The sequence below is a fragment of the Ruegeria sp. H6 genome (assembly GCF_056532975.1).
In genome coordinates, this window is record NZ_JBQFOA010000005.1 from 112663 (window position 1) to 169207 (window position 56545).

A 56545-nucleotide genomic window follows, 5' to 3' on the forward strand; every position below is an offset into this window, starting at 1 on the left:
GCGAGGTCAACGGTTTCAATCGGCTAGAAATCACGGGCGCGGACCGGCACAACTTTCTTGATCGGATGATCTGCGGGCGGGTGCCACGTAAGGCCCAACGCGTTGGCTTGGGGTATCTGCTGAACCATCAGGGCATGGTGAAATGCGAGGCCACGGTCACCAACCTGCCCGCGTCAGATCGCGGGCCGGATCGGGTCTGGTATGGCTCGGCCGCGGCCAGTGAATACCATGACATGGACTGGTTGCGCGCGCATATCCGGCCAGGTGAGGACGTGCAAATTCGCAGCCTGACCAATGACCAGACCATTCTGGTTCTTGCCGGACCCAAATCCCGGGATGTGCTGTCCGCCTGTGCGCGCGGCGACTGGTCTGCTGACGCGTTCCCCTGGCTCAGCGCGCGCGAGTGTTTCATCGGACACGCCCCGGCCACCGTGCTTGGCGTCAGTTTCTCGGGCGAGTTGGCCTATGAAATCCACGTGCCCAACGCCGCGCTTTATGCGGCGTATCTTGCGTTGCGCAAAGCGGGTGAGGCCTATGACCTCAAGCTGTTCGGCAGCCGCGCAGTTGAATCGATGCGGTTGGAGAAAGGCTATCTGCACTGGAAATCCGACCTGATCACCGAGTTTGATCCATTCGAGACCGGGCTGGATCGATTTGTGAAGCTCGACAAGGACAATTTCGTCGGACGCGAGGCCTTGCTGGAACGTCAGGCGTCGACACAGCGTAAGAAGCTGGTAACCCTGCAGATCATGACATCACACGCCCCCGCCCATGCGGGTGCATCATTGATGCACGACGGCAATGTGGTTGGCACCGTCACCTCCGGCGAATGGGGCCACCGCGTGGGTATGAACCTGGCCTACGCGTTTGTCGATCCGGGTCTGAGCGCCCCTGGTGCCGTCATGCAATTGGACCTGTGCGGTGACCTTGTCGAGGCCCGAGTGATCGACCCGTCACCCTATGACCCTGCCTTTACCCGTTGGGCGTGAACCACATACGAGGTTGTCCGGTTTTGCTTGGAGGCACCAGCTCTGTCGTCACGAACCGCATCCTCAAAAAGCGGTGTGCTCACAAGGTCTAGCGACCCCTGGGGAGTTGCACCTTATTGAAGATTTTCACGACGCGAGAGTGTCGCGCTGAGCCGCCATTCGCTTAACGGAATGACTTTGGGTGTGTCTGCGCCCTCTTTCGTTTCAAAAATCACAGCGATGGTCTGCGCTGCGTCTGACCCTTGAGCAGGTCTTTCAATCATCAGACGGGTTATACCGGTGTTGGGGTTCTGGCTCTTGCAATCTGCATTAAATGGCGTGTCACAAGGGTCCGCCGAACGGGTGGAAAACGTCGCCCCGGGCGGTGACAGGATACGCGCATGCAGCTCCTGCCCGCTCTGACGCAAAACAGCGTTTTGCCCGTCCAGATCAATCTTTGCCTCAGTGTGCATCGTCCATGCAATCGGTTCGGTCTGGCCGAAGATTTCATCCTGGATCAGAACCCTGTCCCCTTCGATCAAGGCGATCCCGCGTTTGATCGTTCCGATTGGCTTTGCATAGGGGTTGGAAAGATCGGCGATTGCGAAATAAAGCTCGGGGAACTGCGCGAATTCCTCGATCTGTGCACGTCCGATCGTTTGCTGGTTCCCTGTCCCGAAGGTCAGCGTGTTCTGACCGATCGTTGCCGTGCGATAATAGTCAAACCGCTTCTCCAGAAAATATCCTGGTAGGTCATAGTTCCCGACCCCAAGATCCACCGCCCAGCGCACGCCCTTTGCATCCAGCACAAAGGTCCCGGCATCCAGATTGTTGTGATGACTGCGCAACGGACCGGCTTTGAACCCAACGTAAACGGCGTCCGGGTCCCACCATTCCGAGCGCATCGTCACAAGACCCAGACCACCGAACCATGCCGATCTTGGCAGGCTTCGTTCACCCTGTTCCCGGGTCTGTTGATCCCAGATCAACGCAAGGGCGGGATGGGACGACGGCGGGGCATCAGACAGAAACCGCATGTATTCAGGCCGCTTAAAGTGTGATGCAAACCAGTTGAGCGCGACCAGATCGGTGCTTGTGTCACTGTCGCCGTAGTTGAACAACAAACCCGTCGGCCCTGTCACGTGCACCAGATAATCGCCGAATCCCTCAAGACCATCGGAATTGGACAGCTCGAAATCATGCCCCAGCGCCGAGTTCAGCGCGCTCATGGTTCCGGCTGCATCGCGCGCCGCAAGGGCACCGTACATCGGCCCCTCTGGCCAGGCCCCACCGGGGGAAAAAACGGAAAAACCGTTCCGAAGAGAGATCTGGGCGTCATGGATAATCCGCTTGGACAAGTCGGGCTCGGCTTCGGATACCGCAAGAGCGGCGGCAATCATCCCGCTGTTGCAGATGATGTTCCAGTTGAAGGATGCGACGGGCCAGGTGATGTCGGCCAGTCCCGTTCCATCAGGCAAATCGCTTGGGATCTGAGTCGGATTGATCCAACGCTGGGGTACAACCCAGCCCTTGTCGAAATAGCCCTGATCCAGATCGTAGATCTTGGCGGCCTCGTTCAGCGCATTGTTCACAAGCGCGCTGCGGATCAGCGAATGATCATTATCGCTCAGCCTTTCGCCGATCCAGTTGTAACCAAGCGCGACGGCCAAAGCGACCCTGCTGAGATCCAGAAATTGTTCGGGATACCATGTTTCCAGTTTGGAAAGCTCAACAAGCTCTGTCCGCAACCTTTCGGCAAACTGCTTGTCGCCGGTCAAACGCCATGCCAGGCCCAGAGTCGTCAGATGTTCGACCGGTTTCTGGTTGAACCCCTGAAAAGGCTTTGTCCCATCAGCGCTTTGCGCCCGAGTGACTTCGACAATGGTAGGTTGCTTCAGATACGTTTCCGCGTCATCCAGAAGCACTTTGTAGATCGCCGCCGTTCGGGCATCTGTCTTTCGGGCCGCCTGAATGCGTTGAACGATCTCATCGGTCAGCATGATCGGCGGGGACGCGCGCTCTGCCTGCGCACCAGACGCAAGCACGAACAGCATCAGCCAAACCAGACCGAAGAGGCGCATAGGAGCTTGCTTTACGGCGGCAATCACTACGTCTTTCCGTCCTCTTTCTACTAACGCTACGGGCACCCGCCCACAAAGCCTAGCGCCAGCGGCAAAGAAAGGTAGTTAAAACGCAAGCCGATACAAAAAACACCTGCGCCCCAATGATCAGGCCGCAGGTACCGGAGATCAGGTGTTTATGGAAACCCTTTAGGACACCGCGAACACGTTCGCGCCGAACGCACAAAACAATTCACGACCTAGTCTCGTTCGTGACCTCCCAAGGGAGAAAACAAAGTCGTTTTGCGAGACTCACAAACGTACCTAGTTATCTAATTTGACACCTGAACGGGTCGAACAAGAAAAGGTAACTTTAAGATATTTTTTATGCACTTGCAGGGATGTTAAGTCCAATCATCACCCAACACACGGCTGGCTAAGCAGACTGACATTTCTTAAGTCATTTTCACGAGCATGGTAACAGGCCAGGTCCGCGCGAAGCACTTCCTTTGCAGAGTGTACCTCGCGCAGATTGTTTAGGTTGCGACGTGTGAAACATCCTTGTCCGGAGAGTAAATGTCCAAGATGTTCCAATGCCCGGTCGTTGGTGTCGGGTTGTTGATCATCGGCACATCGAGCACGGTTGGCTTGCCACTGGCGATTGCCGCTTCCAGTGCGGGCAACAGCTCGTCGGCTGCGCTGAGTCTGTGCCCTTCCGCGCCATAGGCTCGTGCTATTTCGGCATAGCCGGGCCCATTTGCGGGTGCGGCGGCTGATCCGGGGAAGGTGGTTCCATAGGTCAGACCATAATGCGCTTTTTGAAGACCGGCGATGGTGCCAAAAGCGTTGTTGTTCATCACCAGCCAGATGATGCCCAGATCAAGCTCGACCGCCGTCGCCAGCATCGACGGGTTTTGACCGAAGCCACCATCGCCGACCAGACTTATCACCACACAATCAGGTGCTGCCAGTTTTGCGCCGATCGCGCCCGGAGGGCCAAAGCCCATCGTCGCGAACCCGCCCGGGGTCAGGATTGAACCGGGCGTCAGGATATCGAACTGTTGCCCGACGCCGTTCTTGTTCCACCCAACGTCCGTGGTGATGATGGCATCCTCGGGCAGTGCTTTGCGGGTATCTGCCAGAATACGCTCGGGCATCATCGGAAAGGCCGACGAGGTCGCCATGACCATGTTGCGCGCTTTGAAGTCCGATCGGAAGTCGGCGATCTTCTGTTCCAGCGCGGGGCGCTTGAAGCCGTCCGGATACATCTCGCGGGCGACCCGGTTGAGGACGCGCAATGCGGCCCTGGCGTCCGCAACGACACCGATCTCGGTGGGATAATTCCGACCGATTTCCTGCGGTTCGATGTCGATATGAATGACCTTTGAACCGGGAATGTTGAACGTATAGCCGGGATACCAGCTGGAGCAATCGGCCTCTTTGAACCGGGTGCCCACGGCAAAGATGTAGTCCGCATTCAGGCAGGACTGGTTGACCAGCTCGGTGCCCCAAAAGCCGGTCATTCCCAGCACAAGTGGATGGTCGTCCCGCAGCGCGCCCTTGCCCATGAGGGAATGCGCGACGGGCAGTCCCATATGTTCAACGAATGCACGCAATTCCTCACTGGCTTGCGCCAGCAGGATACCGCCGCCGACATAAGCAACCGGGTTTTCGGCCTTAGCCAGTGCTTCGACAATCTCTCGCGCTGTCTCGTCGTCAATCGACGGCTTCTTGAGCGCGCGCGTGTTTTCTCGGATACGGTCGAAACTGTCCGAGGGGATCACCTCTGAAAAGATGTCCATGGGGACATTGACCAGTACCGGTCCGGACTGGCCGCTTTCAGCGAGATGAAACGCCTTTTCCAAGATTTCGGCCATCAGGTCCGCCCGATCTACGCGCCATGCACGTTTGACGAAGGGGCGATAGATCTCCCACTGGGCGGCGTCTGCGTGCAGGTTCACCTCCTGATGCGGGTGTTTACCGTAGTAATGCGTAGGAATATCGCCCGCGATCACCACCATCGGGATACAGTCCAGCGCCGCGTTGGCGACCCCGGTGGCGCAATTTGTCAAACCTGGGGAGAGGTGTGATAAGACCACCGAGGCCTTGCCCGTCACGCGGGCATAAGCGTCCGCCGCATGGCTGGCGATTTGTTCGTGCCGCACGGTGACAAAATCGATGGGGCTTTCCGCTAAAGCAGCCAGAACCGCGATGTTCGTGTGACCGCACAGGCCAAATACATGTTTGACCTCACGACGTTCCAGGAAATCAACGATATGTTCGGCGACGGTTTTACCGTCCAGTTTCGCTCCGTCCATCACGCGACCTCCTGTCCGTAGAACTCACCGAACAGGTCCGGTTCCGAGGGGCGATCCTCGGGGGTCGGACGGCTGACCCAGGTGTAGTTCATCATGTGTTTCATGGTGACGTTTTCATTGGTGATGTTGCCGCCCCAGATGCCGCAACCCAGGCTGCTGGTCATAGGCATGCCATTGGTCCAGGCACCCGCATTGGCCTTGGACTGAGGCTGCCGAACCATCATGCGGCTGACCGGAGCCAGACGCGCCAACCGGTCGATGTGATCGTCATTGTGGCTGTAGATCCCGCAGGAATGACCCTTGCCCCCGGTGTTGTAAATCTGGCTGACCGTTTCCAGCGCGTCATCGAACGTGTCGAAGTGATAAAGCGCCATCAGCGTGGTCAGTTTTTCCTTGGAGAACTTGTGCTGCGGGCCGATTTGCCCCTGATTTTCAACCATCAGGAACTTTCGATCTTCTGGGATGCTAAATCCGGCGACCTTGGCCGTTTGCTGAGGTGGGCAGGCGATGGTCGGAAACGTACGGTTTCCCTTTTCATCCCACATGGCCGCTTCGAGCATGGCCTTCTCTTCATCCGAACACAGGTAGCCGCCTTCGGCTTGAAGCGCCTTGACCATATCGTCGTAAACTGAGCGCTGGATGATGATGTTGCCGTCGGCAGAACAACCCGAGCCAAAGTCGGACGTCTTCGAAATGCGAGTGTTCTGCGCGGCGATGTCCAAGTCGGCGGTTTCATCGATGACGATGGACGAGTTACCTGCGCCGACGCCATAGGCCGGGCGCCCAGAACTGTAGGCCGCTTTGACCATCGGCTTGCCGCCCGTTGCCAAAGTCAGGTCGCAGATTTCCATCAGATGTTGCGTCAATGGAATCGAAGGTTTGCGAATGGATTGAAACAGATCCTCGGGGGCACCTGCGGCGCGGCACGCTGCGCGCATGACCTCGACCATTTCATAAGTCGTGTGAGCGGTGCGTGGATGCGGGCTGAAGATCACCGCATTCCGGGCGTTCGCGGCGGACACGCCGGTCACCGGCGGTGTCATTGCCGGGTTGGTCATAGGAATCAGGGATGCGATCACGCCAGCAGGTTTGGCGTATTTCACCAAGCCCTTTTCCTCATCCACCTCGACGATCCCGGTCGATGGCGTGCGCAGGACATCTCGCAGCACCATGTGAATCTTGAAGCGCTTCGCGGGGCGCCCTTCGCGATCTCCGATACCGCTTTCGTCCACGCCTTGCTGGGCCAGCCGGGTGAAGGTTTTCTCGTTCCCAGCATACCATGCAATGGCCTGAGACAGGCGGTCCAGCCTGTCCTGATCCCAATCCTCGATCTCGGCCATGGCAGCGCGGGCGCGTGCCAGCATATCGGCCGCAAGGTGCCGGTCGTTTTCAGTGAGCTCTTTGCCCATGATAATCCTCTTGGTGTTTTGGAATGGCTGCTTCGGGCATGCGGCGCTGTGATCGCGCCTTGCCGAATGTTCGTTTGGCGTGGCTGAGACAGCGACGCGCGTGTTCTTCATATCCCAACTCGGCAACGCGGCTTTGGTTGGGCAGTTCGATGGAATAGTCGACGGGTGGCATCCGTTCGATGATGCCGGTGAAATCGATCCAACCTTCGCCAGGATAGAGCCTTGCATCGCGGGCCAGCTGGATCATGCCCTCGCGCGTATCGGCGATGCCGGGCAGGCAATCCGAGATATGCAGGAAGTGAAACAGGTCAGAGGGGACGTGCAGAAGCTCTCCGAGATCAACGCGGCTGAGGTGCAGATAAAGCGTATCGACCAGAATACCGCCATTCGGTTGATCAGAGGCACGCACGATATCAAGCGCCTCATCCAGAGTGCGCAGGCGGGAGAAACTCGGGAACTCCAGGTCCACCGTCAGCCCGAAGGGTGCGGCCAGTTCGCAAGTCTCGGAATAAACGTCGATCAAAAAGTCACGATCATCGCGAGTGTTGGTCCACGCGCTCATGATCATGCGTTTGGCGCCCAGTTCTCCGCCGATCTCCAACGATCGCTCAAAACTGCGCGGGTCGACATCTTCGGTGATGCGCGCAATCTCGATATCCAGAACCTTCAGACCGGTGGTAGTGAGAGCAGTTTTGGTGGCTTGCACTTGTGCCTTGTCGATCGGGGATTGAGTGAATTCACCGGGCACATGCATCGGAATGAACCGGGGGCTGACCGCATCGTACCCGGCTCGCGCGGCGATATAGACCAGCTCGGGCGGCGTACAGCCAATCAGCGTCAGATGCGCCAAGGAATAGAGAGAGGGGCTTGCGCCAGCCTCTTCGGGTTTCACCATAAACGACAGCTCCATGTGTCTGCGAATCTAAAATTCATCACACGTAGTAAAAAATATCTGATATTTTTAAAAATATCAACTTTTAATGCGAGGCAGGAATTGGAAACGCCCGAGCAATGGCCCGGGCGTAATTTACCTTTGTGTTGGCAGAGTTTTAGATCGTGACCCAGTCACCTCCGGATTGGTGAGAGCGCACAGAGGCATCAATGAATCGAACACCGTCTGCGCCTTGTTCGACACTGGGGTAGGCAAGCCAATCCGCCGGAACAGCAGCGCCATCCCGGCGCGCGGCTACGGCCATGGCAAATTCCGTATAGAGATTGGCCCAGGCTTCGATAATCCCCTCGGGGAAGCCGCGCGCGGTACGGATCAGACGTTCCGCGCCGGGGCCAATGCCATGCCCGTGACCTCGGCTGATGATACGATCCGGCTCACCAAAACGATTGAACTTCAGCTGCTCCGAATTCTCCAAATCCCACTCGAGACCCCCTTCGCTCCCGAACATCCGCAGGCGCAAACCGCCTCGATTTCCGGGGGCAAGGCGTGTCGCCATCAGGGTTCCCGGAACCTCGTTTTGATAGCGGGTGAACATGAATGCTGTGTCTTCCAAAGGCTTTGGCGCGCCGCAAACATGGAACTCGGCCCTCAAGTCAGTCAAGGGCAGGCCCGAGACAAAACTGGCAAGATGCGCGGCATGGGTGCCGATATCGCCGACACAACTGGTCGGACCTGAAATCTTTGGGTCCAGCCGCCATTTGACGTGGGGCGCATCGGCCACATCTTCGGGCGTCATCCAGTCTTGCAAGAACTCGACATGGATCTGGTTGATTTTACCGATGCCGCCTTCCGCCACAATCTGCTTAGCCTGCCGGATAACCGGAAAACACGACATCGCATAGCCGACAGCAAAGACCTGCCCCGTGCGCGCAGCGATCTCTTTAAGCCCCTCGGCTTCAGCGACCTCGTTGGTCAGGGGCTTGTCGCACAGCACGTCAATGCCCGCCTCCAGAAACGCTTTGGCCGCTTCGAAATGAACGTGGTTCGGGGTGGTGATCATCACCGCATCCACCCCATCCTCACGCGCCGCCTCGGCCTGTGCCATCTCGTCGAATGACGCATAGCACCTTTCTGACGGCAAGTACCACTCGGCCCCACGCGCCTTGCTTCGCTCGGCGTCAGAACTGAGCGCGCCTGCGGCGACCTCCCACCGGTCGGTCATTCGCGCGGCCGTTGCTTGCGTGACCGAGATCCGTCCACCACCAACAACGCCCAGCCGCAAACGGCGAGACAGGCGGGGGAAGGGTCCGTAAAAGTTCAGATTTTCGGGCAAAAGTCTCTCAGCCATTTTGAACCTCCGTTTCCGGGACCCGTGCGCCCTCGGGCAGGATTTCAACCGCCAGGAAAATGCTGGGGGTAATCGTCTCGTATTGATGCCAGGGATAGTTGCCCTCGGCGTCATACATCGGCTTGTGCGTCATGCCTGGAGCCATGAATTCTTCGAGGTAAAGGGTTTCAACGTCCCGTTCGCGGCATTGCTGCATTTTGCCAAAGCCTACGATTTGCGTATGCACTTCGCGAAATCCCGGCACCGGGCAAAACGGATGATCCTTGTGCAATCCGACATTCAAAGGGACCGAACCGGAATGGTACATGGTCAGTCCAACGTTACCCACGAAGACCTTCGGCGACATGTAGTGGCTGACACCGCGCAGACGCTCCTCCTGACGAACATCGAAGGCCGACGGCCACGTATCTTTCACCCGCGCGAATAGCGCGCTGTCATCTCCATGGGCGTCGAAACCGTGGACAATGACTGCGCGTTCCACGCTGTTAAGCGTGCTGCCTTGCACGATAACAGACGAAAGCGGTGCAACGGCCTGATCCTCGACCGAAAGGCCCCGCTCCCCAAGGTTCAGAACAATTGCGCGGCCCTCGACAGCTATTCTGTCTTCATCAGTGATATGCTGGACGCGAAAGAATGGCTGAGCAAAGTCGAGTGTCTCAATCGGCATGCGCCAACTCCTTCCTCTCATCGTTCAGGAAATCGACCGGCAAACGCTCTGGAGCCGCGCAACGGCTTTCTATTGTCTGGTAAGCACCAAATTTCGGCGCCCGTTCAATCGCGTCCATGACCTCAAACACATGGTAGGCAAGCGCTCCACTCGCGCGCGGTTGGCGTCCTTCTTGTGCTGCCAGAGCTAGGTCCAATAGGCCGAGGCCACGGCTGTCTTCGTTAAACCCATGATTGTTTTCGACCACCTGCCAGTCCCCACGACCGGTCGGACGAGGTTGATGAGACCAGCGCGAAGTCTCCCGCGTTTTCAGCCAGACATCCCCTTGAAAGATATTGGCACCATGGACCGGATCAGGATCAGGAATGCTGATGGTGCCGTTTTCACCGTAGATCTCGAACCGCGGAGTTTCGCTGTCCCAGACGTCGAAGCTCATGGTCATCGACCCTATAGCTCCGGATGAGAACTGAAGTAGGCTTAGGGAGTGCGTGTCGACCTCGACATCTATCCATTCACCGTTGCGAGGGCCGTTTTCGATCATCCTTTTGTCGAACGTGCGCCGAGCCATTCCGGCGACCCGGTCAACGGGACCAAGGCAGCAGATCATGGCGGTCAGGTAGTACGGCCCAAGGTCCAGCAATGGCCCACCACCCGCCTTGTAGTAAAAATCCGGGTTGGGATGGTGGCGCTCCGTCCCGTGGGTCCCGACATGGGCAAAAACCCCTGTCGGTTTGCCAATGGCACCCTCGTCGATCAAGCGCCGAACGGTCTGCCAGCGACCGCCCAGAAATGTGTCGGGTGCGCAACCGACCAGTAAACCTTTTTCAGAGGCCATGTGCAGGATCGCCTTGCCATCCGTTCGATTCATAACCAGCGGCTTTTCTGAATAGACGTGTTTGCCCGCCTCCAGAGCGCGCAGGCTGATTTCGGCATGCGCCGCCGGAATTGTCAGATTCAGAACGCAGTCAATTGTCGGATCGGCGAACACCTCATCCGGCGTGCAGGCCTTGGCGATGTCATATTGATCCGCCTTGGCGCGGCTTTCCGAAGGATCGAGGCTGGCGCAGGCCACGACCACGACGTTTGAGAATTTGGATAGTGTTTTTAGATAGATATCGCTGATACGACCACAGCCAATAAGGCCGACCCGGAAGGATTTCGATGTCTCACGTGTCATCATTCCTGTCTTCGTAGAGGGGTAAGTAATTCGGGGGCATCGGCCCTTTATTTCGACCGCCCTGCCCCATCTGTTCCCACGCGTGTGCAAGTATTCCAACCGAGCGGGACAGGCAGAACAGCCCGCGCGACAAGGGCGAGGGAAAGCCAAGTTCGCAGAAGATCACTGCTGTCGCGCCGTCGATATTCATGGCAATTGGCCGACCACCTCGTTGACGACCGAGTTCGGCTTGAACCTCTTCTCCGATATCGGCAAACCGGCTAGAAACTGTGCCATCACTCGCGGCGTTGCGAACCATTTGCATCAACCGCGGCGCGCGCGGATCAACAGGCTTGTGAAACCTGTGACCAAAGCCCGATACGATCTTGCCGTAGGTCTCGCGCCAGCTGTCCAAGCCATCCCGAACAGCGTCATTCAGCGACGCCCCCGCATCCATGCGGGCGGCGATATCATAGTACAACTCCGCACACTGCTCTCCTGCCCCACCATGAACGTCGCCCAGCATGTTCACCGCGGTCGCCATCGCATTGTTGAGACCTACCCCGCAGGTGGCGGCCATACGCGCAGCCGCGATCGAGGGGGCCTGCGGGCCGTGGTCCACGCCTGCGACCAAAGCGGCCTCGAACAGGTGCGCCTGCGCGTCGCCGGGCAGATCACCCCGCACCATCAGCCAGATCATCTGAGGGAAAGATACGTTCCCGATCAGGTCCTCGATGGCGTTGCCGCGAAACGCGATTTGTCCGGGTTTCATGTCGATGATCGAGGTACGCCACCATTGGCGAACGGCGCGCTCATCATTTGTCATTTGCGCGGTCATGGCGTTTGCACCTCTTTCACCATATGGGTTTTGCTTTGCGCGGCGAGTCGAATGGGCGCATTACGCGCGCCATACCCGGCATAGCCCATGCGGCGTTCAACAACCTCGAAGAAGAAACCGTTAAAGATGGGGCGGCTGTAGATCTGAAAATACTCGGCACCCGCTGCCCGATCATAGAGGATGTTACCCCGGTGCAGCTGGGCGATCAGTTCGTCGTCCAATCCGAAAGTCGCTTGCAGATCAGCGTAATAATTCTCCGGGATTGTCAAACTGGGAAAACCGGACTTGAGCAACTGGGCTGAGGTTTCAAAAATATCGTCCGACAGGAAAGCGATGTGCTGAACACCGGCGCCAAAGCCATCTTCAAGGAATGACGCTGCCAGAGTTCGGCGCCCAACGGCCCCGTTCAGGTTCAGGCGCACTTCACCTTCGGGGCTTTCGATAGCCTGGCTTTGCACGACACCGGACGGGTCGGCCACGTTCACGATGGGCGACTTCGCCATCTCGAACGTCGAGATGTAATAGAGCAGCCAGCTTTGCATCTCATCGTGACGCATCGTCTGGGCCAGATGGTCGATGCGGCGCAGGCCGGCAGGCTGGGTCGCTTTGGTCTTGGCGACTGGCTCAAACTCGATGTCCCAGACACGATGCAGATCGGATTTCTCATCGATGAAATGAACGACGTTGCCACCAACGCCCCGAATGGCCGGGATATCCAGTTCCCCTGTTCCCACCGGTTGTGAAAAATTCGGCGCGCCCAACGCGGTCGCGCGCTGAACAGTCTGATCCGCATCTTTGACACGCAACCCCATGTCACAGACCGAAGGGCCGTGACCCAGGAATGCCGAATGGGCAAAACCTTCCTTTTCAGTATTCACAACGATGTTTATCGCGCCCTGCCGCCACAGCTCGACGGACTTGGTGACGTGTTTTCGCTCCATTCGAAAACACATTGCTGACAGCATATCTGCCAGCTGCGCGCCGCTTACCTCATCGGCTGTGAATTCGACAAACTCAAAGCCTGACGCATAGACGCGCTCCGGCAGGTCCGGGATGCCAAAATCGGTTCCCGGTTCGGTCCGCGCCACCTCATCCAAAAGGTTCACCAGCGACCTGTAGCTGTCTCGGGCCAGTGTGCGGCCACCGGGTTGAGGAGCTGCTTCGTTGACGCGCGCAATGGACCATGGCCCCTTGTAGCCGGCGCGGGACAACACGCGTACGAAACCAGCAAGATTCAGCGACCCAAGCCCCGGCAGAAGCCCGAAATGCCGTTTGAGCCGACGTATATCCATCTCAAGCCGGGGTGCATCGGACAGTTGCACATGGAACAGCCGATCGCCGGGAATGTCCCGAAGGCGGGCAGGTTTGGATCCGTCAGCAAGCGAGAAGAAGGAATTCAAGGCCAATCCGAAATGAGGGCTGTCGATGGCCTCGACAATGCGCAGCGCCTGTTCGTCCGAATGAATGAGGCCGGACCACGGCAAACCCATATAGGCCAGACGCATCCCCTTCTGTTTGGCGATTTCAGTCGCCTCGCCAAGATCTGCGATTACCTGTTTTTCGGTCGCGGCAGCATCGGCTTCGAAGGCAGACCCTATGAGCAGCAGATCCGTGCCCAACTCGCTCATCAGGTCGAATTTGCGTTTCAGCCGATCAAAGGCACGGTGTCTTGCATCCCCGGTCTGACCTTCGAGATTATGGAACGGTTGCAGCAAGCAGATTTGCAGGCCGAGCTCTAAGGCAATGTCCCTGATTTGCGATGGCGCCCCATCAAATGCGGTCAAATCAGGTTCATGCAGCTCGACCCCGTCAAATCCGGCCCCGGCGATGGCATGCAGTTTCTCTGCCAGATCACCGGGAATGGATGTTGTCGAAACCGACAGGCACATTACCCTTGGTACCCAAACATACGCGGCAACCACAGGACCAGACCAGGCATCAGCATCATGATCACCAAAGCGAAGATGAGAACCGCGAGGAAGGCCCAGATTTCCGAGATGATTTCACGTAGCGGAATGTCTGTCACTGCATTGATCACAAAGAGAAGAATGCCATAGGGCGGCGTGATCAGACCGATCATCGAGTTCACGACGACCAGCACTCCGAAATGCACCAGATCAATCCCAAGCGCTTCGCAGGTTGGAATGAACAGAGGCACGATCACCAGAATGATCGTCGTTGCGTCCAATACGCATCCCAGCGCGAGGATCAGCAGATTAACCAGGATCAGGAAAACAATCGGGCTGACATCCGAACCCTCCAGCAGTGCCGAGATCGACTGCGGGATTTGCTCCTGAATGACGATGAAGTTCAGGATGAACGCGCCACCAATGACAACCCCAACGGCTGCGGACGAGCGCGCGCTGTCAACGAAGACTTGATAAAGGCCACGGAAGGTCAGCGCGCGGTAGAACAATGCTGCCAGCAGCAAGGCATAGAAAGCGGCCACAGCTGCAGCTTCGGTCGGAGTGGTGACACCGCCATATATGCCATAGAGCAGGATTGCGGGCATCAGCAGTGCCGGAAAAGCGTTGGCGGTTTTTGCCGGCAATTCGCGCAGCGGAACAGGTTCTTCCAGTGCAAAGTTCCGCTTTCCAGCCAGATAATAGTTCATCGCCATGAGGACGACGCCCATGATCAGGCCCGGCAGAATACCGGCCAGAAACAGCGACCCGATAGAGGCCTTGGAAACGAGCGCGTACAAAACCATCGGGATCGAGGGCGGAATGATCGGGCCGATCGTCGCCGACGCCGCCGTGATTGCGGCTGCGTAGCCTCGGCTGTAACGACCGTCCTTCGTCATCATTTCAATGATGATCTTGCCGATCCCCGCCGCGTCCGCGACGGCAGAGCCAGACATGCCGGAGAAAATCAGCGACGCCACAACGTTGACGTGCCCGAGGCCGCCCTTAAACCGCCCGACAGCAGCGACGCAGAAGTTCAGCAGCCGGTCGGTGATCGAGCCTGCGTTCATGATATTCGCGGCGACGATGAACAAAGGCACGGCAAGCAGGATCGTGCTTTTGTAAAACCCTTGCAGGATCTTTTCACCCGCCAGAGCAACATCCAGACCGGCAACGCCAAGATAGGCCAGCGACGCAAGAAGGATGGAATAGCCGATAGGTGTCCCGATGCCTGCCAGAAGGAAGAGGGTCAGCAGACAGGTTAGAAGTTCAAAACTCATTTGTCTGCGTCCTCGTCATCTTCACCGTCGACGCGGGGATGATCGTCAACCACGTTGTACCCAACGACCAGTTCCAGCTCGGTTTTAGGCGGGCCATTACGCAGGATGTCGAAGAACAGCCATCCATAGCGCGCAGCGACGACCAGCATGAACACCGCATAGATCGAAAACACCGTGCGCAGTGGGACCTTCTCACCCGAGAACGGGTTGCGCACGGTTGCGGTTTTGCGGATTTTCATCCAGTCGATGTAGTCCCATGTCGGCAGGAAGCTGTAGAGCATGCCCACCACGATTGCCGCGGCTGCGAGCATCGCAAAAACCTGACGGACGCGACGGGGCACAGACAGATAGATGATGTCGAATTTTACGTGATCCCGTTCGCGCACGATGAAGGCGCAGCTGAAAAAGATCACCCAGACCCAGAGGATGCCGATCAGTTCAAGCGTCCATCCTGCAGGGGTAAAGAAATACCGCAAGAGAATTTGCAGAAGGAAGATCAGGAAGATTGCCGCCAGCATCCCGCCGGCAATCGCTTCGGTCAGTCGGGAGAACCCCTTGATAAAGGCTTTCATAGTGGTCCTCCCTCGCTTGAACTACAGGGCTCAGTTGCCCAGAGCGTTGATCTGATCCAGAACGCCGTCCGGCCAGGAACCCGCGAATTCGCTGTCCAGATACATGGACTGTACCTGATCGCGGAATGCTGCGAGATCGGGTTCGTAGATCTCCATGCCCTGTTCTTTCAGGAAGCTGACAAGGTCCTCTTCTTTCTGCAGCTGCTTCTGACGGCCCGATTCCGCTGCTGCATCCGCTGCGGCCTGAACCTTTTCCTGCTGTTCCGGGGTCAGCCCATCCCAGACCTCTTTGCCGATGGCGATATAGTTCAGGTCCACCAGATGCGATGTCAGAACGATCTGGTTGGTCACTTCGTAGAACTTGGCATCTACCACAGTCGGCAGCGGATTGTCCTGACCGTCAACAGCGCCGGTCGACAGGGCCGTGTAGACTTCCGAGAACGCCATCGGTGTCGGTGCTGCACCCAGAGCTTTGCCCAGGAACTGCCAGGCATCGGTGCCCGGCATCCGCAGGTTCACACCTTCCAAATCGGCTGGCGTCGACACCGTCAGTTCATCCTTGGGCTGGCGCAGGTTCACCTGACGGCGGCCCAGATACATGACCGACAGTAGTTTGACGCCCAGTTCTTCTTCGGCCTTTTGCTTGAAGGCATCCATCAAGGGATCATTGAAGACAGCCACCTGATGCGCGGCGTCCTGGTGGACATAGCCTGCGGTAAAGATCGAAAACTCGGGGAAGAACTGTGCCAGTTCCTGCGCCGAGGTGATCGACATCTCCAGGTTGCCGCGGCTGATCGCGTCCAACTCGGTGCCTTGCGCGAAGATGGTGCCGTTATAGCTGGGCTCATAGCTAGCAAAATCGGCAACCATCGGCGCGAAAACTTCGGCCATGGCGACAGAACGCTGATCGGTCTCCGACCCGGACGTCGCGAGGCGCAGTTGCACTTTGTCCTGCGCCAGCACACCGTTTGTTGCGCTGAACAGAACACCGGTTGCGACCAGGGCTGACACAGCAGCCCGGCGTGTAAGTTTGAAAGTCACTTTTTTCCTCCCTGAGACATCACTGATGCTTCTTTTTTTGACGATTCCAAGTTTTGACCTATTTTGGACATTTTGCAAGATTTTTTGCAAAATATCTGATATTTTATGCCATAGTCACTTTTTCTCTTGTCGTCTGTTGAATGCTATTGATCCTGATCGTTCCGCCTGTACTGCAAGAATTCTGAATAGCTTCAATAACTTGAAGCGTTCTGAAACCCTCCCACCCTGACACAATTGGATCCGCTTCATGCCGGGCCACGTCAACAAAATGTCTGAGTTGATTGACCAACGGGTCCGAGGCGCCCTTCTTCAGCGCAGTGGACGAGATCGGAGTCCACCAGTCTCTTTGCTCGTCCCGATAGCTCCAGAGCCGGAGGTCAGGAACCGATAACGACCCATGAGAGCCGCCAATCATGTAGCTACTTTCCGTGGTCGAGGGATAGATTGGATATTCCTGAGAGGTCATTTCCCAACTCCACGGCGCGACGATGCTGTCGGACACGCTGATGGTGCCGATCGCCCCACCTTCAAACGTCAGCAACGCGCCAGCGACATCCTCGTTGTCATAGCCCCGTTGCGACGCAGCCGATTGCGCCTGAACGGTCACGACCTCGCCGGCCAGATACCGCAGAAGATCGACATCATGGACAAGATTGACTGAAATGGGCCCTGCACCAGGTTTCTTTCGCCAGGGCGCGGCGTCGAAATACTCGTCTGGTTTATAGAACCAACAATTGGCATGGATTGCTCGAACATCGCCGATCTGCCCGTCCAAGATGGCTTCTTTGGCCGATTTGATCAGCGGATTGTACCGCCGATGGTGCCCGACCATAAGCGGTACATTTGCCTTCTCTGCAGCTTGTACAAGCTCCAGAGCCGCAGCGGCTTCCACGGCAATCGGCTTTTCCACGAGTATGGGGCAACCGTACCGAATACAGGTAAGCCCCTGCTCGACATGAAGTGTCGTAGGGGTCGCCAGCACAGCACCGTCCGGAGTTTGATTGGCAAACAATTCCTCAAGCGTATGGTAGCACACAACCCCATGTTCGGCGGCATAGGTGCGGCCCTGGTCGCTGGGATCAACAATCGCGACAAGATCCACGTGACGCAACGCTCGGATAGCGTCTGCGTGGCGGCGTCCGACAAGTCCAATGCCGACGATGGCAATGCGAAAGTTCTGAGACACTTTGCTTCCTTCCGGGGGATCCGAAAAGCTCTGGATCCGGTGTTAACGACCGGGCTGCATCGCCCAATTTGAACACGACCGTATTGGGGTTTTCACGATTCCGCAATAATGTATGATATTTTTATTTTTACCATACATCAGTTTGGATTGCTGATAACCTTCGAAAATGCTAGTTGAGTGAGGAAACCAAGAATATCGGGTGAAATGCATGGTCAAGCAGCCGTCTACGATAGGGGCCAGCACCTATCAGCGCATCAAGCGAGATATCATCTTCGGTGAACTGCAGCCCGGCTCGAAGCTAAAGCTGGACGCCTTGAAGGAACGCTATTCGGCAAGCCTTTCGACGCTGCGTGAAACCCTGAACAGGCTCGCCAGCGACGGATTTGTCGAAGCACCCGAGCAGCGGGGGTTCCTCGTCACGCCAGTTTCCCAAGAGGATCTGACCGAGATAGCGGAGCTGCGTGTTCTGCTGGAATGCCACGCGTTGGAATTGTCCATTGCGAATGGCGACACAGACTGGGAAGGCAACCTCGTTGCCGCACATCACAAGCTGCACCTGATGGAGCAGCAGCTTCTCAAAGGCGACGAGTCCGAGAAAGAAACCTGGAAGCGCTATGACTGGGAGTTTCACCAGGCGATGATCGCGGCCTGCAACTCCAAAAACCTTCTTTCTCTGCACTCGATCATCTACGACAAGTACCTGCGGTATCAGATGCTCGTGCTGACCTATCGCGGCGAAGAGGCGGTCAAAGAGCACAAGGGCATGTTCGATGCCGCATTGGCCAGAGACGCCGGCACCGCCAAGAAGCTGTTGGAAGATCACATCCGAAATGGTCTTTCACATACGCTGGAGGCTATGTGATCTTCGCCATCACGGTGACCACCAGAATATTCAACTTGGATCTGCATATCCTATTCTAACCACTCTTGATTTAGATCCCGCGTGGTCTTTTGGAGAAACCAAGTTATACGCAGTTTTCGGTAGTGGCACGGGTTTGAACAGTTCTCTTTTGTTCAACACCCGATCGCCGCTGAAGGCGCATATGCCTCGGCCACAATCAGGTAATCGTTGTCGTTTCAACGAATGTCCACTTCCCGCTCACAACAGAGATTGATGTCCATTAAAACAAGAAACCTTCGAGAAAAGCGCGCACCATTCCTTTTGCATGACTTCACCGGCATTTGATTGTGATGAAACCCGCTACAAACAAAACTGACCACATGCAGACCGTGATCGATTGTGGTCATCGCGAACGATTCTGCTCGATCCTACAAAACCCTCAGAAATCCAAATTCTCCACGCTCAACGCGTTTTGCTGGATGAACTCGCGGCGGGGTTCGACCACGTCTCCCATCAGCTTGGTGAACAGATCATCTGCCTCGACCATATCGTCTACACGCACCTGCAAAAGCGTGCGCGCATCCGGGTCCAGCGTGGTTTCCCACAATTGATCCGGGTTCATCTCACCCAGCCCTTTATAGCGCTGCAAGGACAGGCCTTTTTCGCCTTCTTCCAGAATGGCGCGCAGCAGATCAAGAGGGCCGTGGATGACCTGAGAGCGATCGCGTCGGATCAGCGTAGCGGGCGTGTTGTAAACCTCTTGCAGGCTTTGGGTGAAGCTCCCGGTCTTGCGCGCCTCGCCCGAGCGCAGCATGGGGCCGTCCAGGGTGCGGACCTCTTCGACGCCGCGCAGGATACGGGCCAGACGGATGCCGTGGTCCTGCGTGATCCGGCCCTGCCAGCCGCGTTCATATTCCAACGCGATCAGGTCCAGACGGGCGGCCACCTTGTCGGCAACGCCCTGCAGGTCGGCATCGACCGCACCTGGTACGAATGCCCCGGCAACGGCGGCCTGTTCCAGAATATGGCGCGGGTAGTGCGTCGGAAAGGCGTCCAACACGCGTTTCAGTTGCCGCGCCTCATCCACCACACGGGTCAGATCCTGACCGATGATTTCCTCGCCTGAGCCGAGTTTCAGCACCGCGCCCTCGACCCCCTGATTGATCAGGTAGTCATCCAGCGCGGCTTGATCTTTCAGGTAAACCTCTGATTTACCACGGGAAACCTTATAGAGCGGCGGCTGTGCGATATACAGATACCCACCTTCGATCAATTCCGGCATTTGACGGTAGAAGAAGGTCAGCAGCAGCGTCCGAATATGCGCCCCGTCCACGTCGGCATCGGTCATGATGACGATCTTGTGGTAGCGCAGCTTTTCGATATTGAACTCATCCCGGCCAATGCCGGTGCCCAGCGCCATGACCAGATTGCCGATTTCCTGAGACGACAGCATCCGGTCAAACCGCGCGCGTTCGACGTTCAGGATTTTCCCGCGCAAGGGCAGAACGGCCTGAGTCAACCGGTCCCGGCCCGTCTGGGCGGACCCACCGGCCGAGTCCCCCTCGACTAGGAAGACTTCGGTCTTGGAGGGATCTTTTTCGGAACAGTCTTTCAGCTTCCCGGCCAGATAGTTCACATCCATCGCCGTCTTGCGGCGGGTCAGTTCGCGCGCCTTGCGGGCGGCCTCACGGGCCAATGCAGCCTCGATGATCTTGCCGACGATCCCTTTGGCCTCATTGGGGTTTTCCTCGAACCATTCGGCCAGCTTTTCGTTCATCAAACCCTCAACCGCCGGGCGTACTTCGGAACTGACCAGCTTGTCTTTGGTCTGGGATGAGAATTTCGGGTCTGGCACTTTCACCGACAACACACAGGTCAGACCTTCGCGCGCGTCATCGCCGGTAAAGCTGACCTTTTCCTTCTTCGCGATCCCGCTGGATTGCGCATAATTGTTGATCGTCCGGGTCAGGGCACCGCGGAAGCCCGCCACATGGGTGCCGCCATCCCGCTGCGGGATGTTGTTGGTAAAGGGCAGAACCGTCTCGTGGTAGCTGTCATTCCACCACATCGCAATTTCAACGCCAATCTCGTCGCGCTCGCCCTTGATATAGATCGGTTCGGGCATCGCCGGAGTTTTCGACCGGTCGAGGTATTTGACGAATTCCTTGACGCCACCCTCATAGAACAGCTCAGTCTCCAGCCGTTCCGCGGGGCGTTCATCGATCAGGATGATCCGCACGCCCGAGTTCAGGAAGGCCAGTTCGCGCAGACGCTTTTCCAGCGTCTCAAACGAGTATTCCAGATTGGAAAAGGTATTGGTCGAGGCCAGAAACCGCACTTCGGTCCCGGTGCGCTCGCCGCATTCACCGACGACCTTCAGGTGCTCGGCTGTCTCGCCCCCTTCAAAACGCGCGACGTGCTCCTTGCCCGCGCGCCAGATGCGCAGCTCCAGCCAATCGGACAGGGCGTTCACCACTGAAACACCCACACCGTGCAGACCACCCGACACTTTGTACGAGTTGCTGTCGAACTTACCGCCCGCGTGCAGTTGGGTCATGATGACCTCAGCCGCCGAGACGCCTTCCTCGGGGTGAATATCCACCGGAATTCCGCGTCCGTTATCGCTGACCGAGACACTGGAATCCGCATGGATTTTAACGGTCACGTGGTCGGCGTGACCGGCCAGAGCCTCATCAATTCCGTTGTCCACGACCTCATACACCATATGGTGCAGACCCGAGCCATCGTCGGTATCACCGATATACATGCCGGGGCGTTTGCGAACAGCCTCCAACCCCTTGAGAACCTTAATGGAATCGGCGCCGTATTCCTGGGGTGCCTGTGCGTCTTCGGACATTCAGTCAGTACCTATATTATTTTGGTATCTTATACGTTTTCTGGTGGGGAATGTCACGCGATCCCCCAACATTTTGTGTTTCGCCGGGGTATTTTTTACGCTCACTTCCAAGCGCCTACAAACGGTCCAGATCCGCCGCAATATCCGCCGCGATGGCCTGCGCATCCACGTCCTTGCGTTCTGCAGACAAGCGCAAGCCAAGAAGGTCGGATTGATAGCGCGTGGCCAGCCGTTTCGGATCGTGATCCGCCCCGATCTCGCCTGCGTCCTGCGCGCGCCGGAACAAATCCGCAAAGCACGCTCGCATCTGGGCAAGATGGGCGCTGGCCGCAGCGGCCAGATCATGATCCTTGGCCTGCAACTCCGCATAGGTCTTGGCCAGCATACAGGCCCGCGTTGGCGCGTCTGCATCTTCGATCACGCGGCGGGGCTGCGCCTGTAACGCCGCTTTCGGGCCCAGTTCATCCACCAGGGCGCGCAATCTGCCCATACCGTCTTGGGTGTACCGCTCCAGTGTCAGCGCATAAAGCGCATCTTTCGACCCGAACGCCGCATAAAAACTGCCGGGCTTCAGTTTTAGTGCGCGCTCAAGATCCTTCAGTGAGGTCCCGGCCCATCCCTGACGCCAGAACAGGTCCCGCGCCTGTGCAATCAAAGTATCACGATCATATGTGGGTTTGCGCGGCATCGGATCACCAATTCTTGAGCGTTTGCTCAAATATATACTTGAGTGATCGCTCAAGAAACCCTAAATAAGGCTCATCGCGCCAGAAACAGGAGTTTTGATATGGCAAACTTCCCCTCTCACGATCTTGAAACCGCCCCCGAAGGGTCCAAACCGCTGCTGGAAAAATCACAAGCCGCGTTTGGCCGCCTGCCCGGTCTGCACAAGGTGATGGCAGAAAGCCCACAGCATCTGGAAGGCTATCAGATTCTGCACGGGCTGTTCCTGCAAACCGATTTCGACAATGATGAGAAAACCGTGGTCTGGCAGACGATCAATGTCGAGAACGAATGCCATTACTGCGTCCCCGCCCATACCGGCATCGCCAAGATGATGAAGGTGTCGGACGACATCACCGAGGCGCTGCGCAACGAAACGCCGCTGCCCAATGCCAAGCTTGAGGCGCTTCGCACCTTCACCCTGCAAGTGATGGAAACCCGCGGCAACCCGACCGAGGCACAGCTGCAAGCCTTCTTTGACGCAGGCTATTCGCACCGTGCGGTGCTGGACGTGGTGCTGGGTCTGGCGCAGAAAACCATGTCGAACTACGTCAATCACATGGCCCAAACGCCCGTTGACGAAGTCATGCGCGGCTTCCTGTGGGAGCGCAAAGTAAACGAAACCGCCTAAGCGGAAACGACCGACCCCTCTAGGCCATCACTCACGATCAACGTCTGGGCCCGGTCGCCCAATTCCGCAAACAGCTCAGGCCCGGTGCCCGTCATCCAGGCCTGAGCGCCCAGCGCGCAGATCTCGTCATACAGTGCCGCGCGCCGCCCCGCATCCAGATGCGCGGCCACCTCATCCAGCAGAACAATCGGGGGCGCACCCACCATCCCGGCCAATGCCCGTGCATTCGACAGGATCAGGGACACCAACAGCGCCTTCTGCTCTCCGGTTGAACAATCCTTGGCAGGCACGCCCTTGGCCGCAAACACCCCGTACAGATCCGACCGATGTGGCCCCACCAGCGTCCGTCCCGCCGCCAGATCGCGAAACCGGCTTTCGTTCAGCGCCTCGCGCAGATCATCCACCGTTTCCGGCATCGCGCCTTCGGTCTGTACCAGTTCCAACTCAGCCGATGGAAAAGCCGTCTCGGCCTGATCCTGCGCCACACGCAGATGATCCAATGCCTTCAATCGCGCCACGTGGATGCGATGACCCATTTCGGCCATCTGCCCCTCCAGAGCAGCGTACCAATGGGCATCGCGCACTTGCTCTTTCAGCAACCGGTTCCGCTCGCGCATCGCCTTTTCATACGTCAGCGACGCCTCAGCATGGGACGGATCAAAACTCAGCGCCATCCGGTCCAGAAACCGCCGCCGCCCCTCGGCCCCTTCAATCCACAACCGGTCCATCGAAGGCACCAGCCAAACCACCCGTGCCAATTTGCCCAATTCGATCTGACTGGCGGATTTCTCATCAATCCGAACCTGCCGCGCCGCGCCGCCCTCGGACCAGGTTTCGATCTCAAAGGCCTGTCCCTGCGCCTGCAAAAGCCCTGACAGCTTCCAGCCCAGGGCCTCGGGTCGACGGGTCATCTCAGCCGCGCTCGCCCGCCGCATCCCGCGCCCCGGCGAAAACAGCGACACCGCCTCAAGGATATTGGTCTTGCCCGCCCCGTTCGGCCCATGAATCGCGACCGGACGCCCATCCAATGACAAGCGTGCCAGCTTATGAGACCGAAAATGAGAGACCGTAAGCTCGGTCAGGGCCAATCCCATGACCCCTCCCTTCATCTTTTCAAAAATACTCCCGTCCCTCTGCCCGGCAGGCGGCTTCGCCGCCGCGAGGGGAGGCATCGCGCGTCAGCGCGATCAGACACGCATCGGCATGACGACATAGACCGCGCTTTGGTCATTGCCTTCGCGCATCAGGGTCGGATCCCCGGCCGAATTGAACATGAACACCGCATTCTCACGATCCACCTGAGACGCAATCTCCAGCAGGTACTTCGCGTTGAACCCGATCTCCAACCGCTCGTCGCCATAGGCCACGGCCAGTTCTTCCTCGGCGGCACCACTGTCAGGCGCATTTACGGACAAAACCAACTTGTCACCGTCCAATTGTAGCTTCACCGCACGCGACCGTTCCGAAGATACCGTCGCCACCCGGTCCACGGCTTGCGCGAATTCAGCCGCATCCACTTCCAGTTTGCGTGTGTTGCCCTGCGGGATCACGCGCGTGTAGTCAGGGAACGTGCCATCGATCACCTTCGATGTCAGCGTGATATCGGGCGTGGCAAAGCGTACTTTGGTTTCACTGACAGAAACCGCAATATCCATGTCGTCATCTTCCAGCAGCTTGCGCAGCTCACCCACGGTTTTGCGAGGAACGATGACCCCCGGCATATCCGCAGCACCTTCCGGCAGGTCCGCATCAATCCGCGCCAGACGGTGGCCGTCGGTTGCAACGCAACGCAGAACCTTACCGCCGTCGGATCCATCCGCCACGTGCATGTAGACGCCGTTCAGATAGTACCGCGTCTCTTCGGTCGAAATGGCAAATTTCGATTTGTCGAACAAACGGCGCAGCAAGGCCGCCGACGCCGTGAAGTTCGAGGCATATTCCGAGGACGCCATGACCGGGAAATCCTCTTTCGGCAGGGTCGCCAGCGAAAAGTTCGACCGCCCCGCCTCAACCGTCAAACGGCCAGCAGCGCTGTCGGCTGTCAGCGTCACCAGCGCCCCGTCGGGCAGCTTGCGCACAATTTCATGCAGGGTCGTCGCCGCCACCGTTGTAGCCCCGGCTTTTTCAACCTGCGCCACTGCCTTGTCGACCACTTCGATATCCAGATCGGTGGCGCGGAACTGAACTTGATCCCCTTCAGCCTCGATCAGCACATTGGCCAGGATCGGAATGGTATTCCGGCGCTCAACAACGGATTGGGCCTGCGAAACGGCCTTGAGAAGGGTGCCGCGTTCGATGCTGATCTTCATACCCTCGGTTCCTTTGACTTGCGTGCCGAAATAGGCGGGACTGGCACGTTAGCGTCTCAGCCCTGAGGCACAAGGAGTTTTTACGGATTTCTGGGTCGGAATGCCCAAGCCGTCAAGGGGTCCGTGGCCCCTTGGGCACAGTTCCTATTCAACCGTGGGCAATACCGCACAAGAAAGCGCCCCGGACGGGAATGCCCAGAGCGCTTGGTGAGTGGTGGGGATATGTCTCAGGCTTCCAGCGCGCGTCGCAGCATTTCCACATCTTCAGCGATCTGACCATCGGTCAGCTTCAGCTCTTCGATGCGTTTCACGCCATGCATGACAGTGGTGTGGTCCCGCCCCCCGAAGCGGCGGCCAATCTCGGGCAGCGACCGGCTGGTCAGCTGCTTGCACAGATACATCGCGATCTGACGCGGACGCGCGTAGGATCGCAGGCGCTTGGGGCCAATGATGTCCGACATGCGGATATTGTAATACTCGGACACTTTGCGCTGAATCTCTTCGACGGTGATCTTGCGCTCGGACATGCGCAGCACGTCGGCCAGGCAATCCTGCGTCAATTCCATATCGATCTCGCGCCCCACCAGAGAGGCAAAGGCAAACAGACGGGTCAACGCGCCCTCGAGCACCCGCACATTGGTCGAGATCCGATGCGCGAGAAATTCCAGCACGCCATCGGTGATGGTCAGATCAGGATAGGTGCTGCTGTATTGTTGCACCTTGTTCTGCAGAATGCCCAGGCGCAGCTCATAGTCGGTGGGGTGCAGATCCACGACCAGACCGCATTGCAGGCGCGATTTGACGCGATCTTCCAGATCTTTGATCTCGCCCGGAGCGCGGTCGGCCGAGATGATGATCTGTTTATTCTGATCCACAAGCGCGTTGAAAGTGTGAAAGAACTCTTCCTGCGTGGAATCCTTGCCCGCGATGAACTGCACGTCATCCACCATTAGCACATCGACCGAGCGGAACAGATGTTTGAAATCCATCATCCGCCGTTCGCGCAACGCCTGCACAAAGCGGTACATGAATTGCTCAGCCGACAGGTAGAGCACGTTCAGCTCAGGGCTTTTGGTTTTCAGCTCCCATGCGATGGCGTGCATCAGATGGGTCTTACCAAGGCCGACACCGCCATAGAGAACCAGCGGGTTGAACGTGACAGGGCCGCCTTCGGACACGCGGCGTGCGGCGGCGTGGGCCAACTCGTTCGGCTTGCCGACCACAAAACTGTCAAAGGTAAATCGCACATCCAGCGGCGCGGCCTGCAACGCCTCAAGCGTATCGGCTGACGCGCCGGTTGCTGGCTTTTGCGGCGTCGACTGAACCTCGGCCACGGGGGCCTGCACGACCTCTGGACCAACCGGTGAATTCGCAGCTGTCTGGAAATTCAGGCGCTGCACGGATTCTCCGGCGGTGTTCAGTTCATACAAAATCAAGTCAGCAAAGTTCTGACTGACATAGTTGCCAACAAAGTTGGTCGGCACCGAAAATACGGCCACACCATCCTGCAGTTCCTGAAACTCAAGCGGCTCAATCCAGGTGGTAAAGTTGTTTCGACCAACAGCTTGCAGCAGCTTATTTCTAAGTTGACCCCATTTTTCTTGTGTCATTCGGCGCCTCACGCATCCCATTCTTTATTGGCCTGTCGGCCTTATTAATATGGACCGGTCTCCCAGCTTTTGACGCGTTCACACACAAGGGTACCGTTGCGCCAGATCCCAGTCTCTGGCGGTTTAGGTACAATGGTCAGCGCAACCTGATTTTTACCGGCCCCACAGCAGGACCTAACCCATAGAACGGGCTGCGCGTCGCATCCAAATTTTCGACAGGGCGAAGATCATCGGCAAACCCGAGACCCACAGCAGATCGTCAACCCGGCAAGGCCGGAGCTTCGAACATTCGTTCCATGATCATTCTGATGCCCGTCAGTCTGACCCTTGGAACAGCCTGTCCCCCCAAGCGAGTGAATCGCTGAATCAGTGGTAGCAAGACGAAGCGGTTCGCGGCAATGAAACTCTGATATTGACTCGCCCTTCGGCGCGAAAGAATCTCTCGGCTTCGTGAAGACGCGGCATTCCGGCAACAATGAAAAAGGCGCCGCACAATGCGACGCCTTTTTCATTGATCTTTTCGGCAGAGCCTGAGGCGCTGATCAGCCCAGCGCTTTGACTCGCGAAGACAGGCGCGACATTTTGCGGGCTGCGGTGTTCTTGTGGAAAACACCTTTGGTGACGCCGCGCATCAGTTCGGGCTGTGCGGCACGCAGGGCTGCGGTTGCCGCGTCCTTGTCACCCGAAGCAATCGCTTCTTCGACTTTACGCAGGTAGGTACGGATGCGCGAACGACGCGCTTTGTTGACGGCGAAACGCTTTTCGTTCTGACGAGCGCGTTTTTTGGCCTGGGGCGAATTTGCCATGTGTCTTTGACCTTTGTTCGGTACGGTTGTCTGGTTTTGCACGTCACGGGTAAATCCGCACCGGGTCATCGATCACGAGTGTGAGTCGGGCCAAGCGGGCCGCACGCGCATGTATGACGGCGGTCTTTACGCAAGTTTGCGGGCCTTGCCAAGCGGATTCTTCACCTTGACCCATCACACAAAAAAGGCGGACCGCTGGCCCGCCCTCTTCAACCCGATCTTCGCTGGGTCACTTGTCGCGGAATTGGGCGGCGCGTTTTTCCAGAAAAGCCGCCATGCCTTCCTTTTGATCTTCGGTGGCGAACATCGAATGGAAGACGCGGCGTTCAAACAGCATCCCTTCACTCAACGGCATTTCATAGCTGCGATTCACCGCCTCTTTTGCGGCGATGGCCGTCAGTTGCGATTTCTCGGCGATCTTCTGGGCTGCACCCATCGCCTCTTCCACCAGTTTTTTGGCTGGCACAACACGGCTGACAAGGCCTGCGCGCTCGGCCTCTTCCGCGTCCATGAAACGGCCCGTCAGGTTCATATCCATCGATTTGGACTTGCCCACAAACCGCGTCAGGCGCTGGCTGCCGCCCAATCCTGCGATGACACCCAGATTGATCTCGGGCTGGCCAAATTTGGCCGTGTCTGCCGCGATGATGAAATCACACAGCATTGCCAGTTCGCATCCACCGCCCAGCGCATAGCCTGCAACAGCCGCGATGATCGGCTTGCGGATGGCAGAGACACGATCATTTGCATCGGCAAACAGATTGATGTTGAACACATCGACAAAGCTCATCTCGGACATTTCCTTGATGTCCGCGCCCGCAGCAAAGGCCTTGTCCGAGCCGGTGATGACGATGCAGCGCACCTTGTCATTCTTGTCTGCGTCTTCCAGTGCGTCGCACAATTCACCCAACAACTGCGTGTTCAGTGCGTTCATTGCATCAGGTCTGTCGAGCTTGATTAGGGCGACGTGGTCTTCGATTTCGACGATGATCGTCTCAAAAGCCATGAGGTGAGTGCTTCCGGTTGTTCCGTTCAGGTACGATTCCTTATCACGCGATTTCGCTGGATCAAGCTATCTTTGGCATTGCGCGCAATAGAAGGATGAGCGACCGGACTGAGTGATTCTCTTGATTTCGGACCCGCACCCATCGGTCCGACAGGCCTCCCCTTCGCGTCCGTAGACGTCAAAGCTGTGCTGAAAATATCCCATTTCTCCATCAGCTTGGCGGAAATCCCGCAGCGATGATCCGCCCGCGTCGATGGCGTCCTGCAGGACCTGCCGGATGATCGGCACCAGCGCGGCCACCCGCGCCGCAGAAATTTGACCGGCTTTGCGACGCGGCGACACCTTGCCGCGATAAAGCGCCTCGCAAACATAGATATTTCCCAATCCGGCAACGATTCCCTGATCCAACAGCGCCGATTTCACCGGGGTGTTCTTGCCCCGAAAAGCGTCAATCAGGTGCTGTTCATGGAAATCATTGCCAAGGGGTTCGGGGCCCAGCACCGAAAGCAGCTTGTGCTGCTCGGCCGTGGCGGTGGGCAGCAGGTCCATCGCACCGAACCGGCGCGGATCGTTGAACGTCACCCGCGCGCCATTGGCCATGTGAAACACCACATGATCGTGCTTCTGCGCCGCGGGGTGGTCGTGCACAAATTGCCCCAACGGATCGCCCGAGACCGTCATCCGCCCGGACATGCCCAGATGGATCAACAGGGTCTCGCCACTGCTGAGATCGGCCAGAATGTACTTTGACCGCCGCCGCAACTGCTCCACCCGCTGCCCGGTCAGACGTTCGGCCATACGGTCCGGGAAGGGCCAACGCAGATCGGGGCGGTTCACATCCGCCCGCGCGATCACCACGCCCTCCATCGCGGGGCTCAGCCCACGGCGGACGGTTTCAACCTCAGGGAGCTCCGGCATATCAATGCACCTGCTGAGACTGGCGTGTCATTCGCAACAACAAAGCCAGTTTCGGGTCATGCAGCGCCAGCTTCTCAAGAAACTGCTGGTAGCCTGACATTCTGGCGATCACCCGCAGGCGCTGCCCGTCCCGAAACTGCAAATTCGCACCTCCTGCAATGGTCTTGTTGATTGGGCTGATATCCGTCAGCGCAGACAGGGATGCTGAAACCGGAGCGCGAAACAACGCACGCCTTTCGATCATCTCGCCGTCATACACAATCCGCGTGAATGAAAAAACGATCATCCACAGACTCAGGGCGCTGAAGACACACCCGATACCCACCGAAAACCAGACTTTCAGGCCGGGCGGTTCTTGCGAGGCAACCAAGATTGCGCCACCGCCAAAAAGGATCAGGCAGAACAGTGCAAGCGGGATCACTTTGACCGGACGCATGATCAGAACATCCCTATGGCCGATACCGGTTGGATGCGCCTTCTTCCCCGGCTTTGCTTTGACGTTCCATCCGGCATAGGTCTGACGGTCAGCGCGCTTCACACCATATCGGATGAACCTGTACTTTGCCCAAATCAGGACCAACCCCACCGAAAATATCGTCAGAAACAGCTTCGGGTTTGTTTGCAACGCATTCTGAATACCAAGAAAGCTTTGATAGAGTGACTCAAACATTAGACCGCGATGTTTTGTGCGTTTGTGTATCTGGGTGCGACGCTATATCTGGGGCATAGGTGAATCAAGGTGCCCGATATGTCAGACGAAAAGACCACCCATTTCGGATTCGAAACCGTGCCCGAAACCGAAAAGGCCGGGCGCGTGCAGGGCGTGTTCAACTCGGTCGCCTCGAAATACGACGTGATGAACGATGTCATGTCGATGGGCATCCACCGGGTCTGGAAAGACGCAATGATGGATTGGCTCGCCCCGCGCCCAGGCCAACGCCTGTTGGACGTTGCGGGCGGCACGGGCGATATCTCGTTCCGGTTTCTCAAACGCGCCGGACATGGCCAGGCCACCGTTCTGGACCTCACCGAGCCAATGCTGATCGAAGGCCGCCAGCGTGCAGAGGCGGACCAGATGGCCGACAGCCTGAACTGGGTGGTCGGCGATGCAATGTCTCTGCCGTTCGAGGATAACACGTTCGACGTCTACACCATTTCCTTCGGCATCCGAAACGTGACTCGCCCGCAAGAGGCGCTGAACGAGGCGTTCCGTGTGTTGAAACCCGGTGGCCGCCTTATGGTGCTGGAATTCAGCCAGCTGCCCAATGACGGGCTGCAAAAGCTCTATGATCTCTACAGCTTCAACGTCATCCCGCGCATGGGCAAGCTGATCGCCAACGATTACGACAGCTATCAGTATCTGGTGGAATCGATCCGCAAATTCCCCGATCAGGAAACATTCCTGTCGATGGTTCAGGCGGCGGGTTTCGAAAACGCCAAGTACCGCAACCTGAGCATGGGCATCGCCGCGCTGCATTCCGGCTGGAAAATCTAGATGCGCGGCCCGCACAACATCATTCGCCTGATCCGCACGGGCGCCACATTAGAGCGCACGGGCGCCATGAATGTGGTGCTGGATGCATTCGAGGCGCCACGATCCCTGCGGTTCGTGGCCCACGCGCTTGGCAAACCGTTTCAATGGCTGGGCTATAAGGGCGATCCCGAAATGCCCCCGGCAACCCGCGCCCTGACCGCGCTGGGACCCGCGTACATCAAGTTTGGGCAAGTGCTGTCGACCCGCCCCGATGTGGTCGGTGACGAACTGGCCGAACAACTGCGTGTGCTACAGGATAAGCTGCCCCCGTTTCCCAAAGCCGAAGCCATGGCTGAGGTGGAAAAGGAACTGGGTCAGCCGGTCGCTGAGATCTTCAGCGCATTCAGCGAACCCATTGCTGCGGCCTCAATCGCGCAGGTCCATAAGGCGAAACTGGTCAGCACGGGAGAGGATGTCGCGGTCAAGGTTCTGCGGCCCAACATCGAGCGGGCCTTTCGCAGGGATGTGGACGCGTTTTATTTCGCCGCGCGTATCGTGCAGCTCTGCGCCCCGGGCGCGCGCCGCCTGCGCCCGATGGAGGTGATCGAACATTTCGACGGCGTCGTGCGCGGCGAGTTGGACCTGCGGCTGGAAAGCGCTGCCGCCTCGGAATACGCCGCCAACACAAAGGATGATGGCGGTTTCTGGCTGCCGCCCGTCGTATGGTCCCTGTCCGCGCGCCGTGTGATGACGCTCAGCTGGGCCGATGGGGTTCCACTGGGCGACAATGACGCGCTGGACGCCGCGGGCCATAACCGCCGCGATCTGGCCGAACGGGTGCTGCGCCTGTTCCTGCTGCACGCGCTGCGCGACGGCTATTTCCACGCCGACATGCACCAGGGGAACCTCAAGGTTGCCGCGAATGGCGACATCATCGCCTATGACTACGGCATCATGGGCCATATCGACGAATATACCCGCCGGGTCTACGCCGAGATCCTCTTTGGTTTCATCCGCCGCGACTACAAACGCGTGGCCGAGGTGCATTTCGAAGCAGGCTATGTTCCCGCCGACCGCGATGTGGACGAATTCGCCCGCGCCCTGCGCGCCGTGGGCGAACCGATCTTTGGCATGGACGCCTCTCACATTTCGATGGGTCGCCTGCTGAACTACCTGTTCGAGGTCACCGAACGCTTCGGCATGGAAACCCGGACAGAACTGATCCTGCTGCAACGTACAATGGTTGTCGTCGAAGGCGTCGCTCGCTCACTCGACCCGCATATGAACATCTGGGAAGTCGCGCGCCCCGTGGTCGAGGATTACATCAAGCAATCCATCGGCCCCCGCGCGGCCCTACGGGACTTCGGTAAAACCGCCATGGTCCTGGCCCGCTTCGGCCCACGCCTGCCTGCTTTGGTCGAGAATGCCCTGATCGCACAGACGCAAAAGGACGAACCCCAAAAATCACCACTTTGGTCCGCTGCACTGCCAGCAACCATCGGTGCAGCCGTAGGGGCCGCTCTGGTTCTGCTACTCAACGCGCTCAGCTAAAACCCGGCCCTTCTTTTGTTTGTAAATACCTTCGGGGGCATTCGCGCAAAGCGCGATTGGGGGCAGACAGCCCCCCTTGCTACGCCCCGGTTCAGAGCCGCTCAATGGCCAAAGCGATTCCCTGCCCGCCACCAATACACATGGTCACCAGCCCCTTGGACCCGCCTGTCCGCTCCAACTCGTACAGCGCCTTCAACGTGATGATCGCTCCGGTCGCGCCGACCGGATGACCCAGGGCAATCGCACCACCGTTGGGGTTCACTTTTGCAGCGTCCAGGCCAAGCTCCTGATTGACCGCCAGCGCCTGTGCCGCAAAAGCTTCGTTGCTTTCGATCACATCGAAATCACCCGCTGAAAGACCCGTCTTCCTGAACAGATTCTGTACCGCAGGAACCGGCCCGATTCCCATGACCTCGGGGCGTACCCCGGCATGCGCGTACCCGATCACGCGGGCCTTGGGTTTCAAACCGGCATTTTCCGCCGCGCCAGCCGTGGCCAGAACCATGGCAGCCGCGCCATCGTTGATGCCCGAGGCATTGCCCGCAGTGACCCGGCCCTCTTTCTTGAACACCGGGCGCAGCCCCGCCAGCGCGTCTGCAGTGGTTGCCTTGGGGTGCTCGTCCACCTTGAAATCCACCATGTCCCGTTTGACCTTGACCTGAACCGGCGCAATCTGGCTTTCGAAATAGCCCGCCTCGATCGCTGCCGCGGCGCGCGATTGGCTGGCCAAGGCAAAGGCATCCATCTGCTCACGGCTGATCTGGTGTTCGTCCGCGACATTCTCGGCAGTTACACCCATATGCCCGGTGCCAAACGGGCAGTTCAGCGCCCCCAACATCATGTCCAATGAGGTCACGTCCCCCATTTTCGCACCCCAACGCGCTTGCGGGACAATATAGGGGCTGCGCGACATGCTCTCGGCGCCACCTGCGACCGCAAAATCTGCATCCCCCAGCATCAGGGACTGAACCGCAGACACAATCGCCTGCGCCCCCGATCCGCACAACCGGTTCACATTCATCGCCGGTGTTCCATTGGGGACGCCCGCCTGCATCGCGGCAACACGTGACAGGTACATGTCGCGCGGCTCGGTGTTGATCACATGACCAAACACCACATGCCCGATCTGCGCAGCTTCGACACCGGATCGTTCCAGGGCCGCTTCGGTCGCCACCGTCGCCAAGTCGATCGGCGCGGTCGAGGCCAGCGCACCGCCAAACGTACCGATGGCCGTGCGCGCACCGTCCAGAATTACTATGTCCGTCATGATATCTCCTCCAGATCTCGCGCCCTTTATGCTGCTGCAGCATGATCTTCATATTGGGCGCGCTGTCACGCCCGGAATTGACATTACGTTGCGCAACACGCATGGATTCCGTCATGACGGAAAACCCAGACGATATCCTGACACGCCTGCCCTCTCGCCTGAAAGAGGCGCGACGCGCCAAGGGCCTTTCGCTTGAAGCGGTGGCCAACCTCAGTGGAGTGTCGCGATCCATGGTCAGCCAGATCGAACGGGGCGAGAGCAGCCCGACAATCTCGACCCTGTGGAACCTGACACGCGCCTTGCAGGTGGATTTCGCGGGTCTTCTGGAAGACGCCGACAGTACCGACCGGATCGAAGTTCTGCGCGAGGCCGAAGTGCCCAGTATCGACAATATGGGGCAGAATTGCCGGATTCGCATCCTCTCCCCTCCCGAAGAAGCGGGAGGGCACGAGGTCTATGACATTCGCTTTGAAAACGGCGGAGCACTGAACAGCCAGCCTCATGCGCGGGGCGCACGCGAGCAGCTGACCGTGCTTGAGGGCGCGGTGCGCGTGACCTCGGGCACTGCGGTTTCCGAATTGAGGCAGGGGGATACCGCCCGCTATGCCGCCGATGTACCCCATGCGATCACCACCAACGGGCCTGCGCGGGTCTTTTTGATCGTCAAAAACGCCTGACCTCGGCAACATTCCGTCTTCACGGATATTTTTCCGCAATTCTGCACTTCCCCTATTTGGGAATTGCATCCGTTATGTTAGACGTGCGACTCAGCGTAACGGAGGTCGCCATGGCTGATGCATTCCTGTCCCACATTTCGGATTCTCTTGCCCAGATCGAGGCCGAGGGCCTCTATAAGCGCGAACGCATGATCACCTCGCCTCAGGGCGGTGAGATCACGGTGGGCGACCGACAGGTCATCAACCTGTGCGCCAACAACTACCTGGGTCTGGCCGATCACCCCGCGCTGATCGACGCCGCCAAAGCGGCGATGGAACCGAAAGGGTTCGGCATGGCATCGGTCCGCTTTATCTGCGGCACGCAGGATATTCACCGCGAGTTGGAGCAGCGTCTGGCCAAATTTCTGAACAAGGACGACTCGATTCTGTTTGCCGCCTGTTTCGACGCGAACGGAGGGCTGTTTGAGCCTTTGTTAGGGCCGGATGACGCCATCATTTCTGACAGCCTGAACCATGCCTCGATCATCGACGGCGTGCGGTTGTGCAAGGCCAAGCGCTATCGCTATATGAACAACGACATGAACGACCTCGAAGCCTGGCTGAAACAGGCCCGCGAAGACGGGGCGCGGCATATCATGATCGCCACAGATGGCGTATTCTCGATGGATGGTTATCTGGCCAACCTGCCGAAAATCCGTGAACTGGCCGACAAATATCATGCCATCGTCATGGTGGATGACTGTCACGCCACCGGGTTCATGGGGCCGAACGGGGCGGGTACGCCGGATCATTTCGGCGTCGACGTGGACATTCTGACAGGCACCTTGGGCAAGGCCCTTGGCGGTGCTATCGGCGGCTACATCGCCGGGCCGCAGCCCGTGATCGACCTGCTACGGCAGCGGGCGCGGCCCTATCTGTTCTCGAACTCGCTGCCACCCTCGATTGTCGCCGCCGGATTAGAAGCCATCCGGCTGGTCGAAGAAGGCGACCTGTTGCGCGCGCAACTGTTCGGCAATGCCAAATACTGGCGCGCAGGGCTGGAAAAACTGGGCTTTGACCTTCTGCCCGGTGAACACCCGATCATCCCGGTGATGCTAGGCGAGGCGCAACTGGCGCAAGACATGGCGGCGCGGCTGTTTGATGAGGGCGTCTATGTCTCGGGCTTTTTCTTTCCGGTCGTACCGCGGGGTCAAGCCCGGATCAGAACCCAGATGAATGCGGCCCTGACCCGCGACGAACTGGACCGCGCACTGGCCGCCTTCGGCAAGGTCGGCAAAGAGTTGGGAGTAATCTGATGCGCCCCAACACCATGAAGGCCCTTGAGAAATCCCGACCCGAGGAAGGTCTGTGGATGGTTCAGGCCCCCGTGCCCGAGATCGGCCCGGAAGAGGTTCTGATCCGCATCAACAAAACCGGCATCTGCGGCACGGACATTCACATCTGGAACTGGGATGAATGGGCCGCGCATACCGTGCCGGTTCCTATGATCACCGGCCACGAATTCGCTGGCGAGATCGTGGAACTTGGTCGCAGCGTGACAGGGCTGGAGGTCGGCCAAAGGTGTTCGGGCGAAGGGCATCTGATCACCACCGACAGCCGCCAGAGCCGCGCGGGCAAGTTTCACCTGGACCCCGGAACGCGCGGCATTGGCGTCAATGAACAGGGCGCGTTTGCCCAATACCTGAAACTACCGGCCTTCAACGTGGTCCCCCTGCCCGATGATGTGCCGGACGAGATCGGGGCCATTCTGGACCCGCTGGGCAACGCCGTTCACACGGCGCTGAGCTTCGATCTGCTGGGCGAGGATGTTCTGATCACAGGTGCCGGACCCATTGGCATTATGGCAGCCGCGGTCGCGCGCCATGCGGGGGCGCGGCATGTGGTGATCACGGATATCAACCCCGACCGCCTGAAACTGGCCGAACATGTGGTACCGTCCCTGCGCACGGTGGATGTCAGCAAGCAAGACTTGCAGGATGTCATTGCTGACCTCGGAATGCAGCAAGGGTTCGACGTTGGGCTGGAAATGTCAGGCTCTCAGGCGGCGCTGGATCAGATGGTCGAAGCGCTGGTGATGGGTGGCAAGATTGCCCTGCTTGGCATTCCCCCCGGGAAGTCCCCGGTCGACTGGTCGCGCATCGTGTTCAAGGCCATCACCATCAAAGGCGTCTATGGGCGCGAGATGTTCGAAACCTGGTACAAGATGATCGCCATGTTGCAAAACGGCCTGGATGTGAGCCGCGTCATTACCCACCGGTTCGGCGTCGACGACTTTGCCCAAGGCTTCGCGGCGATGAAATCCGGCCAGTCCGGCAAGGTTGTTCTGGATTGGACGTAACGCTCTGGAAAGCGTCTGGGTTTGCCCCTAAACAGGGGAAAACTCAGGCGTTTGGAGGAGCAAATGAGTGACAAGGACGACCGGTTTCTGGAACGCGGGATCGAGGACACACTGGTCACCGATTTCGCGGAAACCCACCGCAAGAGCTATGGCGATTTTCTACAGCTCAAAACCCTGCTGAACCTGCAAAAGACCTTTCAGGACCCCGCGCAACCCGATGAGATGCTGTTCATCATCATCCATCAGGTCAGCGAGTTGTGGCTGAAACTGATGCATCATCAGCTGGTCGAGGTGCGTCGCTTTCTGCAACAAGACGAATTCGGACCGGCGATGAAGAACCTTGACCGGATCAAGGCCATCCAGCGACAGTTGATAGCAGCGTGGGAAACCCTGCTGACCATGACGCCCGCAGACTACATGACGTTCCGGCAGGCGTTGGGCAGTTCTTCGGGCTTTCAAAGCTATGGCTATCGGCAGATCGAGTTCATCCTGGGCAACAAGGATGCCTCGACCCTGAAAGTGCACGAACACGACCCGGAGGTCATCGAGATGCTGCAGGCGGCGCTGAGCAAGCCATCGCTATACGACGAGGTGCTGCACATGATGGCGCGTCAGGGGTTTGACGTGCCAGCGGACCTGCTGGACCGGGATTATGCTCAGCCCTATTCCGGCGATCCCCGCGTGGTGAAACTATGGGTACAGGTGTTCCGCGACACCGGCAAACACTGGGATCTCTACGCACTGGCCGAAAAGCTGATGGATGTGGAATCCCTGTTTCAGCGCTGGCGCTTTGATCATGTCACCGCGGTCGAGCGGGTGATCGGCAACCAGCCCGGCACAGGTGGCTCCAGCGGCGTGTCCTTCCTGCGCAAGGCCTTGGATCTGAGGTTCTTTCATGATCTCTACGACGTGCGGACCGAATTGATGTATGCCGATCAGGAGTGAGCGATGTTGTACCGGGGTTTCACGCAGGAAGAGCTGGATCAGGAATATGCGCCCTCATCAATGATCGGCGGTGATCTCACACCCTATGTCGAAAGCTGGGCGGCGCTCAGCGCGCAAAACCGAGCGCAGTTGGAGTGTCGGGAGAACCTTTCTTACGGAGATGCTCCGTCGCAGGTTCTGGACTTTTTCCCGGCCAAAGGCACAGGCGCGCCGCTGCATGTGTTCATCCATGGCGGCTATTGGCAGGCGCTCAGCCAGCGCGAGTCTGCTATGATGGCCCCTGCGCTGATCGAGGCCGAGCAATCCTTTGCGACCCTCAACTACACGCTCGCCCCCGACGCCCGGATCGGGGACATGGTCGAGGAATGCCGCAATGCACTGCTGTGGCTGGCGGCAAATGCGTTCAACCTGGGCTTTGATCCGTCGCGCATTACGTTATCGGGCCACAGCGCCGGCGCCCATCTGGCCAGCATGGTCATGGCAACCTCAGCCGATGCCCTGGCCCGTGCAGGCCTTCGTGTGCGCGACGTGATCCTGATCAGCGGGATTTATGATCTGGAGCCGATCAGCCTCACGCCGGTGAATGACCCGCTGCAACTGACCCCGGTTGAGGTGCACGACCTGTCGCCAAACCTGCATCTCCCCCGCCCCGGCCCCCGTTATCGCGTGACCGTGGCCGAACGTGACACACCCGAATTCATCCGCCAAAGCCGAGGCTATGCAGAATTGCTTCGCAAGGCCGGGCATTCGGTGAATTTCGATCTGCAGAAGGGGATGCAGCATTTCGACATTGTTATGCATGCGGGGACGTTTTTGGCGGGATCGAAATAGGCAATTGCATCTACTGCGGCGTCACGAATGTCCGCTATGAGCCCATAGCTACCAAAGTGCTGTTCCGCAGCCAACGTCGGCTCTGAATGCAGAGTTGAGTCGTGGCAAAGATTGGCGGTCCCAGATTTGAGGCCGCCGTTGGCAACTGTTGTTTACGCAGGATTGAACAACCGTTGAGTGAACAATTCGCTCTGTTTGGTATCGCGAAGAAGTTTTGCACCCGCCAGGACCGCCAAGTCAGCAATCGGTTCAACCACGACTACTAGCAGATAGGCCGTACCGAAACTTGCTACTGCGGACATGTTCTCGGCACCAAAGCCCTGACCGTAGAATGCCCAAAACGCCACCCACGCAATAACACCACCTTGATAAGCAAATGACAGCTTAAGGACTTCGCTGTAGCTGCAATCGACGTAGGCTTTCTGCTCTGGGATGATGCGCTTCGCCAATGCATCAATGACGAACAGCGGGAAAAGCAATGTGGTGACGTTGACAAAGAACATCGGCATGTCGCTCGGGGCGAACAAAGCACCCTGAATAAGCAGCCCGCCAGCCAAGCCGACCGCAGCCGGACCAGCTCCTAGTAGAAGGAGAATAGTTGTTCCAAGGATGAAGTGAACCTCCGAAATGCCAACTGCGAAATGCGGAAACAATTCGAAGAAGAGGAACACAGCAGCGACCGCAAGAACGCTGCGCAGTCCGAATGAAATGACTGAATGTGACTTAAGGTCGTGGGCAACGAGTTTCAGTGAGTAGCCGCCTGCGGCAGCCGCCGTGCCATAGGCGAGGACCATTTTCGCGCCATCAACGACGCCGGGTTCAATGTGCATATCAAGTCTCCTTGCCGTCCTTCCTGACGGCATCTGGTGCCGAAATCTCGGCGGTTGCGTTGGCGGCAGGTCTCCTGGCTCGCGGTTCAACGCGCCCCCGGACCTTCCCAACACATGTGTCAGTGGTGCAGTTTCGGGCTTGCTTGCCGCTTACAGTTGCAGGGGCAGCCGAGGTTTCTCACCCCGTTCCCTTTTCAGCCGGTCACAATGCGACCGACCACCGCTTTTCAAGCATAGACATCTAGTATGAGAACTGGTCAACCGAATACGACCTTGAATCCAATAAAGCAGACGTTTGCACACGCGCGGCGAATTCACACATTGTCCGCAAAGTTGACCTTCGGTCACTTTCCTCTTGAGGCCGGACAACAATTAAACCAACCGCGTTTGTCATTGGGATCGTGGAACTTCCTGCAGGGCAAAGAAAAACGGCGACCCAAGGGGTCGCCGCTATCTGTTTCACTTCAAACCTGGATCAATCCAGCGTCCGGGTGACCTCTTCGCGTTCGAAGATTTCGATCACGTCGGCGGGGCGGATGTCGTCGTAGTTTTCGAAGGCCATACCGCATTCCTGACCCGACTGAACCTCGGCCACTTCGTCCTTGAAGCGTTTGAGCGTTTTCAGTGTGCCTTCGTGGATCACCACGTTGTCGCGCAGCAGGCGGACGCCAGCGGAGCGACGAGCGACGCCTTCGGTAACCAGACAGCCAGCAACCTTGCCAACGCCGGTGACCTTGAAGACCTCTTTGATCTCGGCGTAACCGATGAACTTTTCGCGGATCTCTGCGCTCAGCAGGCCGGACGCGGCGGCTTTCACGTCGTCCACAAGGTCATAGATCACCGAGTAGTACCGGATCTCCACACCTTTCTGGTTCGCCGTGTTCCGCGCCGATGCGTTGGCACGGACGTTAAAGCCAAAGATCGGTGCACCAGAGGCTTCGGCGAGGCCGACATCCGTTTCGGTAATCGCACCAACGCCCGAGTGCAGCACGCGCACGCGCACCTCGTCGTTGCCGATCTTTTCCATCGCCTGGACGATGGCTTCGGCGGAACCCTGCACGTCTGCTTTCATCAGAATCGGCAACTCGGTGACGTTTTCGTCTTCCTTGGCCTTCTGCATCAGCTGCTCAAGGGTGGTCGCGGCACCGGCGGCGGCGCGTTTGTCCTTGGCGGCTTGCTCACGATAGGCAGCAATCTCACGGGCCTGCGCTTCGGTCTCGGTGACGTTCAGAACGTCGCCCGCTTCGGGCGTGCCGTTGAGACCCAGCACCTCGACCGGAACCGAGGGGCCAGCCTCTTTGACGCGGTCGCCCTTGTCATTGATCAGCGCACGGACCTTACCGTATTGCTCACCCACAACGAAGATATCGCCCTGACGCAGCGTGCCGTTCTGAACCAGAACGGTGGCCACAGGGCCGCGGCCCACATCCAGCTGCGCCTCGATCACGGCACCTTGGGCGGCGCGGTCGGGGTTGGCTTTCAGTTCAAGAATCTCGGCTTGCAACGCGATGGCTTCCAGCAGCTCGTCCAGACCCTGACCGGTGATGGCAGAGACTTCGACGTCCTGAACCTCACCCGACATCTTCTCGACGATCACTTCGTGCTGCAGCAGGTCGGTGCGCACCTTGTCCGGGTTAGCATCGGGCTTGTCGACCTTGTTGATCGCCACAATCATCGGCACGTCGGCGGCCTTGGCGTGGTTGATCGCCTCAATCGTCTGCGGCATCACCGCGTCATCGGCGGCCACAACCAGAACCACGATATCCGTGACCTGAGCCCCGCGCGAGCGCATCGACGTAAACGCCGCGTGGCCCGGAGTATCCAGGAAGGTCAGCGTGGTGCCACCATCGGTTTTGACCTGATAGGCGCCGATATGCTGAGTGATCCCTCCGGCCTCACCGGCCACAACGCGCGCGTCGCGGATGGCATCCAGCAGCGAGGTTTTGCCGTGGTCAACGTGACCCATGATGGTGATGACCGGCGGACGCGGTTTCAGATCGTCTTCGCTGTCTTCGACCTCTTTGATGACGTCTTCAACATCCGAATCGGAGACGCGGGTCACCTTGTGGCCGAATTCCTCGATGATCAGCTCGGCGGTGTCGGCGTCGATGGTCTGGTTTTGCGTGACCATCATGCCCATCTGCATCAGCGATTTTACAACGTCAGCCACACGCTCGGCCATACGGTTGGCCAGTTCCGAGACCATGATCGCCTCGGGCAGCTGAACGTCGCGGATCACCTTTTCCCGCTCGACCGTGCCGCCCATGGCCTTCTGACGCGCACGCTCTTGCTTGCGCTTCATCGCAGCCATTGAGCGTTGGCGGTTGCCTTCGCCACCGGTGGCCTGACCCAGTGTCAGTTTGCCGGAACGGCGATTATCATCCCGACCTTTACCACGGCCACGCTGCTCACGTTCGCGGTCCTGCTTGCGCGGGGCTGCTGCGGGGGCTGGTTTGTTGGCCGGACCGCGGGCAGGTTTGGCCTCTTCCGGGGCCGGAGCGGCAGCAGCACGTTTGGCAGCCTCTTCGGCTTCCTGGCGCTTACGCTCTTCTTCCTCGGCCTTGGCACGTGCTTTTTCTTCGGCTTCGCGCTGTTCGCGTTCCTTGGCTTCTTGTTCGGCACGGCGACGGGCGCGTTCTTCTTCGCGGGCCTTCTCCTGTGCTTCGCGGGCTGCGGCCTCTTCGGCCTCGCGGGCCTTGGCAGCCTGCAGCGCTTTCATCCGGCGCGCCATTTCCGCATCGGAAATCCCGGCGGGACGACGCGAAGGATCGCCTGATGGCGTGGCACCGCCACCCGGTTTGGACGCGCCCGGCTTGGGGACCACCACGCGTTTGCGTTTGGTTTCCACCACGACATTCTTGGTGCGTCCGTGGCTGAAACTCTGTTTCACATTTCCGGGGCGTGCCCCGCCACGAAGACCCAATGTCTTTTTGCCGTCATTATCGCTCATAAAGCTTCTTACCCTTCCGAGCGGCCCCTGCCGCCGTCATCCTTTTCGCGCAAGCCACGCAGGCGCTGCGCTTCCTCTACAACACGTTTGGCGAGTCCGCCAGAGGCCAAGGCCGCATGAATCACGGTTTGGCGCCCAAAAGCCCCTCCTAACTCGTCTGCCGTCAGCCAGCCGATGTATTTTCCGAAGTGCGGCGTGCTGAGTTTCGACTTGCCGCGCCCCGATCCGTCCGAGGCCTGAATCAGTACCTGGGCCTCTTCCCGGTCCAGCCACGTCTTAACCTTTTCGTAACCCGCAACCGCATCACCGGATTTGCGCGCCAGACTGAGCAACTCGATGACCCGGCGGGCGACCTGCTTTTCGACCTCGTCTGTCAGATCCTTGGCCGCAGTCACCTGCGCCTTGAACCCGCGCGAGAACAGCTTTTTCTCCACGGCCTTGTCCAGCGCGGCGCGATCCGCCGCCACATAGACCCCGCGTCCCGGCAGTTTCGCCGCGACATCCGGGTAGACCTGACCATCCGGCCCCGTCACAAAGCGGATCAGCCCGTATTTGGGCTGAACCTCGCCCGTGGCGATGCACTTGCGTTCAGGCCCTTCCAACCGATCCTTATGGACGCCACCGCGACCCATGTCAGCCACCCGAGGCCTGAAATCAGGCCTCGACCTCCTCGTCTGTTGCTTCGCCGTCTTCTTCAGCCTGCTCCAGTTCAGCCGGATCAACCCAACCCAACATGATGCGCGCCGTCATGACCAGATCCTGCGCTTCTTCCAGCGTCACGCCGAAAGGTTCAAGCACACCGTCATCCTTGATGCGCTCGCCGTCGACCGTAGTCCAGCCACCGGCCAGTTCCCAGTCGGCACAGGTAGCGAAGTCTTCCAGTGTCTTCACATCATCCTTGGCCAGCGCCTCCACCATCTGGGGTGTCAGACCTTCGAAGTCAATAAGGCTGTCCTCGGCACCCAGCGCGCGCGCCGCGTCCAGAGCGGCCTTGGCTTGTGCTTCCAGGAATTCCCGCGCGCGGGTCTGCAACTCTTGTGCGGTGCCTTCGTCGACACCATCGATGACCAGCAGTTCTTCGATCTCGACATAGGCCACTTCTTCGAGATTGGTAAAACCTTCCGAGACCAGCAACTGAGCGAAGAATTCATCCAGATCCAGGCTTTCCATGAACAGCTGGGTGCGGGCTTCGAACTCTTTCTGACGGCGCGCCGATTCTTCGGCTTCGGTCATGATATCGATATCCAGGTCCGTCAGCTGGCTGGCCAGACGCACGTTCTGACCACGGCGACCAATGGCCAGGGACAATTGTTCCTCGGGGACCACAACTTCGATTTTACCGGCTTCTTCGTCCAGAACCACCTTCGACACCTCAGCGGGCTGCAGTGCGTTCACCAGGAATGTCGGCTGATCTTCGTTCCACGGGATGATGTCGATCTTTTCACCTTGCAGTTCGTTCACAACGGCCTGCACACGGCTGCCGCGCATACCAACGCAGGCGCCCACAGGATCGATCGAGCCGTCATACGAGATCACGGCAATCTTGGCACGCGAGCCAGGGTCACGGGCCACGGCCTTGACCTCGATAATGCCGTCGTAGATTTCCGGCACTTCCATCTTGAACAGTTCGGCCATGAATTCCGGCGCGGTGCGCGACAGGAAGATCTGGTGGCCACGCACCTCGCGGCGAACCTCTTTGATATAGGCACGCACGCGGTCATTCGGGCGATAGCTTTCGCGACCGATCTTGTCGTTGCGGCGCAGAACGGCCTCGGCGCCACCCAGATCGACGATCACGTTGCCAAACTCTTCGCGTTTGACCGCGCCGTTGATGATGGTGCCCGCGCGATCCTTGAAGTCTTCGTACTGACGATCGCGTTCGGCTTCGCGCACTTTCTGCAAGATCACCTGCTTGGCGGATTGAGCCGCGATCCGGCCCATCTCAACCGGTGGCACCTCTTCGACAAAGACGTCTCCGACCTCGGGGTTTTCCATGTACTGCTTGGCCTGTTCGACGGTGAACTCGGCCTGATAGTTCTCAAGCTCTTCATCCTCAACCACGGTACGGACGCGGGTGAAGGTCGCCTTACCGGTCTTGCGATCGATGCTGACGCGGATGTCCATCTCGGCGCCGTAACGGCTCTTGGCAGCACGGGCGAGCGATTCCTCCATCGCTTCGACAACCAGACCGGGGTCGATCATCTTTTCGCGGGCCACGGCCTCGGCGGTCTGCAGCAGCTCCAGCTGGTTGGCTGAGGTGATTGCCATCAGTTCGTCTCCTCTTCGGACCCTTCGGTCTCAATCTCGTCGAAAGCGTTTTCGTTCAGGGCGCCCGCATCTTTGCGCTGGCGCAGCATTTCCTTGATCAGATCATCGGTCAGGACCAGCTTGGCATCGCTGAGCCAGTCGAATTGCAGACCGATAGTGATCGTCTCATCCCCCTCGGGGATGTTGATCAGAACCTCATCCCCTTCGATCCCAGCCAATTCGCCCTTGAACCGGCGGCGACCGTCGATCAACTCGGCAGTTTCGATCTTGGCCTCATACCCCTCGAACGTCTCGAAATCCTTGAGACGGGTCAGAGGGCGGTCGATGCCGGGGCTGGAAACCTCCAGCGTGTAGGCGTCCAGGATCGGGTCCTCGACATCCAGCGTGGCGCTGACCGCGTTGGAAATCTCGGCGCAGTCATCCACTTCGATGCCGCCATCGGGCTTGTCTGCCATGATCTGCAGCGTGGTCGTCTTGCCGCTCATCAAGCGAATGCGCACAAGCTCATACCCCAGATCCTCGATCACGGGGGTGATGATCTCGGCCAGTCGCCGGTCGATGGCTGCTTTGGCTATCAGGTCGTTTGTCATTCGGGTCTCTACCCTGCTATCGGGCACAAAAAAACGGGCGCGCGGCCCGTCGAATTTTCCGGTGGAGCCTTGGACCAGATGCCCAACGCGCCGCTGTTGAACAGGGATATACGCAGGGTTGTCCGAGTCTGCAACCCCCGACGTTGTCCGACGGGCGTATTAGGCCATCCACCACCGTTCGGCGATACGTCCGTCGTCCAATGGACGGCCCCCGCCGATCTGACGCGGCATCCCCACATGGGCGGCTACGGCCAGCGCCATCGCTGATTCGTCGGGGTGATAACGCAAGCCACGCTGGGAAATCAGCCCATCGCGATCCGGCAGCGCGGCAACGTCCACATACCCGTCCCGCAAGGCCTCGGCACGGACCTGGGCATCGGGGATCACGATAATCTCGAAACTGTCGACCCAACCGGCCTGCCCGTCCTTGTAATGGCCCGCCACGCGACGGCCCAGGAAATGGCGGTCATCCTCGGCCCGTTCGACCCGGTAACATCCCGTCCCGTTCGCCAGATGCAGGGGCGAAACACCCTGACCATCGCGGGTCACGACAAATCGGTTGTCGGCCAACAGAAAGGGCAGCCCCGGATTAGCCTCGGCCAGTTCGAGGCGCACCACAGACGAGCCCACTGCCTCGGCCTGCCCAACCTCGCCCAGAACAGTCAGCACATCTGCCGGATCAAGAGCAGAGCCATGGTGAAAATGCACATCCTCGCGCAGGTCAAACCGCCAGACCCGCGCATCAGCATCAGTGTGCCAGCCGGTGGCCAACTCGCCCCGCAAGGTGCCATCCGGCGCAATCTCGGTCAGCGCGTCGAACACAGCCCCGCGCGCCAACTGTTCCAGACTGTCGTCGCGCGGAACCGCAAGCCGCAACGTGCCACCGGCCTTGGGCGTATCCGCGACAGATGCCCCCGTGGCCGCCAACAACGCAGCGGCAGCACCGGATGCAAACAGGGCGCGGCGGTCAATCCGGGTCATGCCGCCCCCTCGGCCACACGGTCCATGATGCGCACCAACTCGGCGCTGATACCGGGTTCGGACAAGGCATGACCTGCGTGGCGCACCATCTTAAGGTCCACATTCGGCCAGCGTTCGGCCAGCGACCACGCGGCCTGAGGCGGGCAGATCATGTCATAGCGCCCCTGCACGATATGGCCGGGGATATGCGCGATCCTGTCCATCTGATCCAGAATCTGCCCGTCATATTCCAGGAATGCCTTGTTGGTGAAATAGTGGTTTTCCAGCCGCGCGAAAGTGCGTGCATACTCACCGGGGCTTTCGCCCACCGACCCGTTGATGTGGATCGAGGCCAGCGCATTTTCCCAATGCGACCACGCCCGGGCATAGAGAACCTCGGTCGCGCGATCGCCCGAGAACAGGCGCTTATTGTAGGCCTTGATCGTGTCCGAATGCTCGCCATTTGACAAAAGCGAGGTGAACTTGGCCCATTGCTCGGGCCAGAACTTGCCCGCGCCGCCGCCATAGAACCAATCCAGCTCGGACTGAGTGGCCAGAAACACGCCGCGCAGCACAAGGCGGCTGACCCGGTCGGGATGCGTTTGCGCATAGATCAGCGCCAGCGTGGCGCCCCAGCTGCCTCCAAAGGCGATCCATTCGTCAATCTCAAAAAGTTTGCGCAGCCGCTCGATATCGGCCACGAGATGCCATGTCGTGTTCTTGTCGACCGAAGCCGTCGGCCGCGACCGGCCACATCCCCGCTGATCGAACAGAATCACCCGAAACACCTTGGGGTCGAAATACCGCCGCATCGCCGGGCTGCACCCGCCGCCGGGACCGCCATGCAGGATGACCACCGGTATACCGTCAGGTTTGCCGCATTGTTCGGCATAGATACGGTGCCCATCGCCCATATCGACCATGCGCTGATCGAAAGGATCGATCGGCGGGTACAGATATTGAACTGCGCGCTTTTGGTCCGGGTACTTGTCCATTGTGGCCCTATATAGTCCTTAAGACGTAAAAGAGCACACGGAGACAGGAATGCAAGCGCATCCGAACACGGTGGACCCGTCCGAGATCGCAAAATTCGAGGCGATGGCGGCGGAATGGTGGGATCCTCACGGGAAATTCAAACCTTTGCACATGCTGAATCCGTGCCGTCTGGACTATATCACTCAGCAAATTGCCGGTGAGTTCGACCGCGATCTAAAGGCCGCGAATCCCTTCGAGGGCCTGCGCCTGCTGGATATCGGCTGCGGCGGCGGGTTGCTGAGCGAACCGATGGCGCGTCTGGGTGCCACAGTTGTTGGCGCCGACGCCGCCGAGGGCAACCTGCCCGTTGCCCGCATCCACGCGGAACAATCGGGGCTAGAGATCGACTATCGCCACACCACCGCCGAGGACATGGCCGCCGCAGGCGAGCAGTTCGACGTGGTTCTGAACATGGAGGTGGTCGAGCATGTGGCCGACCCCTTGGGTTTCCTGACGGCATCGCAGCAGTTGCTCAAACCGGGCGGGTTGCTGATCTGCTCGACCATCAACCGCAACCCGAAATCCTATGCCATGGCCATTTTCGGGGCCGAGGTCGTGATGCGCTGGCTACCGCGCGGCACGCATGAGTGGAACAAATTCATCACCCCTGATGAGCTATTCGACCTGCTGCGCCAAGCCGGGATGGAGCCGGTCGATCGCAAGGGGTTCGTCTTCAACCCGATCCTGTGGAGCTGGTCGATCTCGGACCGCGACCTGAGCGTGAATTATGTGACGGCGAGTTTGAAGCCTGGGTGAAATAGAGTTGTTATGGTCCGATTTGTGAACTGCACGCTGATGCACGCGGTAGTCTATTGCATGGTATTCATCGCTTTAGTTTTTCTCGTTAGAACTCAAGCAGCGGCGCAAGAACCAGAACTAAAAGGCAACATGGTTTGGTACGAGCACAACAGCGTTCCGTTCTTTGGATACATCACTGACTCCAGTATCACCGAAAAGGCGCTGGAAATCGTAGGCCGTTACTTAGCCGACGAAACGCAGAATGAAGACATAGTTAGAGCAACACTGTTCTCTGTCTTCATTGATACCGAACTAGTTTCGGAGACCAAATTTGTGAAGCCAAATGGTTTATTGCTCCCAATGGAAATGATGGAAACGTTCAGTCAAGCAGAGCTTCTCGATGAGGGATGCAATGTAGGTAGATTTTTTTCTGAAGACGAAACTCAGGAACGTGAGTATTCCGTTTGGCTTATTTTTAGTGGCAAAACTGAGGAGACCGATGAAATTGAATCCTGCCTTCTTTTTGCCGCTGCGGCTTCAGCTGGAATTTGGTTGGGCGAAGTTCCTGTTATGCAGACCAATGATCTGAGGCAATTTCTAGATTCAATGATCTTGGGAGTAAGGTGAATTTAGTTCCCGGCGCAGAAAAGCAGATCATTCCGCCCCTACTCCCCCTCCAACTGCAACCGCAAATCCCTCAGTACGGGCAGCGTGCTGCGGACGCGCTCCAGCCCCAGCTCTTCGACCACGCGGTTGATCAGCGGGGCAATGGACGAAATCGCCTGATCGCGGGCGCGGCGGCCGGCGGGGCTGATGGCGACCATTTTGCGACGGGCGTCGTCCCAGTCGGGGCGGATGTGGATGTATCCGGCCCATTCCAGTTTGGCCAAAGTGTTGGTCATCGCCCCGCGCGTCACGTGGAACGAGCTGGCAAGCTGCGCCGGGCTGCGCTCGCCCCCGCCATAGGCCAGATGGTTCAGCACCGAAAAATGCGAGATTTCCATGCCCTTGGGCAGCACCCTGCTCAGCCGGTTGCGCAACAATTGGTCGGCGGTCAGGATCTCGCTGAACAGCGTGACCGCAAGAGCATTTTTCTCGTCCGTCATGGTCCGGTTCTGGATCAGGGCCCGGTGATAGGCCGCACGTGGGTCAACGAGGGCACCCGGCGGCGCGCCTCGGACACAGAACTATCATCCAAATCGAAAATGTGAATGCCCGGATTGGTGCCTGCGTCGATGACGACCTCTCCCCACGGGGCGACAACCATGCTGTGGCCATGGGTGTGGCGTGTTTTGCCGCGGGTTTTGGTATGCGCGCCGGTTTGCGCCGGAGCCAGCACCCAACAACCGGTTTCGATCGCCCGCGCACGCAACAGCGATTCCCAATGGGCAGCACCTGTGACCGGCGAAAAAGCAGCCGGAACCGTCAGGATCCGCGCGCCCGCCTGCGCCAGGGCGGCATGAAGGTGCGGAAAACGGATGTCATAGCAGATGGTCAGGCCAACCTTGCCAAAATCGGTCTGCGCAATCACAGCCCGGTCGCCGGGTCGGTAGTTATTTGATTCGCGAAAGGTCTCGGTTTCGGTGACCTGCACGTCGAACATATGGATCTTGTCGTAGCGCGCGACGATCTGCCCCTGAGGGTCGATCATGAACGACCGATTGGCAAAACGCCCATCGGCGTCATGGGTTTTGATCCCCAGCGACCCGATCAGCAGCCACACCCCAAGATCAGCGGCCTGCTGCCGCAGACCCGCCAGAGTGATGTCGTCTTCTTCATGCTGCAGAACCTCGCGCTGTCGCGTCGTACTGTTGGACACGCAGTTCGTCACTTCGGGCGTCAGGATGAACTGCGCGCCCTGACCTGCGGCCTCGGCCATCATGGCGCGCACCATGTCCAGGTTTTCAGCCGGTTCGTCCGACGAGGTGATCTGCAGCAGAGCTGTCTTCATCAGGCCGCCAGCAGACGATCCAGCTTGCCCTGACGTTCAAGCTCATAAAGATCATCGCAACCGCCCACATGGGTTGAGCCGATGAAGATCTGCGGCACGGTGCGTTTGCCGCCCGCACGCTTGATCATCTCGGGCTTGCGCTTGGGATGTGTCAGGACGTTAACTTCCGTGAACTCCACGCCTTTTTGTTTCAGCAGGCGCTTGGCCGCGTGACAGAAGCCGCACAACGGTGAGCTATAGATTTCTACCGGTTTCATATTCCGTTCCCTTTCGGATTTCGCGCAATCTTGAGGGAATTAGGCGTCCTTGGCAACGCGTGCCAGTACCAACACGAAAATATGATTTGCCCCGGCCGCCAAACAGGTTTGCGCACAGGCTGATAAGGTCGCGCCCGAGGTCATGACATCGTCCACCAGCAATACGTCGCGACCGGGTATCCGGGCGGACTGTCTGGGATGCGAAGAGATTACGTTCGCCAAAATTTCGGACCGTTCAGCCGCAGTCTTTCCGTCCAGAACCGGGGTCTTTTGGCGGCGCAGCAACAGGTCCGGGCAGACCTCAAACCCTGTTTCCCGCGCCAGATGCCCAGCCAGCAAGGCTGATTGGTTGTAGCGACGTTTGATCAGCCGGGTCCAATGCAGGGGCACCGGTGCGATCAACATATCAGTACGCAGCAGATCCCGGCCCGCACGCGCCATCCATTTTGCAGCCGGTCGCGCCAATTCAGGCCGGTCGCCATGTTTCAACGCCAGAATCAGCGACCGGGCACGACCGTCATACAACAGGGCCGCACGCCCATCGTCCCAAGGCCGAGGCGTTTTCAGGCAATCGTCACAGTCGATCCGGAACCCATCCTGTGCGCCGGGCAGCGGCACACCACAGCTTTCGCAGACTGTGCCGCCTATGAATGGCGTTTCGCGCCAGCATGCACCACAAAGGCCGAAATCGGATTCCGTCAGCGCGCCGCACCCCATGCAACGCGGAGGGTAGAGCAACTCGACAGCGGTTTGAATCCGCTGCCGGATGCGATAGGTGCGGCCTATGAAACTGCCTGCGTCCAATACGCCCTCATTGTTTGACCGGTCCTGTCTGGCCCGCCACCGTGCGCGTGTTCTCAAAGAGGCCCTGTTCCTGCACGAGGCCGCCATCGACGAGGTGCAGGATCGCCTCACTATGGTTAACAGGACCTTTACAGCACCCGCTGTTGTGACCCCTTTCCCCGGCCTCTGGGACAGCGTGCTGCCAGGCGCCCGGATCGTGGCGGATGATGAGGTTCTGGACTTTGAGCATGGCGCGCATGATCTGGTCATTCACGCGATGACCCTGCATTGGGCCAATGACCCGGTGGGCCAGCTGATCCAGTGCAACCGGGCGCTCAGGCCAGATGGTCTGTTGCTGGTTGTCTGTCTGGGCGGCGAAACTCTGCACGAATTGCGCGCCGCTTTGGGACAGGCCGAGATTGAGGTCTCCGGCGGTCTGAGCCCGCGTATCTCGCCCATGGCGGAGCTTCGTGATCTGGGCGGGCTGCTGCAACGTGCCGGGTTTGCCTTGCCCGTGGCAGACAAGGCGACGCTGAAGGCCGAATACCGGGACATCCACCACCTGATGCATGATCTGCGCCATATGGGTGAAACCAATGCGCTGTCGGACCGGTTGAAACGCCCCACCCGCCGGGCTGTGTTCAACCGGGCGCAAGAAATTTACCAGGCGCATTTCGCCACCCCCGCCGGTCGGCTGACCGCAACCTTCGATCTGATCTGCCTGACAGGGTGGTCGCCGGATGAAAGCCAACCCAAACCGCTGCGACCCGGATCTGCCCGGGAACGGCTGGCGGACGCTCTTGGAACGACCGAAGGCAAACTGTCCGATTGACGCGCGGACAATTCCCTTTATCTCAGGCCGGAACACAAAATTCAGGAAGCTTCAAATGTTTGACGCCACTCGCCCCGCGCATGCACCTGCGGATCACCCGAAAGTCAAAATGGGGCGCGTCGGCATTCTGCTGGCCAATCTTGGCACGCCGGATGACTACACCTACTGGCCGATGCGGCGGTATCTGAACGAGTTTCTGTCGGATCAGCGCGTCATCGATTATCCCAAGTGGAAATGGCAACCGATCCTGCAAGGCATCATCCTGACGAAACGACCCTTTAGCTCGGGTGAGGCGTACAAGTCGATCTGGAACCACGACAAGGGCGAAAGCCCGTTGATGACAATCACCAAAGACCAGACCGCAAAGCTGCGCGATGCCATGCAGGCGCGCTTTGGCGATCAGGTTCTGGTCGAGTTCTGCATGCGCTATGGTAATCCGTCCACCAAGTCCAAGGTACGTGAAATGGTGGCCGCGGGCTGTGACCGTATCCTGTTTTTCCCGCTTTACCCGCAATATGCCGGGGCCACGACGGCCACCGCCAACGATCAGTTCTTCCGCGCATTGATGGAAGAAGCCTGGCAACCGGCCAGCCGCACGGTTCCGGCCTATTTCGACGAACCCACCTATATCGACGCGCTGGCCGGATCGGTCGAGACGGCCTATGCAACGATGGAGACAAAGCCGGATATTCTGGTCTGTTCATACCACGGGATGCCAGAGCGGTATCTGATGCAGGGTGATCCCTATCACTGCCAATGCGCAAAAACCTCGCGCCTGTTGAAAGAACGGCTAGGTTGGGCGGATGATCAACTGATCTCAACCTTCCAGTCCCGATTCGGGCCGGAAGAATGGCTGAAGCCTTATACGGTGGATCACGTCGCCGAACTGGCACGGCAGGGCAAAAAGAACATCGCGGTCATTGCCCCTGCGTTCTCCGCCGATTGCATCGAAACGCTGGAAGAGATCAACGAAGAGATCAAAGAAAGCTTTGAAGAGGCCGGCGGCGAAACCTTTACCTATATTCCCTGCCTGAATGATCAGGACGCACATATTGAGGCGCTTGGAAAAGTGATCGAAGACAACCTGCGCGGCTGGCTTGACTGACTACGGGCTCTGAGCCACGCGCAGACGCATAAAAAAGGCGGTGGAATGCTCCACCGCCTTTTCTTTGAAAGTCTCGTCGACTTAGCTTGCTGCAACAGCTGCGGCAACAACAACCAGCAGGATCAGCGGCAGGATGATACCCTGCGACGAACCCTGGGTTTCTTCGACAACAACAGGTGCTTCAACAACCGGCTCTTCCAGGTTGCCCGCATATGCGGTCGAAGCAGCAGCGGTCAGTGCAGCAGCGAGAACGAGTTTCTTCATATTAACCTCCAGAATTTGCACGGTTCCAGATTTCGAAACCGCACATCTAAGACTTACCTCGTGAGTTTTTCTAATCAGCTATGCCCATGGATTGCAATTGTAACTTGCGTCATAAGCGGCTTCGCGCGCCAAAATGTCGTCAAATTAGCAACACTTGCGTGCCGACGTTTGCCATACCAAAGAGCTCGGCGATGTCTTCATTGAACAAACCGATGCAGCCATTGGACGAACGGCGCCCGATTTTACGCGTATCGTGGGTTCCGTGGATACGATAGTATTTCCAACTCAGATATAAAGCGTGTGTTCCCAACGGGTTATCCGGACCCGGCGGAATGTAATCGGGCCATTCCGGGTTGCGCTTTTTCATCGAAGGTGTCGGCGCCCAGCTAGGTCCTTCGACTTTGCGGATCACGCTGGTGCGCCCGCGGCGGGTCAATTCTTCGGTCAGTGGCACCGAAGAAGGGTAGAGTTTGTACACAGATTGGTCATCTGACCAATAATGAAGCGCCCGCGACACGGTATCGACCAGAATGGCGCCGTTATTTGTGTTTGAGAAATAGGGGCGCCAGTCCAGCGCGCGAAATCCCGACACATTGCGGCGCACTTCGGGCTCTGGCTCGGGCGCAGGGCGCAGGGGATCACCAGGAATGTACTGCGCAATCGCAGGGGAGGCGAGGCTGGCAGCAGCACCCGCCATGAACCCGCGGCGGGACGTGTTGGAAAAGAGTTTCTTGACCATGGCAACTGGCCTTTCTTCAGAAAACGCTAAAATCCGGCACATTTTATGGCCAGAATGCTTCAGTCGCAAACCAAACCGGCAGAATCACGCAAGCTTCGGCGATTGTGCATTTGCTACAGGGCCTAAGGCAGGCTATTTCCGTGTTTGACACAATATGCAGGCCCATCATGACGCGTATTCTCTCCTTTCTCATTGTTTGTCTAGTCGCCCTTGCGGCGTGTACCGATTCGCGGACGACCGCGATCGGGGCAGATGGCAGACCTTTGCCAACCGTGTATAAGATTCGCGGCAACCCCGAGAAATTGCAGTTCCGCATGCTGGATTCGGTGAACGCGCTGCGCCAGGCATCCGGGCTGCAACCGGTGCAGTTGAACGCACAACTGAACGCGGCCGCAGCAACGCATTCCAAGGACATGGCCCGGCAAAACCGCCCCTGGCATTTCGGATCAGACGGGTCCTCACCTTTGGATCGCGCCGCACGGGTCGGATATTACGGAACGTTCCTGGGCGAGGCGATTTCGGAAACCTATGAGACCGAAACCGAAACCCTGGCTGCCTGGATGCAGGAACCCGGCCCCCGCGCCGTCATCATGGACCCGCAGGCCACGCAAATGGGCTTTTCCTGGCATCAGGAAAACGGCGGTAAAATCTGGTGGACGTTGGAAATGGGAACGGGCGGCTAAACCCCGCCCGGTATTGGCAAAGGCCCCTGTCGGGCCTTTAAGCCGCCTGCACCGACTGTGCCTCGGTCAGGATCGCATAGAGCTTGACGGGATCGGGATTGGCTCGCAGCTTGGTGCAAACGGTTGTTTCACGCAAAGTGCGCGACACCAAAGCCAATGCTTTGAGGTGTTCAACGCCTGCGTCTTCGGGCGCGAACAGCGAAAACGCCAGATCCACGGGCTGACGATCGACGGATCCGAAATCAATCGGTTTTTCCAGCAGAACAAACACACCTGCAACAGCTTCGATCTCGGGAAGCCGCGCATGCGGCAGTGCAACCCCGTGTCCAACGCCGGTCGGACCCAGGCTTTCCCGGTCCTGCAGGCTGTCGACAATGGCCTGTGCATCCAGACCAAGCGTCACAGCGGCAACGTCACCGATTTCCTGAAACAGACGCTTCTTGCTGGAAGCGGCTGACAGGACACGTACCGCCTCGGGCTTTAGTATGCTCGAAAGCTCCATGATCATGCTCCATGGCACAGCCCCTGCCGAAACAGGGGCGCACCTTGCTATCCTTGCCTGCTACGGATCGATCCAGCCGATGTTACCATCTTCTCGACGATACACGACATTCAACCCGTCCTTGCCTTCGTTTCGGAACACAAGCACCGGGGCACCTGCCAGTTCCATCTGCATGACGGCTTCACCTACACTCAGCGATGGGATCTTGGTTTCCATCTCAGCCACAATCATAGGCTGTAGCGATTCTGGCTCGTCCGCCGTCTCCGATTCGTCAGAGGCGAGGATATAGGAGGACGCGCCAAAGAGTTCAACCGGCTCGGAACGATCCTTGTGATGGTCCTTCAGGCGACGCTTATAACGGCGCAACTGTGTTTCCATCTTGTCACAGCACCCTTCAAACGCGGCATAGATTTCCGTGGCGTGCGCCTTGGCCTGCGCTGTAAGGCCGGTGGATAAATGTACTGTTGTTTCGCATACATATTCATGCGCTGAACGGGAAAAGACGACGTTGGCGTCGGTGGGCCGCTGGGCGTATTTGCCCACAACCTCACCCAGTTCGGTCTGCACATGGGTCTGCAGGGCCGCACCGATGTCGATCTGTTTTCCGCTTATTTGGTAACGCATGTGATCTCCTTCACAATTCACACCCATTGTGACGTTGCGTCGTGCAACGAACTTGTTTTTATCGGGTGGGGGGTATTGGCCTATTCTGCGGTAGCCGTGAAGCAGGCCCTTCGACGAAGGGACATCGCGATCCAGACTGGAACCGAAAAATTGCCATACCCCAATTGAGCCAAGAGGCAGCGGAAGAGTCAATCAAAACAGACGTGTATATACGCGATTTCCCGAAACGCCCGGCGCAAATCCGCGCAAGCTTATGAAATACGGAAGTTTTCGCCCAGGTAAACACGGCGCACGTTTTCATTCTCGACCACTTCGTCCGGGGTACCGGACATCAGAACCTGACCGTCATGCAGGATATAGGCCCGGTCCACAATTTCCAGCGTTTCGCGCACGTTGTGGTCGGTGATCAGCACCCCGATGCCCCGTTTTTTCAAATCCGCGACCAGATGGCGAATATCGCCAACGCTGATCGGGTCGACACCGGCAAAAGGTTCATCGAGCAACAGATATTTCGGATCCGCGGCCAGACAGCGTGCAATTTCGACCCGGCGGCGCTCGCCACCCGACAGGGCCAGCGCGGGGGCACGGCGCAGATGTTCGATCGAGAAGTCCGACAGCAGCTCTTCCAGCCGTTCTTTGCGGCGGTGCGGGTGATCCACCGTGATGTCGAGAACCGCTGAGATATTGTCTTCGACACTCATGCCCCGGAAAATCGACATCTCTTGCGGCAGATACCCAATGCCCATGCGCGCGCGGCGGTACATCGGCAGGGTGGTCACGTTCTGCCCATCCAGCGTGACGGTTCCGGCCTCGGGAAAAACCAACCCTGCGACAGCATAGAACGTTGTCGTCTTGCCTGACCCGTTTGGGCCCAACAGGGCCACAACTTCGGACCGGTCCAACGTCATGGACACATCGCGGATCACGGTCTTTTTCCGGTAAGACTTGCGAAGCTTTTCGATTTTCAGGCCAGAGGATCCGTCAGCCACGGACAGGTGCGGACGGTCCATC

The 56545-nt window shown here is 58.4% G+C and carries 55 protein-coding genes and 1 riboswitch (2 of these 56 running past the window's edge); of the genes, 15 read left to right on the plus strand and 40 right to left on the minus strand.

The window, feature by feature from the left end; translation table 11 throughout:
* Window positions 1-989, plus strand: partial view of a GcvT family protein gene (locus ACR0AG_RS11360; RefSeq protein ID WP_480838865.1) — the 3' portion only. 1444 nt of this gene lie to the left of the window's left edge; 989 of the gene's 2433 nt are visible here — the last part of the coding sequence; its start codon lies beyond the left edge, outside the window; the stop codon is at window positions 987-989.
* A gap of 113 nt (window positions 990-1102) precedes the next feature.
* On the opposite strand, the gene ACR0AG_RS11365 is transcribed toward ACR0AG_RS11360, so the two are convergent.
* The 13 genes from ACR0AG_RS11365 to ACR0AG_RS11425 form a co-directional block, all read right to left on the minus strand.
* Complete coding sequence (locus ACR0AG_RS11365; RefSeq protein ID WP_480838867.1) at window positions 1103-3049, minus strand: heparinase II/III domain-containing protein; 1947 nt, start codon at window positions 3047-3049, stop codon at window positions 1103-1105.
* 515 nt (window positions 3050-3564) lie between these two features.
* On the minus strand, window positions 3565-5346 hold the full coding sequence (locus ACR0AG_RS11370; RefSeq protein WP_480838869.1) for a thiamine pyrophosphate-binding protein: 1782 nt from the start codon (window positions 5344-5346) through the stop codon (window positions 3565-3567).
* Complete coding sequence (locus tag ACR0AG_RS11375) at window positions 5346-6755, minus strand: aldehyde dehydrogenase family protein (RefSeq protein WP_480838871.1); 1410 nt, start codon at window positions 6753-6755, stop codon at window positions 5346-5348. The genes ACR0AG_RS11370 and ACR0AG_RS11375 overlap by 1 nt, the downstream gene beginning before the upstream one ends.
* Entirely contained in the window at window positions 6736-7665 is a 930-nt protein-coding gene (locus ACR0AG_RS11380; RefSeq protein ID WP_480838873.1) for a sugar phosphate isomerase/epimerase family protein, read from the minus strand. Before ACR0AG_RS11380 ends, ACR0AG_RS11375 begins: the two co-directional genes overlap by 20 nt.
* Window positions 7666-7804: 139 nt before the next feature.
* The gene (locus ACR0AG_RS11385; RefSeq protein ID WP_480838875.1) at window positions 7805-8995 is read right to left on the minus strand and encodes a Gfo/Idh/MocA family protein; all 1191 of its coding nucleotides are present in this window, start codon (window positions 8993-8995) and stop codon (window positions 7805-7807) included.
* On the minus strand, window positions 8988-9662 hold the full coding sequence (locus ACR0AG_RS11390) for a hypothetical protein (RefSeq protein WP_480838877.1): 675 nt from the start codon (window positions 9660-9662) through the stop codon (window positions 8988-8990). The genes ACR0AG_RS11385 and ACR0AG_RS11390 overlap by 8 nt, the downstream gene beginning before the upstream one ends.
* The gene (locus ACR0AG_RS11395; protein WP_480838880.1) at window positions 9652-10839 is read right to left on the minus strand and encodes a Gfo/Idh/MocA family protein; all 1188 of its coding nucleotides are present in this window, start codon (window positions 10837-10839) and stop codon (window positions 9652-9654) included. The genes ACR0AG_RS11390 and ACR0AG_RS11395 overlap by 11 nt, the downstream gene beginning before the upstream one ends.
* Window positions 10829-11656, minus strand: a complete 828-nt coding sequence (locus ACR0AG_RS11400) for a citryl-CoA lyase (RefSeq protein WP_480838882.1) — start codon at window positions 11654-11656, stop codon at window positions 10829-10831. Before ACR0AG_RS11400 ends, ACR0AG_RS11395 begins: the two co-directional genes overlap by 11 nt.
* Window positions 11653-13545: a bifunctional sugar phosphate isomerase/epimerase/4-hydroxyphenylpyruvate dioxygenase family protein gene (locus ACR0AG_RS11405; RefSeq protein ID WP_480838884.1), complete on the minus strand. Its 1893-nt coding sequence runs from the start codon at window positions 13543-13545 to the stop codon at window positions 11653-11655. Before ACR0AG_RS11405 ends, ACR0AG_RS11400 begins: the two co-directional genes overlap by 4 nt.
* Window positions 13545-14840: a TRAP transporter large permease gene (locus tag ACR0AG_RS11410; RefSeq protein WP_480838886.1), complete on the minus strand. Its 1296-nt coding sequence runs from the start codon at window positions 14838-14840 to the stop codon at window positions 13545-13547. Before ACR0AG_RS11410 ends, ACR0AG_RS11405 begins: the two co-directional genes overlap by 1 nt.
* Window positions 14837-15412, minus strand: a complete 576-nt coding sequence (locus ACR0AG_RS11415; protein WP_480838888.1) for a TRAP transporter small permease — start codon at window positions 15410-15412, stop codon at window positions 14837-14839. The genes ACR0AG_RS11410 and ACR0AG_RS11415 overlap by 4 nt, the downstream gene beginning before the upstream one ends.
* Before the next feature lie 30 nt (window positions 15413-15442).
* On the minus strand, window positions 15443-16453 hold the full coding sequence (dctP, locus tag ACR0AG_RS11420; RefSeq protein WP_480838890.1) for a TRAP transporter substrate-binding protein DctP: 1011 nt from the start codon (window positions 16451-16453) through the stop codon (window positions 15443-15445).
* A 103-nt stretch (window positions 16454-16556) separates the two neighbouring features.
* The gene (locus ACR0AG_RS11425) at window positions 16557-17639 is read right to left on the minus strand and encodes a Gfo/Idh/MocA family protein (protein WP_480838892.1); all 1083 of its coding nucleotides are present in this window, start codon (window positions 17637-17639) and stop codon (window positions 16557-16559) included.
* 208 nt (window positions 17640-17847) lie between these two features.
* Between ACR0AG_RS11425 and ACR0AG_RS11430 the strand changes: the two genes are divergently transcribed.
* Entirely contained in the window at window positions 17848-18501 is a 654-nt protein-coding gene (locus ACR0AG_RS11430) for a GntR family transcriptional regulator (RefSeq protein WP_480838894.1), read from the plus strand.
* A gap of 418 nt (window positions 18502-18919) precedes the next feature.
* On the opposite strand, the gene gyrB is transcribed toward ACR0AG_RS11430, so the two are convergent.
* Both gyrB and ACR0AG_RS11440 read right to left on the minus strand, forming a co-directional pair.
* Window positions 18920-21337 carry a DNA topoisomerase (ATP-hydrolyzing) subunit B gene (gyrB, locus tag ACR0AG_RS11435; protein ID WP_480838896.1) on the minus strand — a complete coding sequence of 806 codons (2418 nt, stop codon included), beginning with the start codon at window positions 21335-21337 and terminating at the stop codon, window positions 18920-18922.
* A gap of 115 nt (window positions 21338-21452) precedes the next feature.
* Complete coding sequence (locus tag ACR0AG_RS11440) at window positions 21453-22025, minus strand: TetR/AcrR family transcriptional regulator (RefSeq protein ID WP_480838898.1); 573 nt, start codon at window positions 22023-22025, stop codon at window positions 21453-21455.
* Window positions 22026-22124: 99 nt separating this feature from the next.
* Here ACR0AG_RS11440 and ACR0AG_RS11445 point away from each other — a divergent pair, with 99 nt between their 5' ends.
* The gene (locus ACR0AG_RS11445; protein ID WP_480838900.1) at window positions 22125-22691 is read left to right on the plus strand and encodes a carboxymuconolactone decarboxylase family protein; all 567 of its coding nucleotides are present in this window, start codon (window positions 22125-22127) and stop codon (window positions 22689-22691) included.
* Here ACR0AG_RS11445 and recF read toward each other — a convergent pair.
* From recF to ACR0AG_RS11480, 7 genes are all read right to left on the minus strand, one after another.
* Complete coding sequence (gene recF, locus ACR0AG_RS11450; RefSeq protein ID WP_480838902.1) at window positions 22688-23785, minus strand: DNA replication/repair protein RecF; 1098 nt, start codon at window positions 23783-23785, stop codon at window positions 22688-22690. The genes ACR0AG_RS11445 and recF overlap by 4 nt on opposite strands.
* A gap of 93 nt (window positions 23786-23878) precedes the next feature.
* Window positions 23879-25000 (minus strand): DNA polymerase III subunit beta, encoded by a 1122-nt coding sequence (gene dnaN / locus ACR0AG_RS11455; RefSeq protein WP_480838904.1) that lies wholly within the window; start codon window positions 24998-25000, stop codon window positions 23879-23881.
* 227 nt (window positions 25001-25227) lie between these two features.
* Window positions 25228-26610 (minus strand): chromosomal replication initiator protein DnaA, encoded by a 1383-nt coding sequence (dnaA, locus tag ACR0AG_RS11460; RefSeq protein ID WP_480838906.1) that lies wholly within the window; start codon window positions 26608-26610, stop codon window positions 25228-25230.
* Window positions 26611-27152: 542 nt separating this feature from the next.
* Window positions 27153-27416 (minus strand): 30S ribosomal protein S20, encoded by a 264-nt coding sequence (gene rpsT / locus ACR0AG_RS11465; protein ID WP_170575014.1) that lies wholly within the window; start codon window positions 27414-27416, stop codon window positions 27153-27155.
* Window positions 27417-27645: 229 nt separating this feature from the next.
* Window positions 27646-28422, minus strand: a complete 777-nt coding sequence (locus ACR0AG_RS11470) for an enoyl-CoA hydratase (protein ID WP_480838908.1) — start codon at window positions 28420-28422, stop codon at window positions 27646-27648.
* 66 nt (window positions 28423-28488) lie between these two features.
* Window positions 28489-29340 carry a bifunctional DNA-formamidopyrimidine glycosylase/DNA-(apurinic or apyrimidinic site) lyase gene (gene mutM / locus ACR0AG_RS11475; RefSeq protein ID WP_480838910.1) on the minus strand — a complete coding sequence of 284 codons (852 nt, stop codon included), beginning with the start codon at window positions 29338-29340 and terminating at the stop codon, window positions 28489-28491.
* 1 nt (window position 29341) lies between these two features.
* The gene (locus tag ACR0AG_RS11480; protein ID WP_480838912.1) at window positions 29342-29878 is read right to left on the minus strand and encodes a hypothetical protein; all 537 of its coding nucleotides are present in this window, start codon (window positions 29876-29878) and stop codon (window positions 29342-29344) included.
* Window positions 29879-30088: 210 nt separating this feature from the next.
* On the opposite strand from ACR0AG_RS11480, the gene ubiE reads away from it, so the two are divergent.
* Both ubiE and ubiB read left to right on the plus strand, forming a co-directional pair.
* Window positions 30089-30835 (plus strand): bifunctional demethylmenaquinone methyltransferase/2-methoxy-6-polyprenyl-1,4-benzoquinol methylase UbiE, encoded by a 747-nt coding sequence (gene ubiE / locus ACR0AG_RS11485; protein ID WP_480838914.1) that lies wholly within the window; start codon window positions 30089-30091, stop codon window positions 30833-30835.
* Window positions 30836-32365: a 2-polyprenylphenol 6-hydroxylase gene (gene ubiB, locus ACR0AG_RS11490; protein ID WP_480838916.1), complete on the plus strand. Its 1530-nt coding sequence runs from the start codon at window positions 30836-30838 to the stop codon at window positions 32363-32365.
* Between the two features lie 91 nt (window positions 32366-32456).
* Here the strand turns inward: ubiB and ACR0AG_RS11495 are convergent, their stop codons facing one another.
* Window positions 32457-33632, minus strand: coding sequence for an acetyl-CoA C-acyltransferase family protein (locus ACR0AG_RS11495; RefSeq protein ID WP_480838918.1), 1176 nt, complete (start codon window positions 33630-33632; stop codon window positions 32457-32459).
* A gap of 113 nt (window positions 33633-33745) precedes the next feature.
* Here ACR0AG_RS11495 and ACR0AG_RS11500 point away from each other — a divergent pair, with 113 nt between their 5' ends.
* The 5 genes from ACR0AG_RS11500 to ACR0AG_RS11520 all read left to right on the plus strand — a co-directional run bounded on the left by ACR0AG_RS11500 (window position 33746) and on the right by ACR0AG_RS11520 (window position 38423).
* Complete coding sequence (locus tag ACR0AG_RS11500) at window positions 33746-34309, plus strand: helix-turn-helix domain-containing protein (RefSeq protein WP_480838920.1); 564 nt, start codon at window positions 33746-33748, stop codon at window positions 34307-34309.
* Window positions 34310-34419: 110 nt separating this feature from the next.
* A complete protein-coding gene (locus ACR0AG_RS11505; protein WP_480838922.1) occupies window positions 34420-35604 on the plus strand; it encodes a glycine C-acetyltransferase in 1185 nt (394 codons plus the stop codon).
* 14 nt (window positions 35605-35618) lie between these two features.
* Window positions 35619-36647, plus strand: a complete 1029-nt coding sequence (gene tdh / locus ACR0AG_RS11510) for an L-threonine 3-dehydrogenase (RefSeq protein WP_480839114.1) — start codon at window positions 35619-35621, stop codon at window positions 36645-36647.
* A gap of 63 nt (window positions 36648-36710) precedes the next feature.
* The gene (locus ACR0AG_RS11515; RefSeq protein WP_480838924.1) at window positions 36711-37592 is read left to right on the plus strand and encodes a tryptophan 2,3-dioxygenase; all 882 of its coding nucleotides are present in this window, start codon (window positions 36711-36713) and stop codon (window positions 37590-37592) included.
* Between the two features lie 3 nt (window positions 37593-37595).
* On the plus strand, window positions 37596-38423 hold the full coding sequence (locus ACR0AG_RS11520; RefSeq protein WP_480838926.1) for an alpha/beta hydrolase: 828 nt from the start codon (window positions 37596-37598) through the stop codon (window positions 38421-38423).
* A 152-nt stretch (window positions 38424-38575) separates the two neighbouring features.
* Here the strand turns inward: ACR0AG_RS11520 and ACR0AG_RS11525 are convergent, their stop codons facing one another.
* The 7 genes from ACR0AG_RS11525 to pip all read right to left on the minus strand — a co-directional run bounded on the left by ACR0AG_RS11525 (window position 38576) and on the right by pip (window position 47016).
* Window positions 38576-39253, minus strand: a complete 678-nt coding sequence (locus ACR0AG_RS11525; RefSeq protein ID WP_480838929.1) for an energy-coupling factor ABC transporter permease — start codon at window positions 39251-39253, stop codon at window positions 38576-38578.
* A gap of 47 nt (window positions 39254-39300) precedes the next feature.
* Window positions 39301-39493, minus strand: a riboswitch (cobalamin riboswitch).
* A gap of 235 nt (window positions 39494-39728) precedes the next feature.
* A complete protein-coding gene (gene infB / locus ACR0AG_RS11530; protein WP_480838931.1) occupies window positions 39729-42203 on the minus strand; it encodes a translation initiation factor IF-2 in 2475 nt (824 codons plus the stop codon).
* Between the two features lie 8 nt (window positions 42204-42211).
* Window positions 42212-42835, minus strand: coding sequence for an RNA-binding protein (locus tag ACR0AG_RS11535; protein ID WP_480838933.1), 624 nt, complete (start codon window positions 42833-42835; stop codon window positions 42212-42214).
* A gap of 22 nt (window positions 42836-42857) precedes the next feature.
* Window positions 42858-44471, minus strand: a complete 1614-nt coding sequence (gene nusA / locus ACR0AG_RS11540) for a transcription termination factor NusA (protein ID WP_480838935.1) — start codon at window positions 44469-44471, stop codon at window positions 42858-42860.
* The gene (gene rimP, locus ACR0AG_RS11545) at window positions 44471-45061 is read right to left on the minus strand and encodes a ribosome maturation factor RimP (RefSeq protein WP_480838937.1); all 591 of its coding nucleotides are present in this window, start codon (window positions 45059-45061) and stop codon (window positions 44471-44473) included. Before rimP ends, nusA begins: the two co-directional genes overlap by 1 nt.
* Before the next feature lie 159 nt (window positions 45062-45220).
* Window positions 45221-46042 carry an ABC transporter substrate-binding protein gene (locus tag ACR0AG_RS11550; protein ID WP_480838939.1) on the minus strand — a complete coding sequence of 274 codons (822 nt, stop codon included), beginning with the start codon at window positions 46040-46042 and terminating at the stop codon, window positions 45221-45223.
* Window positions 46039-47016 (minus strand): prolyl aminopeptidase, encoded by a 978-nt coding sequence (pip, locus tag ACR0AG_RS11555; protein ID WP_480838941.1) that lies wholly within the window; start codon window positions 47014-47016, stop codon window positions 46039-46041. Before pip ends, ACR0AG_RS11550 begins: the two co-directional genes overlap by 4 nt.
* Before the next feature lie 49 nt (window positions 47017-47065).
* Here pip and ubiG point away from each other — a divergent pair, with 49 nt between their 5' ends.
* Window positions 47066-47812: a bifunctional 2-polyprenyl-6-hydroxyphenol methylase/3-demethylubiquinol 3-O-methyltransferase UbiG gene (gene ubiG / locus ACR0AG_RS11560; RefSeq protein WP_480838943.1), complete on the plus strand. Its 747-nt coding sequence runs from the start codon at window positions 47066-47068 to the stop codon at window positions 47810-47812.
* A 60-nt stretch (window positions 47813-47872) separates the two neighbouring features.
* Window positions 47873-48421 (plus strand): hypothetical protein, encoded by a 549-nt coding sequence (locus ACR0AG_RS11565; protein WP_480838945.1) that lies wholly within the window; start codon window positions 47873-47875, stop codon window positions 48419-48421.
* Between the two features lie 38 nt (window positions 48422-48459).
* Here ACR0AG_RS11565 and ACR0AG_RS11570 read toward each other — a convergent pair whose 3' ends face one another.
* Genes ACR0AG_RS11570 through ACR0AG_RS11585 form a run of 4 tightly spaced genes read right to left on the minus strand, consistent with a single transcriptional unit; the run spans window position 48460 to window position 50806 of the window.
* Window positions 48460-48900: a MarR family winged helix-turn-helix transcriptional regulator gene (locus tag ACR0AG_RS11570; RefSeq protein WP_480838947.1), complete on the minus strand. Its 441-nt coding sequence runs from the start codon at window positions 48898-48900 to the stop codon at window positions 48460-48462.
* A gap of 14 nt (window positions 48901-48914) precedes the next feature.
* The gene (locus ACR0AG_RS11575; protein WP_480838949.1) at window positions 48915-49745 is read right to left on the minus strand and encodes a carbon-nitrogen hydrolase family protein; all 831 of its coding nucleotides are present in this window, start codon (window positions 49743-49745) and stop codon (window positions 48915-48917) included.
* On the minus strand, window positions 49745-50002 hold the full coding sequence (gene grxC / locus ACR0AG_RS11580; RefSeq protein ID WP_480838951.1) for a glutaredoxin 3: 258 nt from the start codon (window positions 50000-50002) through the stop codon (window positions 49745-49747). The genes ACR0AG_RS11575 and grxC overlap by 1 nt, the downstream gene beginning before the upstream one ends.
* 39 nt (window positions 50003-50041) lie before the next feature.
* Window positions 50042-50806 (minus strand): double zinc ribbon domain-containing protein, encoded by a 765-nt coding sequence (locus tag ACR0AG_RS11585; RefSeq protein WP_480838953.1) that lies wholly within the window; start codon window positions 50804-50806, stop codon window positions 50042-50044.
* Between ACR0AG_RS11585 and ACR0AG_RS11590 the strand changes: the two genes are divergently transcribed.
* Together ACR0AG_RS11590 and hemH are read left to right on the plus strand one after the other, a co-directional pair.
* Complete coding sequence (locus tag ACR0AG_RS11590; RefSeq protein ID WP_480838955.1) at window positions 50787-51617, plus strand: methyltransferase domain-containing protein; 831 nt, start codon at window positions 50787-50789, stop codon at window positions 51615-51617. The genes ACR0AG_RS11585 and ACR0AG_RS11590 overlap by 20 nt on opposite strands.
* Window positions 51618-51672: 55 nt before the next feature.
* Complete coding sequence (hemH, locus tag ACR0AG_RS11595) at window positions 51673-52722, plus strand: ferrochelatase (RefSeq protein ID WP_480838957.1); 1050 nt, start codon at window positions 51673-51675, stop codon at window positions 52720-52722.
* 81 nt (window positions 52723-52803) lie between these two features.
* Here the strand turns inward: hemH and ACR0AG_RS11600 are convergent, their stop codons facing one another.
* Together ACR0AG_RS11600 and ACR0AG_RS11605 are read right to left on the minus strand one after the other, a co-directional pair.
* A complete protein-coding gene (locus ACR0AG_RS11600; RefSeq protein WP_010442520.1) occupies window positions 52804-52986 on the minus strand; it encodes a hypothetical protein in 183 nt (60 codons plus the stop codon).
* Between the two features lie 139 nt (window positions 52987-53125).
* Window positions 53126-53725: a L,D-transpeptidase gene (locus tag ACR0AG_RS11605; protein ID WP_480838959.1), complete on the minus strand. Its 600-nt coding sequence runs from the start codon at window positions 53723-53725 to the stop codon at window positions 53126-53128.
* Window positions 53726-53892: 167 nt separating this feature from the next.
* Between ACR0AG_RS11605 and dalA the strand changes: the two genes are divergently transcribed.
* Window positions 53893-54408 carry a divisome-associated lipoprotein DalA gene (gene dalA / locus ACR0AG_RS11610; RefSeq protein ID WP_480838961.1) on the plus strand — a complete coding sequence of 172 codons (516 nt, stop codon included), beginning with the start codon at window positions 53893-53895 and terminating at the stop codon, window positions 54406-54408.
* A gap of 37 nt (window positions 54409-54445) precedes the next feature.
* Here dalA and ACR0AG_RS11615 read toward each other — a convergent pair whose 3' ends face one another.
* The 4 genes from ACR0AG_RS11615 to ACR0AG_RS11630 all read right to left on the minus strand — a co-directional run.
* The gene (locus ACR0AG_RS11615) at window positions 54446-54910 is read right to left on the minus strand and encodes a PTS sugar transporter subunit IIA (RefSeq protein WP_480838963.1); all 465 of its coding nucleotides are present in this window, start codon (window positions 54908-54910) and stop codon (window positions 54446-54448) included.
* A 60-nt stretch (window positions 54911-54970) separates the two neighbouring features.
* Complete coding sequence (hpf, locus tag ACR0AG_RS11620) at window positions 54971-55534, minus strand: ribosome hibernation-promoting factor, HPF/YfiA family (protein ID WP_170575068.1); 564 nt, start codon at window positions 55532-55534, stop codon at window positions 54971-54973.
* Between the two features lie 251 nt (window positions 55535-55785).
* Window positions 55786-56544: an LPS export ABC transporter ATP-binding protein gene (gene lptB / locus ACR0AG_RS11625; RefSeq protein ID WP_480838966.1), complete on the minus strand. Its 759-nt coding sequence runs from the start codon at window positions 56542-56544 to the stop codon at window positions 55786-55788.
* Window positions 56544-56545: a 2-nt sliver of an LptA/OstA family protein gene (locus ACR0AG_RS11630; RefSeq protein WP_480838968.1), read on the minus strand. 451 nt of this gene lie beyond the right edge of the window; only 2 of the gene's 453 nt are visible here; its start codon lies off the right edge, out of view — the gene reads right to left on this strand; the stop codon is cut by the window's right edge — 2 of its three bases fall inside, at window positions 56544-56545. Before ACR0AG_RS11630 ends, lptB begins: the two co-directional genes overlap by 1 nt.

Excerpts from the sequence above, each read along its gene's own strand:
- ACR0AG_RS11365 (WP_480838867.1), bottom strand. The coding sequence starts at position 3,049 with ATGCGCCTCTTCGGTCTGGTTTGGCTGATGCTGTTCGTGCTTGCGTCT.
- ACR0AG_RS11370 (WP_480838869.1), bottom strand. The coding sequence starts at position 5,346 with ATGGACGGAGCGAAACTGGACGGTAAAACCGTCGCCGAACATATCGTT.
- ACR0AG_RS11375 (WP_480838871.1), bottom strand. The coding sequence starts at position 6,755 with ATGGGCAAAGAGCTCACTGAAAACGACCGGCACCTTGCGGCCGATATG.
- ACR0AG_RS11380 (WP_480838873.1), bottom strand. The coding sequence starts at position 7,665 with ATGGAGCTGTCGTTTATGGTGAAACCCGAAGAGGCTGGCGCAAGCCCC.
- ACR0AG_RS11385 (WP_480838875.1), bottom strand. The coding sequence starts at position 8,995 with ATGGCTGAGAGACTTTTGCCCGAAAATCTGAACTTTTACGGACCCTTC.
- ACR0AG_RS11390 (WP_480838877.1), bottom strand. The coding sequence starts at position 9,662 with ATGCCGATTGAGACACTCGACTTTGCTCAGCCATTCTTTCGCGTCCAG.
- ACR0AG_RS11395 (WP_480838880.1), bottom strand. The coding sequence starts at position 10,839 with ATGACACGTGAGACATCGAAATCCTTCCGGGTCGGCCTTATTGGCTGT.
- ACR0AG_RS11400 (WP_480838882.1), bottom strand. The coding sequence starts at position 11,656 with ATGACCGCGCAAATGACAAATGATGAGCGCGCCGTTCGCCAATGGTGG.
- ACR0AG_RS11405 (WP_480838884.1), bottom strand. The coding sequence starts at position 13,545 with ATGTGCCTGTCGGTTTCGACAACATCCATTCCCGGTGATCTGGCAGAG.
- ACR0AG_RS11410 (WP_480838886.1), bottom strand. The coding sequence starts at position 14,840 with ATGAGTTTTGAACTTCTAACCTGTCTGCTGACCCTCTTCCTTCTGGCA.
- ACR0AG_RS11415 (WP_480838888.1), bottom strand. The coding sequence starts at position 15,412 with ATGAAAGCCTTTATCAAGGGGTTCTCCCGACTGACCGAAGCGATTGCC.
- ACR0AG_RS11430 (WP_480838894.1), top strand. The coding sequence starts at position 17,848 with ATGGTCAAGCAGCCGTCTACGATAGGGGCCAGCACCTATCAGCGCATC.
- gyrB (WP_480838896.1), bottom strand. The coding sequence starts at position 21,337 with ATGTCCGAAGACGCACAGGCACCCCAGGAATACGGCGCCGATTCCATT.
- ACR0AG_RS11440 (WP_480838898.1), bottom strand. The coding sequence starts at position 22,025 with ATGCCGCGCAAACCCACATATGATCGTGATACTTTGATTGCACAGGCG.
- ACR0AG_RS11445 (WP_480838900.1), top strand. The coding sequence starts at position 22,125 with ATGGCAAACTTCCCCTCTCACGATCTTGAAACCGCCCCCGAAGGGTCC.
- recF (WP_480838902.1), bottom strand. The coding sequence starts at position 23,785 with ATGGGATTGGCCCTGACCGAGCTTACGGTCTCTCATTTTCGGTCTCAT.
- dnaN (WP_480838904.1), bottom strand. The coding sequence starts at position 25,000 with ATGAAGATCAGCATCGAACGCGGCACCCTTCTCAAGGCCGTTTCGCAG.
- dnaA (WP_480838906.1), bottom strand. The coding sequence starts at position 26,610 with ATGACACAAGAAAAATGGGGTCAACTTAGAAATAAGCTGCTGCAAGCT.
- rpsT (WP_170575014.1), bottom strand. The coding sequence starts at position 27,416 with ATGGCAAATTCGCCCCAGGCCAAAAAACGCGCTCGTCAGAACGAAAAG.
- ACR0AG_RS11470 (WP_480838908.1), bottom strand. The coding sequence starts at position 28,422 with ATGGCTTTTGAGACGATCATCGTCGAAATCGAAGACCACGTCGCCCTA.
- mutM (WP_480838910.1), bottom strand. The coding sequence starts at position 29,340 with ATGCCGGAGCTCCCTGAGGTTGAAACCGTCCGCCGTGGGCTGAGCCCC.
- ubiE (WP_480838914.1), top strand. The coding sequence starts at position 30,089 with ATGTCAGACGAAAAGACCACCCATTTCGGATTCGAAACCGTGCCCGAA.
- ubiB (WP_480838916.1), top strand. The coding sequence starts at position 30,836 with ATGCGCGGCCCGCACAACATCATTCGCCTGATCCGCACGGGCGCCACA.
- ACR0AG_RS11495 (WP_480838918.1), bottom strand. The coding sequence starts at position 33,632 with ATGACGGACATAGTAATTCTGGACGGTGCGCGCACGGCCATCGGTACG.
- ACR0AG_RS11500 (WP_480838920.1), top strand. The coding sequence starts at position 33,746 with ATGACGGAAAACCCAGACGATATCCTGACACGCCTGCCCTCTCGCCTG.
- ACR0AG_RS11505 (WP_480838922.1), top strand. The coding sequence starts at position 34,420 with ATGGCTGATGCATTCCTGTCCCACATTTCGGATTCTCTTGCCCAGATC.
- tdh (WP_480839114.1), top strand. The coding sequence starts at position 35,619 with ATGAAGGCCCTTGAGAAATCCCGACCCGAGGAAGGTCTGTGGATGGTT.
- ACR0AG_RS11515 (WP_480838924.1), top strand. The coding sequence starts at position 36,711 with ATGAGTGACAAGGACGACCGGTTTCTGGAACGCGGGATCGAGGACACA.
- ACR0AG_RS11520 (WP_480838926.1), top strand. The coding sequence starts at position 37,596 with ATGTTGTACCGGGGTTTCACGCAGGAAGAGCTGGATCAGGAATATGCG.
- ACR0AG_RS11525 (WP_480838929.1), bottom strand. The coding sequence starts at position 39,253 with ATGCACATTGAACCCGGCGTCGTTGATGGCGCGAAAATGGTCCTCGCC.
- infB (WP_480838931.1), bottom strand. The coding sequence starts at position 42,203 with ATGAGCGATAATGACGGCAAAAAGACATTGGGTCTTCGTGGCGGGGCA.
- ACR0AG_RS11535 (WP_480838933.1), bottom strand. The coding sequence starts at position 42,835 with ATGGGTCGCGGTGGCGTCCATAAGGATCGGTTGGAAGGGCCTGAACGC.
- nusA (WP_480838935.1), bottom strand. The coding sequence starts at position 44,471 with ATGGCAATCACCTCAGCCAACCAGCTGGAGCTGCTGCAGACCGCCGAG.
- rimP (WP_480838937.1), bottom strand. The coding sequence starts at position 45,061 with ATGACAAACGACCTGATAGCCAAAGCAGCCATCGACCGGCGACTGGCC.
- ACR0AG_RS11550 (WP_480838939.1), bottom strand. The coding sequence starts at position 46,042 with ATGACCCGGATTGACCGCCGCGCCCTGTTTGCATCCGGTGCTGCCGCT.
- pip (WP_480838941.1), bottom strand. The coding sequence starts at position 47,016 with ATGGACAAGTACCCGGACCAAAAGCGCGCAGTTCAATATCTGTACCCG.
- ubiG (WP_480838943.1), top strand. The coding sequence starts at position 47,066 with ATGCAAGCGCATCCGAACACGGTGGACCCGTCCGAGATCGCAAAATTC.
- ACR0AG_RS11565 (WP_480838945.1), top strand. The coding sequence starts at position 47,873 with ATGGTATTCATCGCTTTAGTTTTTCTCGTTAGAACTCAAGCAGCGGCG.
- ACR0AG_RS11570 (WP_480838947.1), bottom strand. The coding sequence starts at position 48,900 with ATGACGGACGAGAAAAATGCTCTTGCGGTCACGCTGTTCAGCGAGATC.
- ACR0AG_RS11575 (WP_480838949.1), bottom strand. The coding sequence starts at position 49,745 with ATGAAGACAGCTCTGCTGCAGATCACCTCGTCGGACGAACCGGCTGAA.
- grxC (WP_480838951.1), bottom strand. The coding sequence starts at position 50,002 with ATGAAACCGGTAGAAATCTATAGCTCACCGTTGTGCGGCTTCTGTCAC.
- ACR0AG_RS11590 (WP_480838955.1), top strand. The coding sequence starts at position 50,787 with ATGAAACTGCCTGCGTCCAATACGCCCTCATTGTTTGACCGGTCCTGT.
- hemH (WP_480838957.1), top strand. The coding sequence starts at position 51,673 with ATGTTTGACGCCACTCGCCCCGCGCATGCACCTGCGGATCACCCGAAA.
- ACR0AG_RS11600 (WP_010442520.1), bottom strand. The coding sequence starts at position 52,986 with ATGAAGAAACTCGTTCTCGCTGCTGCACTGACCGCTGCTGCTTCGACC.
- ACR0AG_RS11605 (WP_480838959.1), bottom strand. The coding sequence starts at position 53,725 with ATGGTCAAGAAACTCTTTTCCAACACGTCCCGCCGCGGGTTCATGGCG.
- dalA (WP_480838961.1), top strand. The coding sequence starts at position 53,893 with ATGACGCGTATTCTCTCCTTTCTCATTGTTTGTCTAGTCGCCCTTGCG.
- ACR0AG_RS11615 (WP_480838963.1), bottom strand. The coding sequence starts at position 54,910 with ATGGAGCTTTCGAGCATACTAAAGCCCGAGGCGGTACGTGTCCTGTCA.
- hpf (WP_170575068.1), bottom strand. The coding sequence starts at position 55,534 with ATGCGTTACCAAATAAGCGGAAAACAGATCGACATCGGTGCGGCCCTG.
- lptB (WP_480838966.1), bottom strand. The coding sequence starts at position 56,544 with ATGGACCGTCCGCACCTGTCCGTGGCTGACGGATCCTCTGGCCTGAAA.